Source organism: Methylobacterium sp. UNCCL125 (assembly GCF_900116795.1).
Taxonomy (GTDB): Bacteria; Pseudomonadota; Alphaproteobacteria; order Rhizobiales; family Beijerinckiaceae; genus Methylobacterium; species Methylobacterium fujisawaense.
In genome coordinates this window covers 55,065-109,322 of record NZ_FPBW01000011.1, presented here as the reverse complement: position 1 = coordinate 109,322, position 54,258 = coordinate 55,065, and the positions used below count along the sequence as shown (strand labels likewise).

Sequence of the window (54,258 nt, the reverse complement as noted above, 5' to 3'; positions counted from 1 at the left end):
CGGCGCTCTCCACGCCCCGGAGCGGGTAGAAGCTCATCGAGAAGTGGCGGACACCGCCGGGAGCGGAGGGAGCCGGCACGGCCACCGGGACGTTCGGCGAGACCAGGCCGTCCTTCAGGGCCGCGGCGAGCTTCAGGGCGAGTTCTTCCCGGAGGGTCGGAAGCATGGCCCAGATCGGCGCGCCGAGATCGGCCCCGAAGCCGCGTTCGCTCATCGTGGCGAGCGCCCGGTTCATGTGCCGGATCTTCAGGTCGCGGTCGAGGAAGCCGAGGCCCACCGGCGCGTTGGCGAGCACGCCGTCGAGCAGGCGCGACATGCGCAAGGATTCCTGCCGGCGCACCAGAGCGAGGCGGGCGAGCAGCACGATCGCGCCCAGCGCCGCCGCCCCCGAGAGCAGGAACAGCAGGAGCCCGCGCCAACCCTCGATCGCCTGAAGGGTGGCGAGACGCTCCAGCGTCGCGGCCTGACGGGCCGCCGCCTCGGCGCGGATCGCGTCCATCAGCTGCTTGCCTTCGCCGGTGCGGACCAGCTCGATGGCCGGCTCGAACCCCTGATTGCGCCGCGCCGCCACGACCCGGGCCGCGAAGTCCCGCTTCTGCGCGATCAGTCCGGCGAGCGAGGGGCCGCCGGCGCGGACCGGATCCTGCGCGGCCGAGCCGAGGCCGGCGAGTTCCGTCTCGATCTTGGTGAGGGCGCTCGTGTAGGGGGTGAGGTAATCCTCGCTGCCGACCAGGACGAAGCCCCGCTCGCTCGTCTCCAGGTCCTTCACCTCGGAGATCAGGCGCTCGATCCCGGCGACGGTGTCGTTCGCGTGGGCCGTCGCGGTCCGGTCGGCCTCGCCGGTGAGGTAGTTCGCCGTGCCGCTGCCCAGGGCGACGACCAGCAGGACGAACGCCGCCGGGGAGCCCAGGAGCCAGCCGAGCGGGCCGGCGCTGCGCCAGTTCCGCCGACGCAAGGAGAAGATCGATCCGACGCGAGACGGGGCGCTCACGTCTCCACCAGCCCGGTGCTGGCACCCGACGCCTCGGAATCGGGCCGGCCGTGCGGCTGGGCGAGGTATTCCCGCGACCGCATCTCGATGAGGCGCGAGACGGTCCGGTCGAACTCGAAGGCCTCGCGGCCGCTCTCGGCGGTGTAGAGCTCCTGCGCGTCGGCGTCCGCGGAGGCCACGAGCTTCACGTGCCGGTCGTAGAGCGTGTCGACCAGCGTGATGAAGCGCTTGGCCTCGTTCCGGTCCGCCTCTGCCATGACCGGGATCCCGTCCAGAATGACCGTGTGGTAGGCGCGGGCGAGCGCCATGTAGTCGGAGGCGCCGAGCGGCTTGCGGCAGAGATCGTCGAAACCGAACCGGGCCACGCCGGTCGCCTGCTCGGGGACCTCCACGGCCCGGCCGTGAACCGTGACCGTCGCCGGAAGGCCCCGGACCTTTCCGGTCAGTCCCTTGAAGGCGGCGTCGAGGGCGGCGCGCGCCTTGGCGTCGGCGGGAACGTGATAGACGGCCGCGCCGCCGAGCTTCTCCAGTCGGAAGTCGGTACGGGCGTCGAGCCGGACGACGTCCACGCGCTCCTTCAGGGTCGCGACGAACGGCAGGAACAGCGCCCGGTTCAGCCCGCACTCGTAAAGCCTGTCCGGCTCGACGTTCGAGGTTGCGACGATCGTGACGCCCCGCCGGAACAGGTGGTTGAACAGGCGACCCAGGATCATCGCGTCGGCGATGTCGGTGACGGTGAACTCGTCGAAGCACAGCAATGTCGCCTCGTCGGCGAGCTGGTCGGCCACCGGCCCAATCGGGTCGTCGCCCTTGACGGTGCCGGCCTTGAGCGCCTGCCGGTAGGCGTGGATGCGTTCGTGTGCGTCAGCCAGGAAGCCGTGGAAATGGACCCGCCGCTTCGGCTCGGGGGCCGCCTCGTGGAACAGGTCCATCAGCATGGTCTTCCCGCGCCCGACCGAGCCCCAGACGTACAGGCCCCGGATCGGTTCGGCTTCGTCCTTGCGCCGGAACAGCCAGCCGAGGGCGCTCGTCTTGCTGGCGCGCTTGCGACGCTGCAGGTCCAGGACCAGGCGGTCGAGGGCGCGCACCAGATGCCCCTGGGCCGGATCGCGCTCGATCGCCCCGGTGGCGACCAGGGCCTCGTAGCGCTCGTGGACCGGCCCAGGCGAGACCGCGCTGGCCCGCGCCGCCGGCGACGGGGCGATGTGCTTGCCGGATCTGTCGTTCACGCCGCCGGTTCCTCGCTGCTGGTCGCGGCACCGGTTCGGCACCCCCCGCGCCCGCGTCGGCGGTCAACGACCCGGGACCTGTTCCAGTGCCGCGCAAGCTCGGCCTGAATCAACCCCGCGGCTGAACAGTCGCAGGAAAGCGTCCCATCGGCCCTGCGCATGGCAGATCCGCGGAGGGTCAGCCAAGCGTTTCGCTGCATTGCACAACGACTTTGAGGATGCGAGATCCGCTCCGTCTTTGGGAGGAGCGTCCGGATCTCCCTGCGCGGCACCGCGCACGAACCGGAGCTTCATCATGGCGGCACAAGCCCTCGAGGGTCTGGCCCACACCGTCCGCCGTCTGTGGCCGGCCGACCGCACGGCGGTCCTGAACTATTTCCTGCGGCTGGATCCGGAGACCCGGGCGAGCCGCTTCATGGGCAATGTCAGCGAGGCCGGGGTCCGGGCCTACGCCACGCAGGTCCTGATCGCCGAGGGCGTGATGTACGGCGCGTTCGTGGGCGGCGCGCTGCGCGGCCTCGGCGAATTGCGGCCCATGGGACCGGGTGCCTCGCGCTACGTCCTGGGGCCGCATGCCGAGGCGGCCTTCGCGGTGGAGCGGGCATTCCGTCGGCGCGGCATCGGCGCCGCCCTGTTCGCGCGGATCGCGCGCTCGGCGCGGCATCGCGGCGTCGTCGATCTGCACGTGCGCTGCCTGTCGGGGAACGGACCGATGCTGCGGCTCGCGGCCAAGCACGGGGCGGCCCTCCAGCACGAGGGGCGTGAGATCGAGGGCGCCCTCCACCTCGCGCGTCCGACGCCGTTCTCCCTCTGGTACGAAGGGATCGCGGAGGCTTTCGACTTCACCCTGGCGGCAAGCTTTCCGGAGCAGATGCGGCCCCCAGCCTGAATCCGCGAGCGCCGTCCACGCGGAGAGCCCGCGCGCTCACCCGGCGGCGTCGCCGACGAGCGCGAAGGTCAGGAGATCGACCGACCGTGCCCCGCCGCGCAGCAATGCCCGAGCGGCGGCGTTGCCCGTCGCGCCGGTGGTCATGACGTCGTCAACGAGGAGGATCCGGCGCCCGCGGATCCGGTGCTGTTCGGCGGTTGCCACGCGGAAGGCGCCGCTCAGGTTCTCGGCGCGGGCCGCACGGCTCAAACCCACCTGGGACCGCGTCGCGCGGACGCGCACGAGCGCCGTGGCGACGAAGGGAAGCCCGGCCGATCGGGTAATCACCCGCGCCAGAAGGGCGGATTGGTTGAACCGCCGGCGCCACAGGCGTCCGCGGTGGAGCGGTACCGGGACCACGCAATCGGCGTCGGCGATCAGGGTTCGGCCGCTCGCGGCCATCATCCGGGCCATGACGCGGGCCAGATCGAGGCGGTCCTCGTATTTCAGGCGATGGACGAGGCGGCGCGCCACCGCATCGTACAGGGCTACAGACCGGGCACGCTCGAAGACCGGCGGCTCGGCGATCGCCCGGGGTGAGAGCAACGGGCCGACCCCGAGATCGACCGCGAACGGCGTCCCGTAGCGTTGGCAGACCGGCTCCTCGATCAGCCGCAGGCTCGACCAGCAGGCCGGGCACAGGGCGCCGGGATCCGCGGTGGCGCCGCCGCAGCCCGCGCAGGTGGGCGGATAGATCAGCGAAACGACCCCGCGCGGCAGTCCGCGCAGGGTCCTTGCGACGGCCTCGAGAGCCGTCATGCGGCGGACGCGCCGCCCGAATCCGCGCTTCTACTGAGCCGAGACCGGGCGCGCCTGCGGCGCCATCTGCTGCTGCTGCATCTGGCGGTCGCGGGCGTTGGCGCGGTGACGGCCGATGGCGCAGCCGGCCGCAGCGCCGACGAGGCCGTGATGGCCGGCATAGTGCCCCGCGATGCCGCCGACGATGGCGCCCTTGATGCAGCCCTTGGCTTCGGCGCCGCCGGCGGCCGCGAGGGTGGTGAGGGCCACGGCGGCCCCGACGAGCATACGCTTCATGATCAATGCTCCATGACGAATCTCGGCCGTTTGAGCCGGTTGCAGCAGGAACAGCGACGCTGCCGAGTCGTTCCGACATTCTAGCGCGGCTCACGGATCCGTGCGCGCGGCCGTGCGAGAGGTGGCGCGGGACGGCTTCAGATGCCATCTCCCCCGCGATGGATGCTCCCTCCGCCCTGTTCGACACGGCCCTCGCCCGCCGCCGCCTCGCCCGAGCCCAGGGCCGCGGCTACGCGGGCTTCCTCGTCGATCGGCTCGCCGAGGATCTCGATGACCGCCTGGGGGCGGTCCTGCGCCGCTTCACTTCGGTGCTCGACCTCGCGACGCCCGTCCCGGTGGCGGCCCGGATGCTCGCGGCCCGGTATCCGGAGGCGCGGCATCTCCGTCTCGCGGCCCGGCCCGAGACGGGCGGCGGCCTGATCGTCGGCGACCCGGAGGCGCTGCCGCTGGCGGCCGGAAGCCTCGACCTCGCCGTCTCGCTGCTGAGCCTTCACGCCGTGAACGACCTCCCGGGCACGCTGATCCAGCTGCGCCGCGCCCTGCGGCCGGACGGGTTGTTCCTCGGCTGCCTGCTCGGCGGCGCCACCCTGACCGAGCTGCGCCAGAGCTTCGCCCAGGCCGAGAGCGAGGTCGAGGGTGGGATCAGCCCGCGCGTGGCGCCCTTCGCGGCGGTACGTGAGGCCGGCGGGTTGCTCCAGCGGGCCGGTTTCGCCCTGCCGGTGGCGGATACCGACACGCTGACGGTCCGCTACGCCGATCCGTTCGGCCTGATGCGCGATCTGCGCGCCATGGGCATGACCAACGTGCTCACCGAGCGGCGGCGGACGCCGCTACGGCGGGCGACGCTCCTGCGGACGGCCGAGATCTATGCCGAGCGGTTCGCGGATCCGGATGGGCGCGTGCGGGCCACCTTCGAGGTGCTGTGGCTTTCGGGCTGGGTCCCGCACGAGACCCAGCAGAAGCCGCTTCGGCCCGGGACCGCGAAGACGCGCCTCGCCGACGCGCTCGGAACCGTCGAGTTGAAGCCCGAGGGAGGGAGCACGCCATGAAGGTGCCTGGACCAGACCACCCGATCACCATCGAGCCCGAGCCCCGCCGCGTCCGCGTCGTCGTGGCGGGTGTCGCGGTCGCCGAGAGCCGGAACGCCCTCCGGCTGCAGGAGGCCCAGTATCCGCCGGTCTTCTACGTGCCGCGGAGCGACATCCGGGCCGATCGCTTCGTCGCCTCGTCGCGCACCACACACTGCCCGTACAAGGGCGACGCCCACTATTTCGACCTCGTTGTCGACGGTACCCGGCGTCCCGACGCGGTCTGGAGCTACGGGGACCCGTACCCGGCCGTCGCGGCGATCCGGGACCACGTGGCGTTCTATCCGGACCGGGTCGACGCCATCACGCTGGAGGACTGAGCCGGTCACCCGCCCGGTTTACCCGATTCAATCCCGGACGAGGCTCCAGAACCCGTGCTTGCGGCCGTGCGCCTGCCGCAGCGCCGCGCGGTAGGCCTTCGGATCCGGCTCGGCATCGCCGGCCGCAAGGCGCCCCGCCAGGGCGTCGAGTTCCGCGAGGTAGCGCGCCCCATGCGGGTAGGCGGCGCTGCGGCCGCCCTCGAGGATGGAGTCGAGGAGCCGGCGATACAGGATCGTGGCCGCCCGGGGGTGTGCCAGGGCGAGCGCCTCGGCCGCCGGCGCCAGCACCGCGTACTGGTCGCCCTGCCAGATCCCGGGCCTCGCGACCACCAATGCGGCGGCGCGGCGAAGATCCGGCCAAGCCGTCAGGAAGGTCAGAGCCCGGTGCGGCTGCGGGAAGGCCTCGGCATGGTCGAGGGCGCGTTGGAGCGCCTCCTCGTCCTCGAAATCCGGAAGCTTGGCGAGGAAGGTCCGCAGCATCGGCGCGTCGAGTTCCCGCTCGAATCGCGTCCATCGGAGGAGCTGTGCCTCGTCGGACCGGCCGAGGGCATCGAGGATCTCGATCTCCAGCGCCTGCCGTTCGCGCTCCGGCCCGCGCGTATCGAATCCCGCGATCAGATCTGCCCGCGTCGCGATGCGCAATCCCGGATCCTGCATGCGCCGGATCCAGTCCAGCGCCTCTTCCGCCCGTCCGGCGGCGAGGAGGCGCCGGGCAATCTCGACGCGGTTCTCCCGCCCCGGCAGCACCGTGCGCTCCAGGGCGATGAAGGCGTCCGGATCGCCGCGCCGGTCGGCTATGGCCTGCCGGAGGCGCAGGATCTGGATCCGGGCGGCCTGCCGATGATGCGTCGCCTCGCGGCGCGGATCGCCGCCCGTCGGCATCGCGGCGTCGGCCGCGGCGAGCCTGTCGTCGATCTCGGCAAGGGCCGACTCGAGCAGCGTCGGGATCATGTCCCCGAGGACGAGTCCCAGTGGACCGAACGGATCCGCCGCGAAGGGCTCGACGAGGCGTGCCGCCAACCCGGCGGCCTCCGCCGGAGGCAGGTTGCCCGCGATCTCCACGAAGGCCGTCGATGCGCGATCGAACACGCCCTGCACCGCGCCGGTGCTGTCGTCGACACGGTTCAGGACCGCGTCGGCACCGTTGAGGAAGCGCCTCAGGCGATCGAGGGCGGCGCCCGCATCGAGGGGGCGCAGCTCGTCGAGGATCACCGTCACGGTGGCGTTGAGATCGGCCGCGAAGGTCCGTCGCTTCTGCCAGTCGATATAGCCCTGGGCCCCCTCCAGGGCCGTCAGCCGCCGGTCGACGATGGCCGCCACGGCGTCCGGCCCCTGGAGGGAAGCCAAAGCGGCGCTCACCAGCTTCTTGAAGGCGGGATTGCGCGCGGTCTCGCCGAGGATCAGCCCGATCAACCGGTCCGGGCCGAGCGCCGCCAGCGTTTCCGGCGACGGTGTCGTGCGGCGCACGCCCTTCGGGAGGGCGGGCGCCTTCCGGCGTCCCTGCGGCGGCGGTTCCGGTGTCACCCGCCGCGCGCGCGCCACGATGGCCTCCATCGATGGTTCGGGTTCCACACGGCCGTCCCGTCCGCGCCGGCTACTCCACGACGCGGGCGCGGGGCCGATCGCTGCCCTGGGCGGTCTCGTCGTGCCAGCCGCCGGCCTGATCCTGGTAGCGGATGCCCTCGGTCGAGCCGGGGACCTGCTGCTCTGCTGCCGCGGCCTGGGCCGCTTGCAGCGCCTCTTCGCGACTCGGGAAGGTCTCGGAAAAGACGTCGCCGACCTTGTAGGCGAACCCGCCGTCGTGCTCGACGATGCGATAGGTAACCTCAGACATCACGCCTCCTGTTCACGCCCGGCATTGTTGAGCGCGAACCCGCCGGATGTGCTGGGGGTTCCAGGCGTGGTGCGTGGCGGCCTCCGATCCGCCGGAAAGTGCCGCTATCGGCAGCGGATCCCGATATCCAGACGATCCCGATGCAGCTTCGCCCGCTTCTCGCCCTCGCCCTTCTCCTGGTCGCTCGGCCCGCCAGCGCCGAGGAGGGGTTCCTCGACAAGCTCTTCGGCGGTTCCGGGCGCGGGACGCCGCCCAATCCGTTCGCCTCGAACTACCCGTCCGCGCCGCCCTCCGCGGAAGAAATCCGCGCCGTGCGGGCGCGGCGGGACGTGCGCGACGAACGCGGCGTCCGGCGCGGCCCACTGCCTCCGGGCCGCATCCCGGAGGAGTGAGGCTCAGGCGTCGCCGACGACTCCGGCCGCATCCTGGGCCTGAAGCACGTCCGGGCGCGGCATCGAGATGATGTTGTAGCCGGCATCCACGAAATGGACCTCGCCGGTGACACCGCCCGAGAGCGGCGACAGCAGGTAGAGGGCTGAGCCGCCGACATCCTCCAGGCTGACCGTGCGCCGCAGCGGCGCATGGGCCCGCTGGTGATTGAACATCAGCCGCGCGTCGGCGATCCCGGCGCCCGCCAGCGTCCGCATCGGGCCGGCGGAGAGCGCGTTGACGCGGATCCCGTCCGGACCGAGATCGCTCGCGAGGTAGCGGACGGACGCCTCCAGCGCCGCCTTGGCCACGCCCATCACGTTGTAGTTCGGCATGACCCGGGTCGCCCCGCCGTAAGTCAGGGTCAGCAGGGACCCGCCCTGCGTCATCCGCTTGGCCGCGCGCTGCGCGATCTCAGTGAACGAGAAGCACGAGATCGTCATCGTCCGCACGAAATTCTCGCGGGTTGTCACGTCGACGTAGCGGCCCTTGAGCTGCGCCTTGTCGGAGAAGCCGATGGCGTGGACCACGAAGTCGATGCCGCCATCGAATCGCGCATCGAGGGCCTCGAAGGTCGCATCCACGGAGGCGAGGTCCTCGACGTCGCAGGGGAGGACGAGATCCGAATCGAGTTTGGCGGCGAGCGGCGCCACGCGGCGTCCCAAAGCCTCGCCCTGGTAGGTGAAAGCCAGGCGCGCGCCCTGGGCGTGCAGCGCCTTGGCGATACCCCAGGCGATCGAGTGATCGTTCGCGACGCCCATGATCAGGCCGCGCTTGCCTGCCATCAATCCCGTCATGCCGACTCACATCCTGACCAAGCACGCCGCCCCTACCAGGCGGGGACGGTCCGCGATCCGCGCAAGCGAACCGCCAAAGGGTGCCTTAGCGCGGCTCGCCGTGCGTTCCAAACCGGTCGGCGGTCGGACGGCAGGCAAAAAAAAGCCCCGCCTGTTGGCGGGGCGTTCCTGGCAGGGCGGCCGAACTCAGAAATGGCCGTCCGTATGCGACTGCGCCTCGTCGATGAGGGCCTGCTTCGCGTAGATCGCGGCGCAACCGGCGATGACCAGTCCGCTCAGCGTTCCGAAGATGAAAGTCCCCATTGCCACCACCAGATCTCAACATCCAGTAAACGCCGACCTCAAGCCGGCGGTTCCCTTCAGTAATCAGGCGTCGACGTGCTTCAGGACCAGGGTCGCGTTGGTGCCGCCGAAGCCGAAGGAATTCGTCAGCACGTGCCCGAGCTGCGCGTCGTCCCGACGCGCCCGCAGGATCGGCATGTCGGCGAAGGCGGGATCGAGTTCGTCGATATGCGCGCTCTCGCAGATGAAGCCGTTGTTCATCATGAGCAGGCTGTAGATCGCCTCCTGCACGCCGGTGGCGCCGAGCGAGTGACCGGTGAGCGACTTCGTGGCGGCGATCGGCGGGCATGCGTCGCCCCGGCCGAAGACCTCGCGGATCGCCTCGATCTCCTTGTCGTCGCCGACCGGCGTCGAGGTGGCGTGCGGGTTGATGTAGTCGATCCGCGCGCCCTTCAGGCCTTCCATGGCCTGTCGCATGCAGCGGACGGCCCCTTCGCCCGACGGCGCCACCATGTCGTGCCCGTCCGACGTAGCGCCGTAGCCGGCCACCTCGCCGTAGATCCGGGCGCCCCGCGCCTTGGCGTGCTCCAGCTCCTCGAGGACCAGAACGCCCGCGCCGCCGGCGATGACGAAGCCGTCGCGGTTGGCATCGTAGGCGCGGGAGGCCCGGGACGGCGTGTCATTGTACTTGGACGACATGGCGCCCATGGCGTCGAAGAGCACCGAGAGGGTCCAGTCGAGGTCTTCGCACCCACCCGCGAAGATGATGTCCTGCCGCCCGCCCTGGATGATCTCTGCGGCGTTGCCGATGCAGTGATTCGACGTCGCGCAGGCGGAGGAGATCGAGTAATTCACGCCGCGGATCTTGAACCACGTCGCCAGGGTCGCCGAGGCGGTGGACGACATCGCCTTCGGCACCGCGAACGGGCCGATGCGCTTCGGGCCCTTCTCCCGGGCGATGGCGGCGGCCTCGACGATCACCCGAGTCGACGGACCGCCCGAACCCATGATGATGCCGGTGCGCTCGTTCGATATGTCGCCCTGTTCCAGACCCGCGTCCCGGATCGCCTGATCCATGGCGACGTGGTTCCAGGCGGTGCCGCCGCCGTGGAAGCGCATGGCGCGCCGGTCCACCACGCCTTCGGGGTCGAGGGTCGGCGCCCCCGAGACTTGGCTTCGGAAGCCGTGCTCGGCGTAGCTGGCGTCGCGCGCGATGCCCGAGCGGGCTTCGCGCAGGGAGGCGAGCACCTCCTGCGTGTTGTTGCCGATGGACGAGACGATGCCCATCCCGGTGATGACGACACGGCGCATGATGGTGACACTACCTCCGTCGCGGCCTCGGTCGCCCGGGCCACGTACCGGTCAGCTAAGGTGACGCGGACACAATCTCAACCACCGAGATCGTCCGGCGTTGCGGCCGAGCCGCGAACCGGACGCCCGGCCGACGCGATTCAGCTCTGGAACAGGCCGACCCGCATGTCCTGAACCTGATAGACGCGCTCGCCGTCTGCTTCGAGCCAGCCGTCGCCGATGCCGAGGACGAGCTTGCCCTGACGGACGCGCTTCACGTCGACATTGTAGACCACCTTCTTCATCGTCGGCAGGACCTGGCCGGCGAGCTTCACCTCGCCGACGCCGAGGGCGCGGCCACGACCCGGCGAGCCGAGCCAGCCGAGATGGAAGCCCAGCATCTGCCAGAGCGCATCGAGCCCGAGGCAGCCCGGCATCACCGGATCGCCCTGAAAGTGGCAGGGGAAGAACCAGAGGTCCGGCCGAATGTCGAGTTCGGCGGTCACGTGGCCCTTCCCATGGGCGCCACCGTCGGCCGCGATGGACGTGATGCGGTCGAACATCAGCATCGGCGGAAGCGGCAATTGCGCGTTCCCGGATCCGAAGAGTTCGCCGCGCCCGCAGGCCAGAAGATCCTCGTAAGAATAGTGCGACCGGCGGTTCGCGTCCTGCGCTTGTGTCTCGGCGTCTGGCGGCATTGGGTTGGCTGTTTCCTCGGATGTGCGCGATCTTCGCGTCGCGGGCGACTATACTCGGCCCGTCGGCTGGCGCGCGGGTTAGCACGGGGCGTCGCGCCTTCAAAGCCTGCGGCCGCAGGCATGCGGCAACGCTCGGGTTGCGACAGCCTGACCACTTCAATATACTCGGGCGACATCCGTTCCTTCAGGCCCCTCGTCGAGCGTTCAGTCCAGCGATGTCCGAACCGGTGCCATTCCAGGCCGTCTTCAACGGCCGGGTCCCCGCCCCCCAGTTGGAGGCCAACGGGACTCCGCGGCGCGGGTGCCCGCTGTCCGACCTCCGCGACCGCCTGCGTCGGGCTGGCCTGCGGCCGACGCGGCAGCGTCTCTCCCTCGGCTGGCTTCTGTTCGGCCGCGGCGACCGCCATCTCACGGCCGAGATGCTCTACGACGAAGCGATGCGCGCCAAGGTGCCGGTGTCGCTGGCGACGGTGTACAATACCCTCCATCAGTTCACCGAGGCGGGGCTGCTGCGCCAGCTCGCGCTCGACGGGTCGAAGGCCTATTTCGACACGAACCCGACCGAGCACCACCACTTCTACCTGGAAGACGAGAGCCAGGTCATCGACATGCCGGATTGCGGCATCACGGTCGATTCGCTGCCCGAGGCCCCCGAGGGGATGGAGATCGCCGGGGTCGAGGTGATCGTACGCCTGCGCCGCAGCCGGCCGGCGGGCCGCCGTCAGGGCTGACGCCGCGGCACGGCTCGAGGAACCATCAGGATCGTCGCAAAGGCCCGGATTCGTCCGGGCCTTTGCGTTTGCGCTCGGTCGCGCGACACCGGAGCGCCGGCCATTCCGGTCGGGGTGCGGCCTTCGATGCGGAAATCGGATACCGTCTGCTGCGCGGTCCCGGGATGGGAGCGTCCTTCCCGGCCGGCATCGCCCGACGGCGATGATCGCGCCGGACGCTACTCCACGACCTCGTTCGGATAGACGCCCCACAGGCGATTCTGGCGGATATAGCCATCCACGTCCCGCTTGTTCGGCAGGGCGACGATCAGGCGGCACCACGTGCCGGTGCAGCTCTTGACGCTGCCGATCACACCGGTCTGAAGCTTGGCCTCGTCCTCGGCGCCGTCGTCGGCCTTCGCGCGCAGCGATACGGCAGCCTTCTCGACGCCTTTGTCGGGGCCGGCATTCACGATGGCGGTCCGGCGGCCGGACAGCAGGGAGTGCAGCACCCAGCCTTCGGTCCCCTCCGAATCGCGGATCCGGCGCCAGGTCTCGAACTCGCCGATGATCTCGACCGGCAGGCCGGCCCGCTGGAAGACCCAAAGGGTGCGGTGATCCTTGGAGGGGCCCTCGCGGAGGTTGACGCGATCGGTCTTCAGGCTCGCGTAGCGCGGCAGCGGCAGCTTGGTCACCGGTCCGACCCCAGCCTCGGGGCCTGCGGGCGGCGCCGCCCGGGCACCGGTCGCGAGGCCGCCGGCCAGCATCGCCACGACGGCGAAGCTGAGGCGTGACACGCGCATGGTCGTCTCCCTATCCAGACGTGGCGTTGGTGGGCGCCGGACCTGTCGAAAGCAGGGCCGGTTCGACACGCGGACCGGGCCGCATCCGATTGTGTTCCGGCCCACCTCTGGTAGAGAGGCCGATGGGTCGGAACTGGCTCCGGAACCGGCGCCTCGTGACCGATCCTGTCTGGCCGAGTTCGGTTAACGGACGCTTGCGGGAAGTGGTCCGGGCGGAAGCCGCCGGGCGCGAGCCGCAATCAGGGCCGCGGGGCTGACGGGGAGAGAGACGTGTCGAAGCGCAAGCCGCTGGTGGTCGTGACGCGGCGCCTTCCGGATGCCGTCGAGACGCGGATGCGTGAGCTGTTCGACGTCCGGCTCAATGCCGACGACGCTCCGCTGGCGGCGGACGACCTGGCGGCCGCTTTGCGCGAGGCCGATGTCCTCGTCCCCACTGTCACGGACGAGATCGATTCCGGCCTGATTGCCCAGGCCGGACCGAACCTGCGGCTCATCGCCAATTTCGGCAACGGCGTCGATCACATCGACGTGGCGGCGGCGCTGGAGCGCGGCATCACGGTCACCAACACGCCCGGCGTGCTGACCGAGGACACCGCCGATATGACGATGGCGCTGATCCTTGCGGTGGCCCGCCGGGTGACCGAGGGGGCGCGGATCATCCCGGATGACGAATGGACCACGGGCTGGTCGCCGACCTGGATGCTCGGCCGGCGGATCACCGGCAAGCGGCTGGGGATCGTCGGCATGGGCCGGATCGGCCAGGCCCTGGCCAAGCGCGCCCGCGCCTTCGGCTTGCAGGTCCATTACCACAACCGCCGCCGGGTGCCCGCCGCCATCGAGAGCGCCCTCGACGCCACGTACTGGGAATCCCTCGACCAGATGCTGGCGCGCGTCGACATCGTGTCGGTGAATTGCCCGCACACGCCGGCCACCTACCATCTGCTCTCGGCGCGGCGCCTGAAGCTGCTCAAGCCCGAGGCCATCGTGGTCAACACCGCCCGCGGCGAGGTGATCGACGAGAACGCCCTGGCGCGCCTGATCGAGGGCGGCGAGGTTTCGGCGGCCGGCCTCGACGTGTTCGAGCAGGAGCCCGCAGTCAGCCCCCGGCTCGTCAAGCTCGCGCGCCAGGGGAAGGTCGTGCTCCTGCCGCATATGGGTTCGGCAACCTATGAGAGCCGCACCGACATGGGCGAGAAGGTCATCATCAACATCAAGACCTTCATGGACGGCCACAGGCCGCCGGACCGCATCCTGCCCAGCATGCTCTGAGCAGCGCTGCGCCTTCGAAGGGCCTCAGGCCGCCAGCGGCTTTCTGGCGGCCTCGACGCTTTGGAACAGGCGCTCCGAGGTCGGCGCGAGGAAAGCGAACCCGCATTACGGGCTCTGATCGGAGAGGTCCTTCAGATCGGAATGGGTGACGCACAGCGCCCTGCCCGGCTCGGCGCAGACCGCGAGGCGGTCCGCGCGTGCCCCGGCGACGGAAGGTCCAATTCGCCCACGACACCGCCCACGCCCGCCGCGAAACCGACTTCCGGCACCCGGAAGACGCCGCTCTCGATGCGGCAGATGGCCGGCCGTGTTTCCCTGGGGCAAGGCGCGGAGCCGGCGAACGGGATGGTTCGATCGCGCGGCGTGGACGGCCGGTCCGGAAGCGCAGAGGGGCCTCACGGGCGGTCTTGCCGCGATCAGAGGGCGTCGCCGGTCACCGCCTGGGGCTTGGCCATGCCCTGAACGCCCTGGAACAGGCGTTCGCTTGTCAGCTTCAGGAAGTAGAACCCGAATTCAGGGTTCTGGTAGTAGAGTTGCTTCACGTCCGAATAGGACACGCACAGCGCGTGACCCGCCTCGACGCAGACCAACGACGCGGTTCGGGCATTGCCGGGTGACAGCAGACCCAGCTCGCCGACGATCCCGCCCTTGCGCACCTCGAGGCCGACTTCCGGGATCCGGAACACGCCGCTCTCGATGTAGTACATCTCGTCGGCGAGATCCCCCTTGCGGAACACCACCTCGCCGACACCGAACGGGCGCCGCGAGCCGAAGGGCCGCAGCCATTCGAGGGACAGGTCGCCGTCGGCGGCCGTCTCCACGTCGCGGACGAGGCGCATCATCTGCCAGAGCCGATAGGCGTTGAAGGGCATCTGGATCAGCTCGGTGAGCACCACCGGCATGCTGCCGATCAGGATGCCGTAGGTGATCACGGCACAGCTTGCGCAGAGCGAGATGATCCGCAACGGAATCATCGTGCTCATGGCCGTCGCCGAAATGGTCAGCGCCGTCCCGAGATAGCCGATGCCCTCGACCCAATCCATGGCCGCCCCCTGAAGCGTGTCAGCCGGGGGATGCCTGTCTTGCCCCGCTCCGGCAAGCTTTTCGGGGCTTTCCGCGCAGCGGGGATCTCAGCCTGTGCCTGCACGGATACGCGTCCCGGCCCCGTCCGTGACGACCGCGGCCACGGCCTCGGCGGCCCGAACGCCCTCCTCGTAGGCGCCGCCGACGGTGCCCCACTGTTCCCGGGACAGCGCCTCGCCGGCGAACCAGACCGTATCGGCCACCGCGCCGCGCAGGGCCTGTCGCGCCGGCGCATGGCCCGGCGGGACTACCGCCCACGATCCGCGCGACCATCGGTCGTGGCGCCACGCGCTCACCGCCGGGATCGTGAGGTCGCGCAGCCGTGCGCCGCCGAAATGCTCGGCCAGGACCGCGCGGACATGGCGGCGCACGCCGTCTGCGCCGGAGCCAGCGGCGTCGATTGCCGCTGCCTCGTGCAGGTCGAGTTCGTAATAGTGGAACGGCGTTCCGTCGATGCGGGTCAGAAGCCCCGGCGGCGCGTGACGCCCGCCATGGATCGCCGCGAGCCGGTCGCGGCCGCGGAACGGGCTCGACGGCCAGTGCAGCACCGCGTGCTCGTAGATACCGGTGGTGAACCCGTCGATGGCGACGCGGGCCGCATTCGGCAGCGGCGGCGAGAAGACCGGCCCCTCACGCAACACCATCATCGGTACGGTCACGATCACGGCGCGCGCGGCGTGCTCGGCTCCGGCCGCGGTGGTCGCGCGGACCCGGCCGCCCGACCAGTCGATCCGCGTCACCGCTGTCGCGAGCGCCACTGGCAACCCGTCCGCCAAGCGGGCGAGGTAGCTGCCGTAGCCGTCGGCGAGGAAGTAGTTGTCGCCGTATTCGAGGCTGGGGAAGTCCTGAAGCGAGACCTCGTTCAGCGGCCGGCCCGACACGAGGCCATGGACCTGCGCCACCCGCGCCCCCCAGGGCCCGAGCCCCGGCGGCAGCGCGCTGCCTGCCGGCCGGTCGGGACCGTGCTGCGCGGCGCCGCGGGTCATGGCCCGGTCGGCCCGGTCGAAGGCACGCCCGTTGGCCCGGATCTCGGCGGCGCGGCCGGGCCGACGCCCGACCCAGACGTGGCTCTCCTGCGGCGCACGGCGCAGCCGCTCGCCGCGCGTCCGACCGAGCGTCACCAGGGGGTTGATCGGCCCGGCATGCAGCCAATGGGCTCCGAGATCGAGGGCATGGCCGCGCAGGGCGACCGTCAGGGCTCGGCCACCGACGCGGTCCCGTGCCTCCAGCACGGCCACCGAAACACCCCGTGCGGCAAGAGTCCGGGCCGCGCCGATCCCCGCGGCACCCGCACCGATCACCAGCACGTCTGCCACTGCGGGAAGCGGCGCGAGGCGCGGCCTGTAGGCGGGGCGGAACGCCGGGTCGATCCATCGGGACTCCGCAGCCTGTGGCATCGCGACCTGTCCGGTGGTGCCCTGTCCGGTGGTGCCCTGTCCGGTGGTGCCCTGTCCGGTCGTGTCCTGTCCGGTCGTGTCCTGTCCGGTGGTATCCTGCACGCGTTCTCCCCGCACCCTCTCGCCCCTGCGACGGCTCCCGGCCTTGCACCGGTCGCCACACCGCTCCACAACGCGCCTGCGCCGCTTTCGGCGCGGGCCGGAACACTTCGCCCGATGCTCGTCGAGTCCGCCGCGGCGGCGTTGCGCCAGACCTTCTCGCCACCGCTGCGGGCGATCCTGTGGAAATCCCTCGGCCTGACGGTCGGGCTCCTGCTCCTGGTCTGGCTCGGCCTGACCCGGCTCATCCAGGCGTTCCAGGCGAGCCACCACATCTCCACCCAGTACCCGATCCTCGACAACCTCGCCTACTATCTGGCGGGGGTCGGTCTCGTCGTGGTCCTCGCCTACCTGATGCCGGCGGTCTCGATCCTGGTGGCGGGCTTCTTCCTCGACGATGCCGCCGAGATCGTCGAGCGCACCGATTTCCCGAATGACCCGCCCGGACGCCCCATGCCGTTCGGAACCGCCATGCTCTATGCGGTGCGCTTCGCCGGCCTGACGCTTCTGGTCAATCTCGCGGCGCTGGTGATCTTCTTCGTGCCGGTGATCGGAATCGCGGCCTTCTTCGCGGCCAATGCCTATCTGCTCTCCCGCGAGTATTTCGAGATGGCGGCGGCCCGGTTCCGGCCCCTTGCGGAGGCCGCCGAGATGCGCCGCGCTTTCTCGGTCCGGACACTCGGTGCCGGTTGTCTGCTGGCGGCCCTGATGGTCGTTCCGATCCTCAACTTGCTGACGCCGCTCTTCGGAATCGCGCTGATGGTCCACCTCCACAAGCGCCTCGGCCGACGCCCGCTGGTGACCGGACCCCCGCGTTAGGCCCACGCATCTGCGAGGATGCGGCCCGTGACCGCTCTGGCCGGCCCGGCCGTCGCCCGCTAGCTTCAGAGTGACCCAACCGGACGTTCGGGGCGGAGAGCCGATCGATGAAGGCGCACGACGCGGGTGCGGACGTTCCACCGCCGCCCGGCAAGGTCCCGTTCTTTCTCGTAGGGCTTGCCGCAATGGGTCTCCTGGCCTGGGGCGCCTACGGCCATTGGCAGCGCGACGCCGAGGCGACCGCGACGCTGGAGCGGATCAAGACCCTCGTGCCCCAGGTGCGGACCGTCACGGCCGTGCGGGCGGAGGGTCCCGTCGATCTCGTGCTTCCCGGCGAGATGCAGGCCTTCACCACGGCGGCGATCGCCGCCCGCGCCACCGGCTACATCGCCGAACGCCGGGTCGATATCGGATCGCGCGTGAAGGCGGGCGAGCTGCTCCTCCGCATCGCCGCACCGGATCTCGATCAGCAACGCGCGCAGGCCGAGGCGCAGGTCGGCCAGTTGAGGGCGCAGTTGCTCCAGGCGCAGGCGCAGGTCGAGCAGGCGCGCGCCAACGTCAACCTCGCCAACCTCACCAATAACCGCACCTCCACGCTCGCGGTGCAAGGTTGGGCGTCGCGGCAGAACGCCGACAACACCCAGGCCGGTGTGCTCAGTCAGGCCGCGGCGCTCGCCGCCGCAGAGGCCGGCGTGAAGGTCGCCACAGCCAACATCAAGGTGCAGGAGGCCGTCGTCGACCGCCTGAAGGCGCTCACTGCGTTCGAGCGCGTCGTAGCCCCGTTCGATGGCGTCGTAACGGTGCGCAATGTCGATGTCGGGGATCTTGTCCGGGCCGATAACGGCGGGACGCCGCTCCTGAGCATGGATCAGGACAGCACCCTGCGTATCACCGTCAACGTCCCGCAGAACGACGCCATCGGCGTCAAGCCCGGTGTCCAGGCATTGATCACCGTCCCGCAGATGCCGGGCCGCCGCTTCGATGGTTTCGTGGAGCGCAGCTCCGTTGCGCTGAACGCGGCGTCGCGTACGTTGACCACCCAGGTGGACGTGCCCAATCCCGACCGGACCCTGCGCGCCGGGCTCTATGCCTACGTCACCCTCAAGATCCCCCGGACCGAGCCCGGCGTAACGATCCCCGCCGAGGCGACGGTGTTCAACAGCAACGGCCTGCAGGTCGCGACCCTGGGCGACGATGACCGGGTGACATGGCGGACGATCCGCGTGCGGCGCGATCTTGGGCGCACGCTGGAGCTGGATTCCGGTCTCTCCGCGGACAGCCGCATCATCTACAGCCCGGCTCCGGACTTGCGCGACGGCCAGTCGGTCGAACCCGTGAAACCGCCGCAGTCGATGGAGCCGCTCCGATCGGCGCAACGCTGATCGGCCGGGAACAGCCCCCTGCAATCCGCGTCGGGCTCACCATCGGCCTCACCCTCGCGCCGAGCGACGGGACGAGCTGTGAGAAGCGCATCAAGAACGCCGAGGTCACCCGCAATCGCGGAAAAGGCCGAGGCGTGCGGCGCGTTGCGGTTCTGCGGGCCTGCGATGGATGAGCGCCCCCAGGTTCGCAGGATCCTGGAGCGCGATGTGCCCGATGTGCTCGCCGGGGAGATCTTCGAGGCCTGTGATCGGCCGGTCTACAGCCTCGGGGCGGATCGCATCTGCGCGTTCACGTCGGCACGCCTCGTCACCGCTTTGCACACGGCACTGCGGCGGACCGGATTGCCAGGATGGCGGCCGGAGCCGGACGCGCGCCGCCCCCGCGAGGAGGCCGCGCGCTCCATCGGTCTGTGGACGGAGGGACCGCCCTATTCGGCGGCGTCGAGGCGTGGGCGCTCCACGTGGCTGCGCTCGGCCTTGACCAGCTCGGCGGTCCGGAACGCCACCTCGAGGGCCTGCTCCGCGTTGAGGCGCGGGTCGCAGTAGGTGTGGTAGCGGTCCTGAAGGTCGTCGGCCGTCAGTGCCCGGGCGCCGCCCGTGCATTCGGTGACGTCCTTGCCGGTCATCTCCAGATGAATGCCGCCCGCGAACGTGCCCTCGGCCCGGTGAACGCCGAAGAAGCCTTCGATCTCCTGCATCACCCGCTCGAAGGGCCGGGTCTTGTAGCGGCCCGCCGGGATCGTGTTCCCGTGCATCGGATCGCAGATCCACACCACCGAGCGCCCTTCCCGCTCGACCGCCCGGATCAGCGCCGGCAGGTGGTCGCCGACCTTGTCGGCGCCGAAGCGGCAGATCAGGCTGAGGCGCCCCGGCTCATTCTCCGGGTTGAGCAGGTCGATCAGCCGGATCAGGCCTTCGGCCTTCATGGACGGGCCGCACTTGAGGCCGATCGGGTTCTTGATGCCGCGGGCGTATTCCACGTGGGCGTGGTCGGGCTGCCGGGTCCGATCGCCGATCCACAGCATGTGGCCGGAGGTTGCGTACCAGTCGCCCGTGGTCGAATCGACGCGGGTCAGCGCCTCCTCGTAGCCGAGCAGCAGCGCCTCGTGGCTGGTGTAGAAATCGGTGGTCCGCACCTCCGGATGCGTCTCCGGATTGATGCCGATCGCCCGCATGAAGTCGAGGGCGTCGGTCATGCGGCCGGCCACATCCTGGTAGCGCGAGGATTGCGGCGAATCCTTCACGAAGCCCAGCATCCAGCGATGCGCGTTCTCCAGGTTGGCGTAGCCGCCGGTGGCGAAGGCGCGCAGCAGGTTCAGGGTCGCGGCCGACTGACGGTAGGCCTCGAGCTGGCGGCGGGGATCCGGAACCCGCAACTCCTCGGTGAAGCCGATGCCGTTGATAATGTCGCCCCGGTAGCTCGGCAGGCTCACGCCCTCGAGGGTCTCGGTGGGCGATGAGCGCGGCTTGGCGAACTGGCCGGCGATGCGCCCGACCTTCACCACGGGCGATCCGCCCGCGAAGGTCAGCACCATCGCCATCTGCAGGAACACCCGGAAGAAATCCCGGATGTTGTCGGCGGAATGCTCGTCGAAGCTCTCGGCGCAGTCGCCGCCCTGCAGCAGAAAGGCTTGGCCCGCGGCGACGCGCCCCAGCGCCGCCTTCAGCTTGCGGGCCTCACCTGCAAAGACCAGCGGCGGAAAGCTCGCGATCTGCGACTCCACGGCACCCAGGGCGGCAGCGTCCGGATAGGCGGGCACCTGCTCGATCGGCAGATGTCTCCAGCTTTTCGGTGTCCAACGCTCGCCCATGGTCTCTCTCCGCGCACCTCTTCGTGCGATCGCGCCGTCGCGCGAAGCGCGGCTTATAGAGAGGTTCCTTCACACTTGCGAGTGCCGCGAAACCGGGGGCAGGCGCGCCTCGGCGTCAGGCCTCGCCGTCTTCCACCTCGATCCCGTGCTCGGCCAGGATCCAGAAGATCGCCTCCAGGTCTTCCGCCGACACGTCCCGCGGTGGCAGCGCCTCCTCCAGATCGTCGTAGGTCAGGTTGCGGCTGCGCTGCGCCTCAGCCTTGGCGAGCAGGCGGTCGATGGCCTGACGGATATCGGGCGGCAGGGCATCGTGGCTCGGCGGCCGATGGAAGGCCGGCCGCAGGGCGTCCGCCAGCAGGCCATCGATGATCGCCTGCCGCCGCGCATGCGCGTCGTCCTCGCGTCGTCCCTTGCCTGTGCTCGGCTTGCCCATGCCACAGATATGGCTCGGTCGCGCACCGCGTCGAGGCCCCGCCCGCACGGAGGTTTCAGCCGACGCCGACCGGATGCTTGGTGACCTCCGGAACCCGCATGGTCACGAGTTCCTCGGCGGCTGTCGGATGGACCGCGATGGTCCGGTCGAAATCGGCCTTCGTGGCACCCATGGTCACGGCGATACCGACCGCCTGGATCACCTCCCCGGCATCGTGGCCGAAGATGTGGACGCCCACCACCCGGTCGCTGGCGCAATCGACCAGCACCTTCATGAGGATGCGTTCCTCGCGTCCGGACAGGGTCGCCTTCATCGGGCGGAAGCGCGCCTTGTAGACGTCGATCTTGCCGTAGATCTCCCGGGCGGCCGCCTCGTTGTGGCCGACGACACCGATCTCGGGGGTCGAGAACACCGCGGTGGGGATCAGGCGGTGATCGACGCAGGAGGGCCTGCCGCCATAGACCGTGTCGGCGAAGGCGTGGCCCTCGCGGATCGCCACCGGCGTCAAGTTGGCGCGGTTGGTCACGTCGCCCACCGCATAGATCGACGGGACCTTGGTCTGCGAATAGGCGTCCACCGGGATCGCTCCGACCCCGTCGGTCTCGATCCCGACGCGATCGAGGCCGAGCCCGTCCACGTTGGGCCGCCGGCCGGTGGCGATGAGCACCTGATCGACCCGGATCTCGCTGCCGTCGTCGAGCTCCGCGCAGAGGCCGCCGTCCTGCCGTGCGATGCGCCGCAGCGTGCGCCCGAGCCGCAGGTCCATCCGTTGGCCGTAGGCCTCGGCGAGGGCGTCGCGGATCTCGTCGTCGAAGCCGCGCAGCAGTCTTTCGCCCCGGTGCAGCAGCGTCGTGCGGCTTCCGAGCGCCGCGAAGATGCCGGCGAATTCCACCGCGATGTAGCCGCCGCCGATTACCAGGATGCGCTCCGGGAGGCTCTCCAGCTCAAACACCTCGTTCGAGGTGATCGCCAGATCGATCCCGGGCACCGCCGGCTCTTTCACCGGATGCGCGCCCACCGCCACGAGGATGCGTTCCGCCCGGACCGTGCGGCCGGACTTCAGCAGGCGGACCGTGTGGGGATCCTCGATCACCGCCCGCTCGGGCACGATCTCGACGCCGGCGCGGATCAGGTTGGCGTCGTAGATGCCTTCGAGCCGGGTCACCTCCGCGTCGCGCCGGCTCTTGAGGGTGCCCCAGTCGAAGCGGGGCTGTCCCACCGTCCAGCCGAAGCCCGCGGCATCCGCGAACTCGTCGGCGAAGCGGCCGGCGTAGACCATCAGCTTCTTCGGGACGCAGCCGCGGATCACGCAGGTGCCGCCGACGCGGTACTCCTCGGCCAGCATCACCCGCGCGCCGTATCCGGCCGCGATCCGCGCCGCGCGGACACCACCGGACCCGCCGCCGATGACGAAGAGGTCGACGTCGAACGCGCTCATGCCGGACCGTCCCGCTCGGATCTCTCGTTCGCGTCGGCAGGAGACGCCGCACGCATCCAGGTGATGGCAGCGCCGAGCCCCGCCGTCCACCATGCCGCCCAGCCGTTGTGCTCGACGAAGGCGATCGCCGCCGCGCAGGCGACGAGACCGAGGGCCGCGGCGCGGTCCGGCTGCGTCAGCCGCGCGATCCGGGCCAGCATCAGCATCAGCGTCAGGGCGGCGAAGAGGGCGCCGGGCAGGCCCAGCTCGGCCCAGATCTGCAAAAAGCTGTTGTGCGGATGCCCGACCCCGAGCAGGACCCGCATCTCGGGGGGCACCGTCTCCGCGACGGGCGTCTCGGCGAAGCGCGCGCTGGTGCCGAAGCCCGCGCCGCGCCAGGGATCGGCCGCCACGGCGGCGCCGAAGCTGCGCGCGATCGCGACTCGTGCCCGGGAGGAGGACTGGACGAGCCGCTCGTGCGCCGCCTCCGGCATGGCGCGGGCGAGAAGGTCGCCCTCGACCGGGGCGAGCGCCACGGCGAGGCCGAGACCGAGGCCGGCGAGGCCGAGACCTACCCGCAGGGGCAGCATCTGGCCCAGGGCGGCCATCGCGGCGCCCGCCAGCAGGCCGAGCTGGGCAGCGCCGCTGATCGAGCGGAGGACGCCGAGCGCCGCGAAGCCCAGCACCGCCGCCGCCAAGCCCCGGGCGCTGCCTTTCCAGAGCACCAAGGCCAGCGGACCGGCCACGAGATCGAGGGTCAAGGCCGGCCGGTTGTGAACGAAGGCGGCGACCCGGCGCCCGAGCGCACGCTCCAGGGCAAGATCGGAGGCGAGGTCGATCGCGATCAGGAGGCCTGCGAGCCCGACCGCGATTGCGCCGAGGCGCGGCGCGAAGGCCGGTATGCGGCCGGGCGCCAGACAGGTGAGCAGGTAGGCGGCCAGCAGCGTCGGCAGGAACTCCCCGAGAACCCGGAGCGACGCGGCCGGGAACGGGCTCCAGGCGAGCGAGATCAGGGCCCAGGCCAGGAAGGCGAGCGCTGCGCCGGCGAGCGGCGTCCGGAGCGGTCCCAGCAGATGGCGGCGCAGGGCGGCCGCGTCCTCCGCCCAGCGCCCGGCCAGGAAGGCGAGCGCCGCCAGCCCGCAGATGAGCGGGCTCGACCGGTTGGCGAGCACCATGGCGAGCGGCATGACGGCGAGGAGCACGCCGCCCGCCGCGTAGAGGCGGCCGGCCGCGCTCATGGGCGACCTCTCACGGTGATCGACCCGCGGGGGCGGCCACCCTCACTGCATCTGATGCCCGCGCTTGCCCATCTCGGCGCGGACGCGGACCATGACGTATTCCGAGACGTCCTGCGTCCAGTCCTGCATCTCCTGCACCATCTCGTCGAGAAGCTGCGGCTGCGCCTCGACATAGTGCTTCCCGGCGGGCGAGCGGAAGAAGGTCGCGATCTCCTTCAGCTCGGCTTCGGAGAATTTCGACGCGTAGGTCCGCGCCGCGATGTCGATCATGCGCTGCTTCTGCAATTCCATCTCCGGCTGCAGCGAGGCCAGGACTTCCTCGAGATCCTTGGAAAGCTCGGGCCTGGTGACCGTCTGCTTGCGGATCTGATCGGCGAAGGCGGGCAGCACCGAGTCGAACGAACGGGCGATGCCGGAGCTGAGCATCACCTCGCGGGCGAGTGCCAGATGGCTCGGCGAAAAGGTGGAGGCCGCCGGCGTATTGGCGGCCGGGGTGCCGCCCGCCGGGGCATTCGGCTGCGCCGTCGGCTTGGTCGGCGCGGGTTTTTGAGGCTGGGCTGCAGCTGGATGCGGAAGCGCCAGGAGCGCGAGGCCGAGCGCGAGGCCGGGCGCGGCGATGAGGCGTCGGGACATGCTGGACTTTCTTGCGAGGATGACCTGCGATTGAGGACGGCGCCTCAGGCGAGGCGGCCGAGAACGGTGACCTCGGCCTGCCCGTCCCGCGCCGCCGCCAGGATCGCGGCGTCGGCGATGCCGAGGAACAGGCCATGCTCGACCACGCCCGGCACGGCCCACAGCGCGGCGCCGAGAGCCTCGGGATCGGGAATCGCACCGAGATGCGCGTCGAGGATGTAATGGCCGCCGTCGGTGACCAGGGGCTTGCCATCGGGCCGGCCGCGCAGCCGGACCGCACCGGAGCAGCCGGCCGCCGCGACCGCCGCCTCGACGGCCCGGTGCGTGGCCTTGAGGCCGAAGGGATTGACCTCGATCGGAAGCGGGAAGGCGCCCAGCCGCGCCACGTGCTTGGCCGCGTCGGCGATCACCACCATGCGGCGGCTCGCGCAGGCGACGATCTTCTCCCGCAGCAGGGCCGCGCCGCCGCCCTTGATCAGGCGCAGCTGGTCGTCGACCTCGTCGGCGCCGTCGATGGTCAGGTCGAGTTCCGGCTGCTCGTCGAGGGTCGCGAGGCGGATGCCGAGGCTCTCCGCCTGGGCCCGGGTCGCCTCGGATGTCGGGACCCCGAGGATGTCGAGTCCGGCGCCGACCCGCTCGCCAAGGAGCGCCACGAAGGCCGCCGCCGTGGATCCCGTCCCGAGGCCGAGCCGCATGCCCGGCTCGATGAGGTCCAGGGCGCGGGCGGCCGCAGCCCGGCGCAGATCCGGCCCGCTCACCGGGACACCGCCCGATCGGCGAGGTTGGGCGAGGAATCGCGCGTCATGGGCAGCCGGTCTCTCCGTGAGATTCGGTCGGCCCGTAGCACGGGACCGGGCCGACCGGAACGCCCGCGCCGGCAAGGCGGCGTCACGGCCGCCCACCCTGTGTCGGCGTGGCGCTGGCCCCGGCCCGACCGGGCGCAGGTCCGGTCAGCGGCGCATCGGACGCGCTCTCGACCCCGGGCTTGCCCTGCTGGGTGCAGACGACCTGCTCCTTCTTAACCAGCACGAAGCAGATGCTCATCTCGCCGGTCCGGTAATTCACCCGGAAGACCCCGGCTTCGCGGGTGTGGCGGCTCGCCACCAGCCCGTATTCCGACGGGGTCTGGGGCCCGGCGCCCTCGCCCGGCCCGAAGCAGACCGTCTGGCCGATTCCCCCCGCCGATTCCTGAAGCCCGTACTGGCAGGAGGTGACCTCTCCGGTCACCTTGTCGACCCGGTACATCCGGTTCAGGTCGGTCTGTGGCGCGGGCACGAACTCGAAGGAGGTCGCGGCCGCCGGCAGGGTTTGGAGCACGGCGCAGGCGGCCAGAAGGGGCAGAGACGGTTTCATCGCGGATCCCGGGGCTGGTACGCACTGCGTTTCGCCGCGCTTTCAGGCGAGTCTGGGGCGCTGGGTGAGACGATCGGTGCATCTGCCGCGTCCCCTCCGCCGGCTTGCCCCGCATCGCGGGCCCCGATAGCGACGCCGTTTCGAGATCCCGGCCAGCACGGAGCCCCGTAGGCATGCCCACCGAACCGACGACCCCGCCCCCGATCGCCGTGTTCGACTTGGATGGGACCCTCGCGGAGACCGCAGGCGACCTGATCGGCACGCTCAACGTCCTGATGGCGCGCGAGGGGTTGTCGGAGCTGCCCCTTTCCCAGGCGCGCGGGCTGATCGGTGCCGGCGCCCGGGCGCTGATCCGGCGCGGCTTCGAGGCCGAGGGTCGGCCGCTCTCGCCGGAAGACCACGACCGGCTGTTCGATGCCTTCATCGACCATTACGGGGACCACCTTGCCGACACGACCTACCTTTTCCCCGGCGTGGTCGAGGCCCTCGATTCTCTCGAGGCGGCAGGATTCACGCTGGCCGTCTGCACCAACAAGTTCGAGGGGCAATCGGTGGAGCTGCTGCGCCTCCTGGGCATCGGTCACCGCTTCGCGGCGATCTGCGGCCGCGACACCTTCCCGCAAGCCAAGCCCGATCCGCGCCACCTCACCGGCACGATCGCACGCGCCGGTGGCGATCCGGCGCGCGCCGTGATGGTCGGCGATTCCCGGACCGACATCGACACCGCCAAGGCCGCCGGCATCCCGGTGGTGGCGGTCACCTTCGGCTATACCGATCGCCCGGTTTCCGAACTCGGGCCCGATCGGGTGATCGAGCACTTCTCGCAGCTTGTCGAGGCGGTGGGCGCCCTCGTACCGGCCGCACTTGCCTGATCCTCAGCGCAGCCAGGTCTTCAGCCGCGACACCGCTTCGCGGCACTCGGCCTCCGAGCCCGCGAACGAGAACCGGACGTGGTGGTGGCCGAGATCCGGGTCGAAATCGAGACCCGGCGTCGCCGCGACATCGGCCTCGTCCAGCATCCGCCGGCAGAAATCCGAGGCGTCGTCGGTGAGGTTCGAGACGTCGGCGTAGAGGTAGAAGGCGCCGTCGGCGGGATGCACGCGGCCGAGGCCGAGGGCCGGGAGCGCGTCCAGCAGGATCGCGCGGTTGCGGGCGTAGCCGTCGCGCACGGCGTCCAGTTCCTCCGTGGCGTCGAAGGCCGCCAGCGCACCGACCTGCGAGAGGTAGGGCGCCGAGATGTAGAGGTTCTGCGCCAGCCGCTCGATCGGGCGGACCAGCGCCTCCGGCACGACCATCCAGCCGACTCGCCAGCCGGTCATGCAATGGTATTTCGAGAAGGAGTTGATGACGACCGCGTCGGGGTCGAAGCGCAGGGCCGTGACCGTGGGCAGGCCGTAGCTGAGGCCGTGATAGATCTCGTCGGAGATCAGCGGCAGGTCGAGGATGCGCGTCGCCGCGCAGAGATCCTGCAGGGCGGCCTCCGTGATCACCGTGCCGGAGGGATTGGCCGGGCTCATCACCAGCGCCCCGGCGACCGGCGCGCGGGCATGGGTCTCGCGGAGCAGGGCGGCGGTCGGGGCGAAGCGGTCCTCGGCGCGCAGCACCATCGGCGCCGGAACGAGGTCGAGGGCCGTCAGGATGCTGCGATAGGCCGGGTATCCGGGCTGCGGCACGGCGACCCGGTCGCCGGAATCGAACAGGCTCATGAAGGCGAGGACGAAGCCGGCCGAGGATCCGGTCGTGATCACCACCCGCTCCGGGCTCACCGCGACGCCGTGCCGCTCGGCATAGTCCCGGGCGATGCGGGCCCGCAGGGCGGGCAGGCCGAGGGCCTCCGTGTAGGGGATGCGGCCGGTGGCGAGCGCCGCCTGCGCGGCCGCGATCACCGGGCCGGGCGCGGGGGCGGAGGGCTGGCCCACCTCCATCCGCACCACGTCGACGCCAGCCCGCGCCTTGGCGGCGGCGGCGGCCATGACATCCATCGCGAGGAACGGCTGGACTGCGGCGGCCCGCCGGGAGATCGGGGTCATGGCATCCCTCGCTGCAAAGTCGTCTGCGCCGCGCTGCCGGCGCGCCGGGGGTAGACCCTCGCGGCCCGCGCCTCAACCGGATGCCGAACCGGCAGCCGCGACCGATTCGATCGGCACGGGCAGGATTTGACCGGACGCCGCGAAAACGCCTAACCCAGCCCCTACCGCTCGCGCCACGCGCGGGCCGGCCTGCCGCGCAAGCGAGGATCCATGCCTTTCATCCGCCCCCTGCCCGCGCTGGTCCTGGCGCTCGGCCTCGTCGCCGTCCCCGCCCTCGCGCAGACCGCGACGCCCCCCGCCGCGCCCTTCACGGACGCGCAGCGCGCCGGCATCGAGGCGATCGTCAAGGACTACCTGATCAAGCATCCCGAAGTGCTTCAAGAGGCCCTTGCCGAGGCTGAGAAGCAGCAGGCCGAGACGCAGCGTCTCGCCCAGGCCGCCGCCTTGAAGGAGTCGCGCGAGGCGCTGCTCAACGGTCCCCACGATGTCGTCGCCGGCAACCCGTCGGGCGACGTCACGCTGGTCGAGTTCTTCGATTACAATTGCGGTTACTGCCGCAAGGCGCTGGCTGACGTCCAGACGCTGATCAAGTCCGATCCGAAGCTGCGGGTGGTGATCAAGGACTTCCCGGTGCTCGGCCCGGAATCGCTCGAGGCGAGCCAGGTGGCCATCGCGGTGCGCCAGCAGCTCAAGGGCGACAAGCTGTGGGAGTTCCACCAGAAGCTCCTGGAGACCAAGGGCCGGGTGAACGGCGCCCGGGCGATCCAGGTCGCCAAGGACCTCGGCGCCGACACGACCAAGCTCCAGAAGGACATGGCCTCCCCCGAGGTGAAGGCCGCGCTCAGCGAGAACCGCGGTCTCGGCGACCGTCTGGGCCTTTCGGGCACGCCGGCCTTCATCATCGGCGACGAGGTGATTCCCGGCGCGGTCGGCGTCGAGCCGATCCGCAAGACCATCGCCGACGTGCGCCAGTGCGGCCACGCCTCCTGCTGAGCTGACGGATCGACCCGACGGACCCCGAAGGCGTTCCGCGCAGCCTTGTCGCGCCGGGGCGCCTTCGTCTAAGAGCCGCCAGCCGCAGGGCCGCGGTGGAGGTCCAGGGCCGAGCCCGGATGGACGCACCGACGTGCCGCGAGACGAAGTAGGCCGGATGCCAAAGAACGACGCCATCGATCCCGAACTCGTGCGCGAGCTCGCCAACCTCGTCACCGAGACCGGCCTGTCCGAGATCGAGGTCGAGAAGGGCGACCTGCGCATCCGTGTCGCGCGGCGGCTCGAACCCGTGAATGTTCAGGTGGCGGCGCCCGCGCCCCTCGCGGCCGTGGCCCCGCCCCCGGCGGCGGCCGCGGCGCCGTCCCCCCTCGCCCCGGCCGAGCCGGCCCGCGCGCAGCCCGGCACCGTGCCCTCGCCGATGGTAGGGACCGCCTATCTCCGGCCCTCGCCCGACGCCAAGGCCTTCGTGGATGTGGGCTCGAAGGTCGAGGTCGGCGACAAGCTTCTGCTCATCGAGGCGATGAAGACCTTCAACGAGATCGTGGCGCCCCGCGCCGGCACGATCAGCGCGATCTTCGTCGAGGACGGTCAGCCGGTCGAGTTCGGCGAGGCCCTGCTCGTCATCACTTAGGACGTCCGCCGGGCGCTCACCGCTCCGTCCCGGACGATGCCGCAACTCAAGAGGATAGAGCATCCTGCGCGGTCCGGGATCGCCAGGACGCCCTAACGGGTCCGATGTTCGACAAGATCCTGATCGCGAACCGCGGCGAGATCGCCCTGCGCATTCTGCGGGCGGCGAAGGAACTCGGGATCGCCACCGTGGCGGTCCACTCCACCGCCGACGCGGATGCCATGCATGTGCGGCTGGCCGACGAGAGCGTCTGCATCGGGCCGCCCGCCGCCCGCGACAGCTACCTCAACATCCCGTCGATCATCGCGGCCTGCGAGATCACCGGAGCGGATGCCGTGCATCCCGGCTACGGCTTCCTCTCGGAGAATGCCCGCTTCGCCGAGGTGCTGGCCCATCACCAGATCGGTTTCATCGGCCCCAAGGCGCAGCACATCCGCACCATGGGCGACAAGATCGAGGCGAAGCGCACGGCGCTGAAACTCGGAATCCCCTGCGTGCCGGGCTCGGAGGGCGGGGTCGAGGATCCCCATGAGGCCAAGCGCGTCGCAGCGGAGATCGGCTACCCGGTCCTCGTCAAGGCGGCGGCCGGCGGCGGCGGCCGCGGCATGAAGGTCGCGCGCACCGAGGCCGAGCTTGAGCAGGCGATCGGCATGGCCCGGTCCGAGGCCAAGGCCGCCTTCGGCGACGACGCGGTCTATCTCGAAAAGTACCTGGAGAAGCCCCGACACATCGAGGTGCAGGTGCTGGGTGACGGGCGCGGCGGCGCCGTCCACCTCGCCGAGCGCGACTGCTCGCTCCAGCGCCGTCACCAGAAGGTGTGGGAGGAAGGCGGCTCGCCGGCGCTCAACGAATCGATGCGCGCCGAGATCGGCGGCATCTGCGCCAACGCCATGAAGGAACTCGGCTATCTCGGCGCCGGAACCGTCGAGTTCCTGTACGAGGACGGCCGGTTCTACTTCATCGAGATGAACACCCGCATCCAGGTCGAGCATCCGGTGACCGAGATGATCACCGGAATCGACCTCGTCATCGAGCAGATCCAGGTCGCCTCGGGGGGGGCGCTCTCGGTCAGCCAGGCGGACATCAAGGTCGAGGGCCACGCCATCGAGTGTCGGATCAATGCCGAGCACCCGGAGACCTTCCGGCCTTCGCCGGGCGAGATCACCCATTATCACACGCCGGGCGGCCTCGGCGTCCGGGTCGATTCGGCGGCGTTCCAGGGCTACCGGATCCCGCCGAACTACGATTCGCTGATCGGCAAGCTGATCGTCCATGGCCGGACCCGCAACGAGTGCCTGATGCGCCTGCGCCGGGCGCTGGACGAGTTCGTGATCGACGGCATCGACACGACGCTGCCGCTGTTCCGGACGCTGGTCCGCAACCCGGACGTGCAGAACGGCCTTTACGACATCCACTGGCTGGAGCATTTCTTGGAAGACGGCGGCATGAAAGCCTGACCGGACCGGGGCGGGGCTGCGGCGACCGCTCCACGCGCGGTATCTGGTCTTCGCGCCGGCCGCGCGCGACACTCACGGCATGCACGATTCCGCCCGCGTGGACATCACCCCCGAGATCCTGCTGAAGGCCTACGCGGCGGGAATCTTCCCGATGGCGGAGGACGCCGACGACCCGACGCTTTACTGGGTCGAGCCCAAGGCGCGGGGCGTGTTGCCCCTCGACGCGTTCCGCGTCCCCCGGCGCCTCGCCCGGACGGTGCGGTCCGACCAGTTCGTGGTCCGCTGCGACACCGACTTCGAAGCTGTGATCGACGGTTGCGCCGCGCCGCGCCGGGACAGCGAGCGCACCTGGATCAACGCACGGATCCGCGAACTCTACGGCGCCCTGTTCGATCTCGGCCATGTCCACACGGTCGAGGTCTATGCGGGCGCGGACGGGCGGCTCGTCGGCGGCCTGTACGGCGTCTCGCTGGGGGCGGCCTTCTTCGGCGAGAGCATGTTCCACGAGGTGCGCGACGCCTCGAAGGTCGCCCTCGTCCACCTGATGGCCCGCCTCCGCGCCGGGCACTACCGGCTCGCCGATACCCAGTTCGTCACCGACCATCTCACCCAGTTCGGCGCCGAGGAGGTGCCGCGGCACGTCTACAAGCGGCGGCTCGCCGAAGCCCTCGATCAGGTCGCCGACTGGAACGTCTGGCCCGGCGACGGCTCGATGCCGGGCGCGCGGGTCCTCGAGGCTCTGGAATCTCCGAACCTGCCTTAAAGTCGAGATCCCAGAGGATCCCGGTCGAGATGCCAGGCGTCGGAGCGGACGATCCGGAGGCCGGCGTCAGCGCCGGCGCCGGTGCCGGTAGCCGGTCGAGAACGAGGCGTACTGCCGGCCGCGCGCGGACCGGTAGCGCCGGCGGCGGCTGGTGCTGGCCTCGGCCGTCTCCTCCACCTGCGGGATCGGCTCTGCCATGGCGGCCGCCGGGGTGGCAGCCGTGGCGACAGCGGTGTCGGCCGAGGCGTAGCCGCCGGCGACGTTCTTGGCCGCGGGGCCGAACATCGCGAGGCACTGATTGTAGGCGAGGTCGTTCTTCAGGCGCTCGCATTCACCGATGGAGCGCGGGGTCCCCTGAGCCAGGGCCGGCAAGGGCGCCAGCATCACGACGAGGGCAGCCAGAGGCGTAAGGCATAGGGACGGGCGGTGCACGGAGCGGGATCTCGAGCGGGAACGGGCAGGCTTGTGATCCCCGAGTGCGGCAAAATCGAGGGATCGGCGTCAGCGATCGGGCCGCTCCATCCACCGGATCAGCGGCATCAGCGGGAAGATCCAGGCGATCCCGAGAATCGAGTAGATCACCGCCTGCACCGGCGCGGGCGTCTCCGCGATGCGGCTGTCGGCCAGGGCCATCGCCAGCGGGCCGTAGAGGCAGACGAAGGCGAGGATCACGAGGGTGCCGATCAGGGTTCGGGTGCGGCGGCGCATTGCTGTGTCCGTGGCCTCGCGGCCGGCGCTCCCGGCGCCGACCGGGGACGGCTACCGTCCTGTGATCCGGTTGGCAACGCGCCCGCTGACGCGGGCTGCGGCGCCGGCGCCGTTGCTGGGCGGTCGGACATCCCCTAACCCGAAGGCGGCGGCCGGGGCATCCCGGCATCCGCGGAAGGGACGGGCATGGACATGAGTGGCGCGGGCGACCGGCGGTCGGGGGCGGTGCGGACCTGGCTCTACGTGGTCGCGGCCATGGTCGTCGCCATGGTGGCGGTCGGCGGCGCGACGCGTCTGACCGGGTCCGGCCTGTCGATCACCGAGTGGCGCCCCGTGACCGGGGCGATCCCCCCCCTCACCGAGGCCGACTGGGCCGCCGAATTCGCCAAGTACAAGGACACGCCGCAATACAACATCCTCAACCAGGGGATGGGATTGTCCGCCTTCAAGGTCCTGTATGGCTGGGAATGGGGCCATCGCCTCCTCGGCCGGCTCATCGGCCTCGTGTTCTTCCTGCCGCTGATCGTGTTCTGGTGGCAGGGCCGGATAAGCCGGCGTCTCGGATTCGGGCTGCTCGGTCTCGGCGTGCTCGGCGGCCTTCAGGGCGCCATCGGCTGGATCATGGTCGCTTCGGGCCTCCAGCCCGGCATGACCGCGGTGGCCCCGCTCAAGCTCGCCCTGCACCTCACCACCGCCAGCCTGATCCTGGCCGGCCTCGTCTGGCTGGCGGCGGGCGAGCGCCGCGGCGTCCTGGCGCCGGTCCCGGCACGCCTGCAGGCGACCGCGATGGTGCTCCCGATCCTGGTGCTGGTGCAGATCTTCCTCGGAGGGCTCGTCGCCGGCTCCCATGCCGGCCTCGTCTTCAATACCTGGCCCACCATGGACGGCGCTTTCGTGCCGCCGCTGGACAGCCTGTTCGCGATCCGGCCCTGGATCGAGAACTTCGTCGACAACCACGCCCTGGTTCAGTTCGACCATCGGGTGACGGCCTATCTGGTCTTGGTCGTGGCGATCCTTCACGCCATCGACGCCCGCCTCACCGGGCCGGCGAACGCGGCCGGCCGCGCCAACGGTGTCGTGATCCTCGTTCTCGCCCAGATGGCGCTTGGAATCGCGACGCTGCTCCTCGCCGTTCCGCTCTGGGCGGCGCTCGCGCATCAGGTGCTGGCCATGGCCGTGCTGACGATGGCGACAGTCCATGCCCGGATCAGCCGGGGATCCGGCGTAGTGATGCCGGCGGCCGCGGAGCCGCCCCTGGGGTTCGAGGGGCTGGCGAGAGGCCGGATCTAGGCTATCGTGCGGTGCGGCCATCGTGCTGCGCTGCACGAGACTTTTACCGCTTTTAGTGGAACCTTGGGATAACTCCGCATCAGCAATCTGCACGGGGAACGACTTAGACTTCTCAAGCTTTATGCTGCAAGCGTTGCAGGAGGCTTCAAGATGTCTCTCGCGGAAGATGGCCGACCCCTCTCCCTGACCTGGCACTACACGCCGCGGGAGATCGTGGCGGATGGCGTGATCCACGGCCTCGGCGTTCTCCTCGGTTTCGCCGGTGCGGTAGCCCTGGTGGCCACGGCGGTCACCACACATCTCGGGCTCGGGGAGCGGGCGGCAGTCGTCGTCTACGCCGCGGCACTGGTCCTGATGCTCGGCGTCTCTGCCCTCTACAACCTGTACCCCGTGAGTCCGCGCAAATGGCTGCTCCGCCGCGCCGACCACGCCCTGATCTACCTGATGATCGCCGGCACCTACACGCCGCTGGTCGCCCTCGTGGGTTCGGGGATCCGAGCCTATGCGCTGCTGGCGATCATCTGGGTGGTGGCGCTGATCGGGATCGCGGTGAAGCTCCTCCTGCCGGGCCGGTTCGATCGGCTGTCGATCGGCCTCTACCTGCTGCTGGGCTGGAGCGGCCTGCTCGCGTACGAATCCGTCATCGCAGCGCTCCAGCCCACGGCTCTGTGGCTGCTGGGCATCGGCGGGGCGCTCTACTCCATCGGTGTGATCTTCCACATCTGGCGGACCCTGCCCTTCCAGAACGCGATCTGGCACGGCTTCGTCCTGGCCGCGGCGGCCTGCCATTACGGGACGATCTGGGCCAGCCTGAACGGCGCACCGCTGACATAGGGCGGGATCGGTTGCGGCCCCGCACGTAAAACTCCGCTTACCGTCCCGACCGAAAGGTCGAGCCCCCCGATCCTGCTTTAAGTGTCCCGCGACCACCGGTGGATCATAACCTGGGAACTTATATTCCCGGGAGCTGAACCATGGTCCCGAAGTCGAACGCCCCTGGCAGTGCTGAGCGTTACCGGATCCTTCACGTGTTCCGGGCGCCCGTAGGCGGCCTGTTCCGGCACGTGATGGATCTCGCCCGCCTGCAGGCCGCCGCGGGCCATCAGGTCGGGATCGTCTGCGACGCCACCACCGGCGGCGAGCGCGCCGCGGGAGCCCTGGCGGATCTGCTGCCGATCCTGGATCTCGGCCTCCTCCGCATCCCCATGCGCCGCAATCCGCATCTGTCGGACTGGTCTTGCCTCCGGCACGTCGCGCAACGGGCTGCCGCGGTCGGCGCGGAGGTGCTTCACGGTCACGGCGCCAAAGGCGGTGTCTATGCACGCCTTGCCGGGGCGGGCCCGGCGATCCGCGCGTACACCCCGCATGGCGGCAGCTACAATTACCGTCCGGGCACTGGGCTCCACCGTCTCTACATGGGGGCTGAGGCGATGCTGGCCCGCCGCACCGACGCGTTCCTGTTCGAGAGCGAGTACGTCGCCGGCCGGCACCGGCGCTTCGTCGGCGGTCCCGAGCGTGTGACGCGGATCGTGCACAACGGCATCGCCGAGGCCGAGTTCGCACCCCTGGACCGCGTCGCGGAGCCCTTCGACCTGCTCTATGTCGGCGAGCTGCGGGAGGCCAAGGGTCTGCCCTATCTGCTCGAAGCCCTGGTCCGGCTCCGCGCCGAGGGCCGGGCGCTGCGCCTGCTGATGGTCGGCTCGGGCCCGGATGCCCAGAGCCTCCGCGAGACCGTGGCACGCCTCGGTCTCGCCGATGCGGTGGCGTTCGAGCCGCCCCAGGCGATTCGCTCCGTGCTCGCCCGCGGACGGATCCTGGTCGTCCCGTCGCTGGCGGAATCGCTGCCCTACGTCGTGCTGGAAGCCGCGGCGGCGGCGCAGCCCCTGGTCGCCACCCGAGTCGGCGGCATACCGGAGATCTTCGGTCCGGCCGCATCCGATCTGGTCTCGTCCGGGGATGCGGGCGCGCTCGCAGACGGCATCCGGCGCGTCCTCGACGCCCCACCCGATGTGCTCGCCGCCCGGACGCAGAGCCTCAGCGCATCGATCCGGCAGCGCTTCTCGCTGGAGCGCATGGGCAGCGAGGTGATCTCCGGCTACGCCGCGGCCTTCGAGGCCCGCGCGCAAAGCCGCAAGCCTGCCCCCGGTGAGATCGCTGGAGCCCGGACCGCCTGAGCTCGGTCGCAGGGACGTGATGCGCCGGGGCTTGTGCGTCGCAGTGGAAAAAGCCGCGACAGCCTCGCCCTTAAGTCTTCAATCAATGCCCCGTGCCAAGCTCCGTTCGAAGTGGCGGCTGCAGGGCTCGGGGGGAGCCGATCGATGAGCGCGTTCGATATTCGCGATCTTCTCGACGCCGCCGTGCCGATGGAGGCCTCTTCGGCGCCGGCTCGTGACAGCGCCCCCCTCGCCGAGGCTGCGGTTCCCGGGCCCACGGCGATCTCGCCCGTCGTCGTGGCCGGGCTGGTGCGCGCGCTGGAATGCGCCTTGATCTTCGGCCTCGGTACGCTCCTGCACGTGCTGATGCTGCGCGGTCGCGTGCCGTTCGGTCTGACCTATGCGGGCGTCATCGGGATGATCGCCGTGACCACCGTGACGCTGATTCAGGCGTCCGGCGGCTATCGGATCGCCGCCTTCCGGAGCTTCTTCAGGACGGCGATCCGGCTGATCGTGGCGTGGTCGCTGACCTTTCTGATGGTCGCCACCGGCCTCGTGCTGGCCAAGGTGGCCGACCATTACTCGCGCCTCTGGCTGGGAACCTTCTTCGGCGCCGGACTCGCGATGCTGCTGGTCGGGCGCTTCGTCCTCTTCCGGATCATCGACGCCCAGACCCGGGCCGGTCGGTTCGACCGGCGCACCGCCATCGTGGGCGGCGGCCAGCCCGCGGAAGCCCTGATCGCCGCCCTGGAGACACAGAGCGAGAGCGGCATCCGCATTGTCGGCGTGTTCGACGACCGCAACGCCGATCGGTCATCGGACGTGGTGGCGGGGCATCCGAAGCTCGGCAATGTCGACGACCTCGTGGCCTATGCGCGGCACGCCCGGCTCGACCTGATCGTCTTCACGATCCCGATCACCGCGGAGGCGCGGATCCTCCAGATGCTCGCCAAGCTCTGGGTTCTGCCGATCGACATCCGGCTCTCGGCCCACGCCGCCAAGCTGCGCCTGCGTCCTCGCAGCTACTCGTATCTGGGGTCGGTTCCGGTGCTCGACGTCTTCGACAGGCCGATCGCCGATTGGGACGTGGTGGTGAAGGCGGTATTCGATCGGTGCGTCGGTCTGATGATGCTTCTGGCGCTGTCGCCGCTCATGCTGGTGATCGCCCTTGCCGTGCGCCTGACCTCCCGCGGGCCGGTCCTGTTCCGGCAGAAGCGCCACGGCTTCAACAATGAGCTGATCGAGGTCTACAAGTTCCGCTCGATGTACGTGGATCAGTGCGACGCCGGCGCCGCCAGGATGGTCACGCGGGGCGATCCGCGCGTGACGCCGGTCGGCCGCTTCATCCGCAAGACCTCGCTCGATGAGTTGCCGCAGCTGTTCAACGTGCTGAAGGGCGACCTGTCGCTCGTCGGCCCACGCCCGCATGCCCTTCAGGCCAAGGCCGCCAACACCCTGTACGATCAGGTGGTCGACGGGTATTTCGCCCGCCACAAGGTCAAGCCCGGCATCACCGGCTGGGCCCAGGTCAACGGTTGGCGCGGCGAGACCGATACGTCCGAGAAGCTGCAGCGGCGCGTCGAGCACGACCTCTACTACATTGAGAACTGGTCGGTGCTGCTCGACCTGCAGATCCTGCTCACCACGCCCTTCGCGCTGTTCAAGACCGAGAACGCCTACTGAGCGGAGGGGCCGGCACCCGAGCGGAGCCGGCCACGGGTGCCGCTACGGCAAGGCGCCCGCCTTCTCCTTGGCCTTCATGATCGTGTCGCGGCAGCCCTGAGCGTCCCCGGCCTTGTCCTGCTGGCTCGCCTGCGCGACGAGCTTCTTGGCCTCCTCGACACCTGCAGCCGTGGGCTTCACCGCGGCATCCGACTCGGTGAGCTTCGGCGGCGTGTCGAGCGCCTTGGGCGAGTTGGACGAGGTTGGGCCGCCGGGCGGCGTCTTGCCCGTTACTGCGACGGCGCCGGCGCTGTCGAGCCGCCTCTGCAGCGTAGAGACCTCGTCGGCGCACGGGGTCGCCAGGGCCGGCGTGGCGGCCGCCAGGGCCAGGGCTGCAACGGCGAAACGCATGATCATCAGGATGAAACTCCACGGTGTCGGATTGCGGCCGGCGCTGACATCCCGTTCCTGAGCGGATTGTGACGCGCCGGCGCGGCTACCGGGGAGACGCCGGGCAGACGGGCCCGTTCCCGAGACAGGAGGCCGCATGCAGGGCCGCGAAACGCGACGGGCGCCCCGCGCGGCCGGTCGGCCGCGGGAGGCGCCCGCTTCTGGACACCTGGGACGGATCAATACTTCCGGATGATCGGCTCCGGCGACATCGGCACGGGGTCGGCACCGAAGGCGTAGCGGATGCCGGCGTAGACCGAGAACGGCTGCGCCAGGGTCGTGGTCCGCGGATCGCTGATCCGCAGGTTGCCGGCCACCGCGCCCGGCTCGGCAAAGGTGCCGAACGTGGCGTAGCGGTTGTTGGTCAGGTTGGTGATCAGGCCGAAGACCTCGAGGTTCTTCGTCACCTGATACTTCGTCTGGAAGTTCAGCACGTAGTAGGGCGGCAGCTTACGGTTCAGGTTCGACTCGTCGCCGCGGAAGTAGGACGAGGAGAAGGCCTGGAGGTAGAGGCCGAACTGCCAGTTGGGCGTGACGAAATAGTCGAACCCGGCCTTGATCTGATGGGTCGGCACCAGCGGCACGATGTTGCCCTTGCGGACCTGGATCGCGCCGTCATCCGCCAGCGGGTTGTTGGGCGACGACAGGGTGCCGTTGAACTGGAAGGTCGCGTCCACCAGCGCGTAGTTGGCGTAGACCCGCAGGTAATCCGCCGTGTACTCGCCGCCGACCTCGATGCCCTGCCGCTGCGTCGACGGCACGTTGACGAAATAGGCGCGGGCGGTGTTGCCGGGGGTGGCCAGCGACAGGATGTCGTTGGCGAGGTCGGTGCGGAAGGCGCCGATCTTGTAGGTGATGATGCCGCCGTCATAGGTGTTCGGCAGCTGGCCGCGGAAGCCGACCTCGTAGGTCCGCCCGGTGACCTGCTTGAGCGGCGGGTCGGCCACCAGCGAGTTCGGCAGCAGGCACGGCCGGTCCGGGTTGGCGCAGGCCAGTTCCAGCGGGGTCGGGGCGCGGTTCGACTCCGAATAGCTGCCGTAGAGGTTCAGCGCGTCGAAGAACCGGTAGGTCAGGCCGGCGACCGGGTTGATCTTGTTGAAGTAGTGCGTGCCGGTCACGTCCGGCGAGAAGCCGGTGAGATCCTCGCTCTGGATGCGCGCGAAGTTGAGCCGGGCACCGGCGGTCAGCGACAGCCGGTCGGTCACGTCGAGCGTGTCGAGGGTGTAGAGGCCCATATAGAGGTTGGAGCCGTTGACCGAGCTCGGCGCGATGCCCAGCGCGCCCGCGGTCCGCAGCTGCGGCGTGCCGAGGCCCGGGATGTTGCCGTAGAACGGGTTGCTCGGATCGGTGGTGATCGACAGGTTCGGGTTGATCACGCCCAGGGTGCTGGACGACTTGAACGAGTAGTTGGCCGCGTCGATGCTGCCGCCGACCACGAACGTGTTGGACAGGCCGAAGATCCGGTCGCGGTTGGCCGCCTGCAGCGAGCCGCCGAAGCCGGTGGCTTCCGTCCGGGTCGTGTCCAGCGTGCCGTACGGGATGCCCGCCCGGAACGGGATCCGCTGGTTCTGCTGGCCCAGGATCAGGAACTGGTTGCGGAAGGCGTTCTGCGACTGGCCGGCAGCCGGGCTGAAGCCGTCATCCTCGAAGCAGAGATTCCCGCGGAAGCTCGACCGTGTACTGCAATTCTCGAAGTTGCCGTCGTTGCCGTCGACGTAGGTCTGGCTGAAGCGGCGGAAATAGGCGTTGCCGGCGAGATCCCAGGTCGGCGAGATGTCCACCCGGCCGGTGAGCTGGAGGGTGCCGACCTCGGTGGTGGTGGTCTGCGGGTAGGTGAAGATCGCCCGCGGGTCGCGGTGGGTGAAGTCCACCGGGGTGGCGGCGGCTGCGCCGAAGAAGCTGCGGGCGGCGAGCCCGATCAGGTGGAACTCCGAATCCTGAGAGCGGTAGCCGATGTCGCCGTAGATCCGGCCGATCGTGCTCGGGCTCTCGTAGCGCCAGCCGCGGTCGTTCAGGCCGTCGCCGGTGAAGTAGACGCTCCAGGGGCCGGAGACCTTGCCGTATTCGAGGTAGCCGGCGGTGCGTGCGTCCGAGCCGCCCCAGGCCGAGATCTCGGTGCCCTGCCAGGTGAAGCCGTTCTTCATCTGGATGTTGACCGCGCCGCCCAGCGCGTTGAGGCCGAAGACCGGGTTGCCGGTGACGACGTCGATCCGCTGGATCGCCTGCGGGGGGATCAGGTCGAAATTGACGATGTCGCCGAAGGCTTCGTTGATGCGCACGCCGTTCTGATAGACGGCGAGCCCCTGCGGCACGCCCTGGACCGGCGAGGCCGTGAAGCCGCGATAGGTGATGTCGACGCGGTTGTTGTTGCCCTGCGAGTCGGAGACGTTGATGCCAGGGGTGCGCCGGGCCAGCGTCGTGGTCAGGTTGTTGCTGGCGCGATCGATGGTGAGATCGCTGGCGGTGACCGACTCGACGGTGCTGGGGATCTTGTAAAGGGGCTGCTCGGAGCCGCGCAGCCGCGTTCCGGTGCTCGGTCCCACCGAACCCGCCGGCGGCACCGGGCCGGGCCCGTTGAAGATCTGCGCCTGGCTCGAATTGCCGCCGCCGGACCCGACCGGCGACGTCGAGACGACGCTGATCTCGCCGAGCGTCACCGATTGCTGAGCCTGCACGGCGGTGGGGAGAACCGTCCCCGCCAGGACCGATGCTGACGCGACCAGGCTGCTCCGAAGCGCCCGAAGTGACATCCCCAACCCCCTCAAGACCGAACACATGCTCGTGACTTCCGAGCTTGGGTCTCTCTTGGCGGGTGCCGGGGACGCACACAATTGGTTCAAGAACACGCGAGCCGCGTTTCGGCTCTATTTCCGGTCGGAGCCAAGCTAAGCCGTCACGACGTGGTGAAACGGCAACAGTTTCGATAACGATCTCAGAGGCTTAGGGACGTTTCGGCAATGTGCCCGGGATGAATCGGCAAGAGGAGGCCGAACGCTGTCAGAGTCGCGCCTGGATCAGGCGGGCGAGCTCGCCGAGCCGCTGCTCCAGCAGCTGTGGAACCTCGCAGACATAGGTCAGTGACTGGCTTCGCTCCTGGAAGATCCGGCGATCCCAGGCGAACTTCGTCTCCAGCTCGGACTGGTCCTTGGGAAGCTCGGTGGCGTCCGAGGCGCTCGGCGCGTCCTTCACCTGGCTGATCTTGTCGGCCTCGTCGCGGATCCGCTCGGCCATCCGGCGCTGCCCCTGCGCGTAGCGCGCGATGCCGCTGACCACCTTGTCCCGCTCGCCGTTCAGCACCTCGAACACGCCCGCGAAGACGCGCGTCAGGGCCTTGTCCTTCGCGTCCTTGTCGGACCCGAATTTCTCCACGAACGTGTCGAGGAGCGGCCCAACCTGCGACAGGTCCGTGCGCCGGGAGGCGATTTTCTGCGCCAGGACCGCCGCATCGTTGTCGCTGCCCCAATCGCCGGCCGCCGCGACGTCCGGTCCGGTCCAGAACTGGCCGGCGCTCAGGGTGGCGACCTTGCGCTGGACGCAGGGCCAATTCGGGTCCGGCTTCGGCTGAGCCAGGGCGGGGCCGGAGAGAAAGGCCAGCCCCAGCACCGGGCCGAGGATGCGGGTGAGGAGGACGTTCATCAGGCAGGCTCCATCAGGTGTTGTCGCCGGCCGGGCCGCCGCGCCGGGCCATGATGCCGCGACCGGGATCGTAGGCGACCACCGCCATGCCGAAAAAGGCGAGCCCCACGCCCACCACCACGGCGCAGGCGACCGGCTCGAACTGGACGTAGAGGGCGTAGCGGACGAGCTGGACCGCGTGGCTGAACGGGTTCAGCTCACAGATCCAGTACAGGGTCTCCGAGGATTCCCGAATCCGCCACAGGGGATAGAGGGCCGAGGAAGCGAAGAACATCGGGAAGATCACGAAGTTCATCACGCTGGCGAAGTTCTCGAGCTGGCGGACCAGCGAGGACAGGAACAGCCCGATCGCCCCGAGCATGAGCCCGGTGGCCAGGAATGCCGGGAGCGCCGTGAGGTAGCCGAGCACCGGGATGTCGCTTTCCCAGAAATAGGCCACGGCGAGGAACGCGTAGGCCTGCACGATCGAGACGGCGACGCCGGCGATCAGCTTGGCAAGCAGCAGCAGCCAGCGCGGATAGGGCGAGGTCAGCAGCACCTTCATCGAGCCGACTTCGCGGTCGTAGACCATCGACAGGGACGACTGCATGCCGTTGAACAGCTGGATCATCACGGCGAGGCCCGGCACCACGTAGACCTCGTAGAGCACGTAGGTCTGGTAGGGCGGCTCGATGGACACGCCGAGCGTGTTGCGGAAACCCGCCGCGAAAATGAACAGCCAGACCAGCGGCCGGACCAGCGCCGAGAAGAACCGCTCCTTCTGATTGAAGAAGCGCAGCAATTCGCGGCGGACGATGCCGCCGAGGCAGATCAGGTAGCCCACCGCGTCGAGGCGACCGATCCGTTCCGTCTGGCTCCGCGGCGGGGCGGCGCCGATCCGTGTGGCGAGGGGTGTCGGATGGGTCATGCCGCCGCCCTCCCCGGTTCGGCCACGAGGCGGCGGAACGCGTCGGCGAGCGCCTCGCCGGGCATGCCGATCTCGCCGGCCCGTCCCCGGGCGACGATCCGGCCCCGGTGCAGGACCACCGCATCGTCGTCGTCCGCGATCTCCTCGAAGATGTGGGTTGCCCAGAGCACCGACAATCCCTCCTCCCGCACCAGGGCGCGGACGATCGCCACGATGTCGGCCCGCGACTCGAGGTCGAGTCCGACGGTGGGCTCGTCGAGGAGCAGCAGGTCCGGGCGATGGATCAGCGAGCGGGCGATCTCGATGCGGCGCGACTGCCCGCCCGAGAGCGTGCGCACCTTGTCGTGGCGCCGATCCGCCAGACCGACGCGGTCGAGGAGTTCGCCGACCCGGACCTTGGCGGCGTTGCGGGTGATGCCGTGCAGGCTCGCATGGTAGAGAAGGTTCTGCTCGACGGTGAGATCGGTGTCGAGGGTGCGGGCCTGGAACACGACGCCGAGCCGCGCCAGCGCCCGGGACGGCTCGCGATCGAGGGCGTGGCCGAAGATCGAGACCCTCCCCGTCTGGTTGTTGTAGAGCCGGGTGATGACCGAGAACAGCGTCGTCTTGCCGGCGCCGTTCGGCCCCAGCAGCGCGGCGAAGTGCCCGCGCTCCACCGTGATCGAGACGTCGTCCAGCGCGGCGCGGGCGCCGAACCGGTGGCCGACATGCTCGATCAGGAGGGCCGCCGCCTCGGATGCGCTCATCGGCCCAGGACCTTCCGGGCGTCGGACACGGCGTCGAGGCACTCGTCGAACTCGCCCTCCTTCTGCTCCCGCTCGGCCACCCGCAGGGCCTTCTTGAGCTTCGGCACGGCCGCCTCCGGCGGATTCAGCGCGAGGGCGTCGCGGATCATCGTGATGCCTTCGGCACAGGCGGAGGCATCGTCGGCCGCGAAAGCCGGACCGGCAGCGAGGAGGCAGGCGGAGAGCAGGAGGATGCGCATCACTTCACCGTCAGCGTGCCGGTCATGCCCTTGGATTCCAGGCCGCGCGCCGCCCAGGTGTAGGTGCCGGGCTTGATCGCCACGAACTCGATGGCGATCTCGCCGGGATCGTCGAACTCCAGGTGATCGGGCGGTCCGCCGCCGTGGATCTCCTTGTGCTCGATCACGATCTGGTTGAACCAGATGTAGCGGAAGAACTCCGGCGCGTAGAACTTGTATTCCTGGCGCCCCTTGGCGACGATCCGCAGCCGGTAGGCCTTGCCGGATTCAAGGGTGATGTCCTTGTTCTCGACCACGAAGTCGTTGCCCTGATCGTCGCCCAGGACGAGGTCGGTCAGGTTCTCCCGCTTCTTGGTCAGGTCGAGGGCACTCGCCGGGGCTGCGGCGAGCAGCCCTGCCAGGCCGAGGGCCGCCGTTCGAAACATGCGCGTCATGTCGTGTTCCACCCTAGGGCCGCTTCGCGCGCGGCCGTCCTCGCTTGGCGCCCGGAGGTCGCGCGGATCAGTTCGGCGAGATCGCCACGCCCCAGGGCAGGAGCCCGACCGGGATGCTCTTCACCACCTTCTCGGCGGCCACGTCGATCACCGAGACGTCGTTTGAGGTGCCGTTCGTGGTGAACAGCATCTTCTGGTCCGGCGTGAAGGCCAGTTGCCAGACGCGCTGGCCGACCGGCAGATACTTCTCGACCTCGTAGGTCTTGGCATCGATCACCGCGACGCGGTTGGCCGGACCCAGGGCGACGAAGGCCTTGCTGCCGTCCTTGGTGATCCGGATGCCCACCGGCTGGATCGCCTCGTCGTTCACGCTCGGGATCTTGAAGGTGATCTTCTTGATCACCCGGCGCTGCGCCACGTCGATGACGCTCACCGTGCCGCCGACCTCAGCCGAGACCCACAGGTACTTGCCGTCGGCGGTGAACTCGGCGAAGCGCGGCCGGGCATCGACCAGCACGTTGTCGATGACCTGGAAGGTCTTCGTGTCGATGAAGTGGGCCATGTTGGTGGTTTCGGAGGTGTTGACCAGGACCTTGCCGTCCGGCGACAGGCCCATCCCCTCCGGCTCGACACCCACCGGCACCTCGGCGAGCACCTTGTTCTTCTCGATGTCGATGATCGTGACCTGGCTGTCGTCCTCGTTGGCGACGTAGAGCGGGTTGCCGGAGGCATCGAGGATGAACTGCTCCGGATCCGGCCCGGAGCGCAGCGAGCGCACCACCTTGCCGGAACTCGTATCGAGCACGTCGATCCGGTCGTCGTCGCTGGCGCAGACGTACACCTCCTTGCCGTCCTTGGAGACGGTCACGCCGCGCGGGCGCCGCCCCACCTTCCAGGTCGCCGTCACCGCCATGGTGTTGGTGTCGATGACGCTGACCGAGTTGCCCTTCTCGTTCGTGACGTAGGCGGTGAAGGCGGCGGCCGGACCGCACAGGGCGAACCACGCCCCAAGGGCGATCCCACTCAGACATGCCTCGACGGGGCGGCTCATCCCAATTCCTTCCCTTGCGGCTTCCCGGCGTCCTCGGCGGACGTTCTCTCCGGTGGTTTGTAGTGCGATTCCCGCGCGTTGCGAGGGCCTTGGCCGCTCTCCATCGCCGCAGGCCGCGGGCCTACTTGAATTTGCAGGTGGTCTCCGGAAGGTCGACGCCCAGCGTATCGAGGGGCGTGCGCTGGTGCAGGAAGCCCTGCTCGGGCGCGACGGAGACCAGCGCCTTGGGCTGCACGACGATGATCGCTTGGCGCAACTGATGGTCCCAGGGCCGGAAACTCAGCGGCACGCCCTTGTAGGCCGGAAGGGTGAAGGCGGGATCGACGAGGTACGGGGCGATCACGGCCGGATCGTTGGTCTTCTTCGCCGTCACGGCTTCGCCGACCGTCCGCACCGCCGCCCAGGCTTGGTAATCCAGCGGGCGCATCAGCCGCGATGCGAGCCGGCGGAAGCGGTTCTGGGCCTGCGCGGCGCCCCAGGTCTCCAGGACCGGCGACCACGTCGTGGGCGTCAGCGCCTGCGTTCCGCCGACGGGCCGCGGATCGACGGTGCGGTAGGGAACGTAGTCGCCCCAGTCGCCCTCCTCATCCGCCACGACGGCCATGTCGTAGTCGAGGCCCCGGGTGAAGACCATCGCCTCGGCCCGGGTCGGCGTGTCGCCGCGCGCCTTGGCGAGCGGGCCGAAGGTCCAGGGCTTCTCGGCGGTGATCTTCAGCGCGAATTTCCGCGCCGAATTGCGCATCGCGTCGGCGTAGGCCTTGTCGGCCTCGGTCGGGCCGACGATCAGGAAGAGCTTCCGCCAGCGCATCACGGTCAGGTACTGCGCCAGGGCATCGGTCAGCATCGCCCGGGACGGCAGGATGTGGAACACGTTGGCGCGGCAATCGGCGCCGCGCAAACGGTCGTCGGCCGCCCCCGCGTTGAGGATGACGGCCCCCGTGTCCTTGATTGCGTCCGCGACCGCCAGGACGGAATCTGCGGGGAGCGCCAGGACGAGGTAGCGCACCCCGTTGCCGATCAGCGTCTTGGCGGCCGCCACGGCGTCCGGCTTGTCGTCCGTCAGCGCCACCTCGTCGAGGACGTAGGACTGCTTGGTGAAACGGCCGGTGGTGTTGCTGTCGGCGATGCCCATCTTGGCACCGGCCAGGCCCTCGTCCTCGGGCGCCGCCTCGGCATCGTAGGAGGACGGCGCAGGCTGCGGCCGGTAGATCAGGCCGATATGGGTCTCGATCCCCTGCGGGGCCGCGTGCTGGGCCGGTTGCGCCGCCGCAGCCGGGGCTTGGTCCTCTGCCCATGCCGACGGGGGAGCCAGGGCCAGCGCAACGAGGGCCGCGCGCAGCCAAGCCGGGCGCGTCGGAGGCCGGAAGACGGTGTCGGGTGCAGGATGATGCATGTGGGCGGCCTCTATCAGCTTCCGCTCTGGCCGCTCAACCGCGGCGTGTCGTCCCGACGTTCACGTTGCCGTCGTGGGATAGGTGGACGCGGAAGTACATTGCCAAATTGTCCCTTCGCCCGACCTATGGCGGGAACGACGCCGCCGATACGGGCGGCCGAACGCCTCGAGAGGAAGCTCCCGCCGATGCGCCTGACGTCTCTCCGCGCCGCGATTGCCTGCAGTTTCGTGGCGCTCTCGGCCGCCCTGCCCGGCGCGGCCAGCGCCGCCGAGAAGGCGGCCGTGTTTCCGGTTGAACTCTTCGATCCCGGCGCCTCCTATGGAACCCGGACGCGGCCGGTCGATGCGCGAAAACTCACCCTCGTCACGGACGAATTGCGCAACGCCCTCCGTGACAGGGCCGGGCTGGAGATCGTCGATACCGCATCCAAGGCCGACGTCGTCGCCAAGGAGGGGCCGCTCTACAAATGCAACGGCTGCGCGGCGGACATCGCCAAGAGCCTGGGTGCGGACCTCGTCGTGACCGGTTATGTGGAGAAGGGGTCCGGTCAGATCTTCAACCTGAGCGTCACGATCGCCGAGGCCGATACCGGCAAGGCGGTGCGCGGCGGCCAGGTGACGATCCGCGCCGACACCGACGATACCTGGGCGCACGCGATGCGCTGGGTGGTGAAGAACCGCCTGCTCGCCGAGCCGCTGCCCGGGAAGTCCTGAGACGGTCCGTTCAAGTCCGAGTGTTTCGTGCCCACGTCTTCAACCCAGCAAGATCCTCTGCTCCGGCTCCTCGTCAGCGTCCGCGATCCGGCTGAGGCCGAGGCCGCTCGCCTTGCGGGTGCCGACCTGATCGATGCCAAGGATCCGGAGCGCGGGGCGCTCGGCGCCCTGGACGACGGGATCGTGCGGGAGATCGTCGCCCGCGTGTCCGGCGGCGCCGCGACGAGTGCGGTGGCCGATCCCGCGGTCCGATCCGTGGCCGCCCTGGCGCGGACCGGCGTCGACTGGGTGAAGGTGGGCCTCACGCCAGCCCTGCTCCGGGATCCGTCGGCCCTTGTTGACCTTGTCGCGGCGGCACCGCGGCGGCTCATCGCCGTGCTCTTCGCCGAGGACGGCACGACGGCCCCGCATGTGCCCGCACTCGCAGCCGCCGGCTTCGCGGGCGCCATGGTCGATACCGCAGGGAAGACCGGCGCCCGCCTGCCCGATCTCGCCGCTCCCGCGGATCTCTCGGCCTTCACCGCCGCCTGCCGGGGGCACGGCCTGATGAGTGGCCTCGCCGGGTCGCTTCGAGTGATCGACATCCCGGTTCTGTGCGCATACCGGCCGGATTATCTCGGCTTCCGCGGCGGCCTGTGCCGGGACTTCGACCGCCGCAACGGCATCGATCCCCTGCGCGTGGCCGAGGCGCTGCGCGCCCTCCGGCCGAGCCGGCAGGACGCGGCGTGACCACCGTCATCAAGATCGGCGGCAGCCTCGAAGCGGATCCGCATCGCCGCCGCGCCTTGCTGACGGCGATCGGCGACGGGGCGCACGGGCGCTGCATCGTGGTCCCGGGCGGCGGCGCCTTCGCCGACGCCGTCCGGGCCGCGCAGGCACGGGAGCGGTTCGGCGATGCCGAGGCCCATCGCCGGGCCCTCGATGCCATGAGCGACGCGGCCGGAATCTTCCGCGGGATCGAGCCGCGTCTGGCGCAGAGCCTGGAGCCCTGGGCGGAGACCGCGCCCGCCCGGATTCGGGTTTGGAATCCGCGCGGCCTGCGCGGCGGCCATCCGGACATTCCGGAAACCTGGGACGTGACCTCGGACAGCCTCGCCCTCTGGCTCGCGACGCGGATCCGGGCCGAGCGCTGCGTCCTGGTGAAATCCATCGATGTACCGCAGGGCCGGGATCCCGTCGCGCTGGCGCAGGAGGGGATCGTGGATGGCGCCTTCCCGGGCTTCGCAGCCAAGTTCGAGGGGGCGATCGAGATCTGGGGCCCGCAGTGCCGCGTTGCGGTCGAGACGAGGACCGCCGCGTGAGCACCCCCGAGCACATCGTCTTCGTCACCGGCCGTCTGGCCCGGGCGCGGCTCGAGAAGGTCGCGGCGGGGCTGCCGGAGAATCTACACTGGAGCATCGCGGATGCCGGCGTGAAGGTCGCGGCGCTGATGACCGAGGAGATCATCCGCCGACGGATCGTCCTCCCCGAGGGCGCCACCCGGATCATCCTTCCGGGCCGGTGCCGGGCCAACCCGGAGCATCTCGCCGCCCATTTCGGTGTGCCCGTGGAGCGGGGACCCGACGAGGTGGTCGACCTGCCGGCCTGGCTCGGCCTGACCGCGCGCAAGGTCGATCTGTCCCGGCACGACCTCCGGATCTTCTCGGAGATCGTGGATGCGTCGAAGATGAGTGTCGCGCAGATCGTCGCCAAGGGCCTCGATCTCGCCCAGCGCGGCTCGGACGTCATCGATCTCGGCGGCTTGCCCGACACCCCGTTTCCGCATCTCGAGGAGTCCGTCCAGGCCCTCAAAGGCGCAGGCCTGAAGGTCAGCGTCGATTCCTTCTCCCGCGAGGAACTGGTCCGGGGCGCCGGGGCCGGCGCCGACTTCCTGCTGAGCCTGAACGAGGAGACTCTCGATCTCGCCTTCGAGACCGACGCGGTGCCGATCCTCGTGCCCCTGCGGCCGGACGACCTGCCCTCCCTGGATCGCGCGATCGAGCGCATGCTGAAGGCGGGACGCCCCTTCCTCGCCGATCCGATCCTGGAGCCGATCCATCACGGCTTCGTCGATTCGATCGCGCGCTACCGCGACACCCGCGCCCGCTGGCCCGAGATCAACATGATGATGGGCACCGGCAATCTCACCGAGCTGACCGAGGCCGATTCCCTCGGCGTCACCGCGCTGCTCGTCGGCATGTGCTCGGAACTGTCGATCGGCAATGTGCTGATCGTGCAGGTCTCCAACCACACCCGCCGCACCGTCGAGGAGCACGACGCCGCCCGACGGGTCATGTACGCGGCCAAGGCCGATTCCGCGCTGCCCAAGGGATACGGTCGGGCGCTGCTTGCCCTCCACGACAAGCGCCCGTTCGTGCAGACGGCCGACGAGATCGCCCAGGCCGCCGCGGAGGTGCGCGACCCGAATTACCGGATCGTGACCGCCGAAGACGGGATCCACCTTTACAATCGCGACATTCACAGGGTCGGCACCGACGCGATGGCCTTCTTCCCCGAACTCGATGTCGCGAGCGACGGCGCCCACGCCTTCTATCTCGGCGCCGAACTGGCCAAGGCGGAGACGGCGTGGCGGCTCGGCAAGCGCTACGTCCAGGACGAAGCGCTCGACTGGGGCTGCGCCGCGGACGCCGACATCGAGGATGCCACCGCCTTCAAGAAGGCCGGCCATACCCGGCATTCGGGACCCGATGCGCCGCCACCGGGGACACGCGATGCCCGGCTGACCGGGCCCGAGGCCGGCGCAACGCCGCCCGAGACCATTCCCGAAGCCCAGGTGCGGGCCGAGGCCGCGCCCGAGCGTCCGCAGGACCCGCCGACGAAGCTGGTCTGCGGGCGCCTCGTCCCCGCCGACAAGGCGTGAGGCCATGCCGCTGATCCTCGAGACCATCGTCACGACCCTGTCCCCGGCGGGCGAACTGCACCTCGTTCCGTTCGGACTGATCGGCGAGGATGACGGCTACGTCCTCGCGCCGTTCCGGCCGTCGCCGACCATCGCCAATCTGGAGGCTAACCCCTGCTTCGCGGCCTCGAGCCCCCGCGACATCCGGGTGATCGCCGGCGCGGTGACCGGCCGACGCGAATGGCCGACGCTGCCCTGCACGGCAATCGAGGGCCGCCGCCTCGCCGACAGTTTCGGCCACGCGGAGTTCGCCGTCGCCGCCGTCGAGGCCCACGAGACGCGGCCGCGCTTCCGCGGCCGCATGGTCCACAGCGCCGCGCACGCGCCGTTCATCGGCTATAACCGCGCGCAGGCCGCCGTCCTCGAAGGCGCCATTCTTTCGACCCGGCTCCACATGTTGGAGCCCGATAAGGTGTTGACGGAGATGGCCTACCTCGCCATCGCCATCGGCAAGACCGCTGGACCGCGCGAGCGCGAGGCCTGGGGTTGGATCGAGGACAAGGTCGCGGCGGCGCTCGGCCCCGAGGCGCGCGTTCTCGATCGCGACGACCGCTGAGGGCGGGAGGAGAAGGACAAGATGAAGAAAATCACCCTGGCCCTGGCGGCCACGGCAGCCCTAGTGGCGGCTACCGCGCAGGCCCACGGCCCAACCCGGCGCAAGATCACCGAGTCGATCGAGATCAACGCCCCCGCCGACAAGGTCTGGGCCGTGCTCGGCGATATGAAGAATTCCGACTGGATGCAGAACGTCACCAAGACGGAGCTCAACGGCGATCCGGCCGGCAAGTTCAAGCGAGTCCTGACCCTGAAGAACGGCGATCAGATCCAGGAGACCAGCAACAAGTACAAGCCCGATGACAAGCTGTTCTCCTATTACATCGACAAGGTCGACGTGAAGGATCTTCCGGCGAACGACTACTCGGCGACGATCACGGTCGAGCCCGAGGGCAATGCCAAGTCGAAGGTCGAGTGGAAGGCGGCCTTCTATCGCGGCTACATGAACAACGATCCGCCGCCGGATCTGAACGACGAGGCTTCCGAGAAGGGCGTCGGCGACTGGATCAAGGCGAGCCTCGCCAACCTGAAGGCCAAGGTCGAGAAGGGCTCGTGAGCCTGTCTCGGGGCCGCGCGGCCCTCGCCGCCGGCCTCGTTCTCATCGCAACCGCCTCCCGAGCCGAACCGGCCCGGGAGGCCATCGTCACCGCGCAGCTCGGCGGCGCGGTCGAGATCGTCGATCTGGCCACCCGGACGGTGGTGCGCCGCATCCCCGTCGACGGGGCCCCGGCCGGGATCGCCCTGTCGCCCGATCGCCGGCGCGCCTACGTCACGCGTCCGGAGGGGCACGGTCTCGCGATCCTCGATCTCGATGCCGGCCGCGTCCTCGCCGAGGTGCCGCTGCCCGGCGGGCCGCTCGGCGTCGCGGCCGACCCGCGGGGCGGCACCGTCTACGTGGCCGACTGGTACGGGCACCGTCTGTTCGTGCTGACCGAGCGCGACGGTACGCTGGTCCCGGACGGCGAGATCGCGGTCGGCGCCTCGCCCTCGGGGATCGCCGTCAGCCCCGATGGCGGGACGCTCTATGTCGCCAACCGCGAGGCCGACACGGTCTCCGTCGTGGATACAGCGACCCGACGGGAGAGCTCCGTCATTCCCGTGGGGCAGCATCCGTTCGGCATCACCCTCGATGCCGCGGCCGGGCGCGCCTACACGGCCAATGTCACCGGGGACGATGTTTCGGTTCTGGATTTGAAGACCGGGCGCGAGATCGGCCGCGTGCCGACCGGCCGCCGGCCTTACGTGATCGCCCTCGCCGGCGGGCGCGGCTTCGTCACCGACCAATATGCCGGCAGCGTCACGGCGTTCGACCTCGCCACGCTGAAGCCGATCGCCGACGTCGATGTCGGCGATCATCCGGAAGGGATCGCCGCGGATTCGGACGGCCGCCTCTACGTGGCCAATTGGGGCGACAACACCCTGAGCGTCCTCGATTCCAAGACGCTCAAGGTGCTGGCGACCATCCCCACCGGCAACGGCCCGCGCTCGTTCGGCGCCTTCCTGCGCTGAGGCTCAGCCCGTGCGGCGGTGCGGCGCCCGGCGGTAGGCCGCCCGGGCCATCACCAGCGCGCCGCCGATTTGCAGGAGGCCGGTCTCGCCGAGATCCGAGGGCGCGAAATGCGCCTGGATCAGCAGCCGCGTCAGCGCATTCAGCGCGAGCAATGTCAGGCAGAAGGCTGCAGCGGCCAGCAGGCTGGCGACGAACTCGGGCATGATCGCGCTCCCGTGTCGAACGGGAGGAGATTAGCAAGCCCCGCGCCAGGGCCAAGCTGTCGGAACCGCCGATCTCAGCGCTTGCGGCCTGCGGGCGCGGATGCCGGCGTCCCCGCCTGCGCGGCCGGCGTGGGCCGGGGCGTCTCGACGGCGAGCCGCTTCACCGGCCAGCCGTCGCTCCAGCGCTCCATGTCGGCCAGGCGTGGATTGTTCTTCAGCGCCGTCGCATCCGACCCGGCGAAGGCCGCGGCGGCGGCGAGGTCGAAGGTCTTCCAGAAACCGAGATAGTCCAGGGCATCGACCCGGGCGAGATTGATCTGCGAGACCAGCGTCTGCTGCTCGCCGGTCAAGGCCATGTCGGCGGACCAGCGGAACGGCGTCGGCTTGGTCGACTCCTTCGGCGCATCCTTGGGCTCCGGCGCGGGCTTGATGTTGCCCCCGTCATAGGCGCTGTCGACGCCCGCAGGGGCGGCCAGCGTCGCCGTAAGGGCCGGGAAGCCATGATCGTCCGAAAGGACCCGCACGAACAACTTGCGGTCCAGCGGCACGCCGCTGGCCTCGCGCAGGAGACGCTTCGCCGCGAGGTCGGCAGCCCGCGTGTCCTTGTCGCCGACCATGGCCACGAGGAGCGTGGATGGGTCGATCGCCGCCAGGTCGGTCAGCGCGATACCTCTGGATTTCGGCCCGCTGGCGATACCGCCGGGCGTCGCCGCAAAGATCAGCTTCGGAACCGGTAGGCCCTGCGCCTTCGCGGCCGCTGCGAGATCCATGGCGAGCGGCGCGCCGGCGAGATGGCCGATCATCGCGACGCGGCCGAGATCGGGCTTGGCCTCGCTCTCCGTCGCAAGTTCGGCAAGCGCGGCCTTGACCAAGCCTTCCGCGATGGCCGGGGCATCGGCCGGTCGCGTCCGGTTGACCTCCTGAAACCGGGGGAACAGGACGAGCCAGCCCTGGCGGGCGAGATGGTCGATCCAGCCGCCATAGCTCTGCGGATTGACCGCCCCCCAGCCGTGCAGGACGATGGCGACGGGCCGTCCCGCATCCGGCGCAGCGCCCGCTGCGTAGAACGCAAAGGTGGAGGCCGTGCCGCGCCCGAGCAGCCGCTTGGTGATCATGGCCTTGCGGTCACCCGCACCCCCCGCCCCATCGGCAGGCTGGGCGGGCGGCGTCGCCGCCTGGACGGATACGAGGCCGGCCAGGGTCATGATCGCGGCGGCAGTCAGCGATCCGCGAAGAACTGTGAGACGCATCAGGGACTCGACTGAGAGACGCTTGGCGTCGGCAGGTCAGAATGCGCTGAATAGCAGATTCTCTCGCCTTGGCGACTCATCGCCTCAGTCTTCCGCCAAGCTTCGGCGGTCGAGCCTCAGGACAGCATGCACCGCGTCATATCCGGACGGTCGAGCCGCCGCACAATCGCTGCCATCTCCGCCGGAATGTCGTGCTCCGCTGCGCCGTAGACGCTGAGCAGCCCCTCGCGGACCGTATCGAGAAGGACGGACTCGACCGTATCCCGGGCGCCGGGCCGGCGCAGGGAATCGGCGTGGTTGATTGCAACGATCTTCATGGCGGTGCCGCGGGTCAAGTGTACTGCGCACGTCCGGGGGCTGCTGCTCCGGAGTGGCGTACAACTGTGTGGCCGCCTCAGGTTTCCAGGCCGGTGGGGATTATTTTGCCGCCCGGTCCGATAACGGACGGTCCGGGCTCGGTGGACGGCCGGCCGGCGGCCTGCTCCACCCAGGCGAGGATGTCTTCGGCGCGCCAGGGCTTCGGGATGAACGTCGCCGAGACGCGCAGGTCGCTCGGCTGGTCGCCGGCATCACCGGAGGTGAGGAGGACCCGCACGCGCGGCCAGGTCACGCCGATGATCCGCGCTAGTTCGAAACCGCCGATCGGCCCGGGGGTCCGAACGTCCGAGAACACCACGCTGACCTCGTCCGCGCGATCATTGAGAATGGCCAGGGCGCGATCGGCGGTCTCGGCTTCGATGACCGTGAAGCCCGTATCCTCCAGCAGCGTGGCCGCGAGGAAGCGCTCGTCGGGCTGGTCTTCCACGACGAGGATCACGGGCTTCTGGCCAGGCTGTACCGATTCGCTCATGGGCCAGGACACTCTACAGGGGCTGAACGGCGGTCGCTTCGATCGGTTCAACGCCCGAACGCCGCGAAGGGCCACACCCGCGCGGGCACAGATCCTCCTTTGATCCTTGCACAATTGAGAAATTGAGGCCGTGTCTTGGGCAACACAGCCAACGCAGAACGCGTTCGCTCGACCGTCGATGACGTCTTTTCAGCCGACACCGTGTGACTTCAGGAAAGCCAAAGCGCGTGTCCAGCCATCCTCGGCAGCCTCACGCCGGTAGCTCGGACGGTAATCCGCGTGGAAGCCGTGCGGCGCATCCGGATAAACCACGATCTCGACGCTCTTGCCCGCCGCCAGAGCACGATCGTGCGCCTCTTCCACGGC

At 69.9% G+C, this 54,258-nt stretch carries 60 protein-coding genes (2 of these 60 running past the window's edge); 24 read left to right on the top strand and 36 right to left on the bottom strand.

Features of this window, described 5'->3' with window-relative positions:
- Both BM396_RS13115 and zapE read right to left on the bottom strand, forming a co-directional pair.
- Positions 1-991 carry the start of a response regulator gene (locus BM396_RS13115; RefSeq protein WP_043380661.1) on the bottom strand. It extends 1,967 nt beyond the left edge of the window, so the window shows 991 of its 2,958 coding nt (coding positions 1-991); the start codon lies at positions 989-991; the stop codon falls past the left edge of the window.
- Positions 988-2,220, bottom strand: a complete 1,233-nt coding sequence (gene zapE / locus BM396_RS13110) for a cell division protein ZapE (protein WP_043380664.1) — start codon at positions 2,218-2,220, stop codon at positions 988-990. The genes BM396_RS13115 and zapE overlap by 4 nt, the downstream gene beginning before the upstream one ends.
- Positions 2,221-2,515: 295 nt before the next feature.
- Between zapE and BM396_RS13105 the strand changes: the two genes are divergently transcribed.
- A complete protein-coding gene (locus BM396_RS13105; protein WP_043353315.1) occupies positions 2,516-3,109 on the top strand; it encodes a GNAT family N-acetyltransferase in 594 nt (197 codons plus the stop codon).
- Between the two features lie 36 nt (positions 3,110-3,145).
- Here BM396_RS13105 and BM396_RS13100 read toward each other — a convergent pair whose 3' ends face one another.
- The gene (locus BM396_RS13100) at positions 3,146-3,907 is read right to left on the bottom strand and encodes a ComF family protein (protein WP_043380667.1); all 762 of its coding nucleotides are present in this window, start codon (positions 3,905-3,907) and stop codon (positions 3,146-3,148) included.
- A gap of 30 nt (positions 3,908-3,937) precedes the next feature.
- Complete coding sequence (locus BM396_RS13095) at positions 3,938-4,183, bottom strand: hypothetical protein (protein WP_043355746.1); 246 nt, start codon at positions 4,181-4,183, stop codon at positions 3,938-3,940.
- 158 nt (positions 4,184-4,341) lie between these two features.
- On the opposite strand from BM396_RS13095, the gene BM396_RS13090 reads away from it, so the two are divergent.
- Both BM396_RS13090 and BM396_RS13085 read left to right on the top strand, forming a co-directional pair.
- Positions 4,342-5,232 carry a methyltransferase domain-containing protein gene (locus BM396_RS13090; RefSeq protein ID WP_043380670.1) on the top strand — a complete coding sequence of 297 codons (891 nt, stop codon included), beginning with the start codon at positions 4,342-4,344 and terminating at the stop codon, positions 5,230-5,232.
- A complete protein-coding gene (locus BM396_RS13085) occupies positions 5,229-5,591 on the top strand; it encodes a DUF427 domain-containing protein (protein ID WP_043380672.1) in 363 nt (120 codons plus the stop codon). Before BM396_RS13090 ends, BM396_RS13085 begins: the two co-directional genes overlap by 4 nt.
- Before the next feature lie 27 nt (positions 5,592-5,618).
- Here the strand turns inward: BM396_RS13085 and BM396_RS13080 are convergent, their stop codons facing one another.
- Both BM396_RS13080 and BM396_RS13075 read right to left on the bottom strand, forming a co-directional pair.
- A complete protein-coding gene (locus tag BM396_RS13080; protein WP_043380828.1) occupies positions 5,619-7,133 on the bottom strand; it encodes a DUF6880 family protein in 1,515 nt (504 codons plus the stop codon).
- Positions 7,134-7,185: 52 nt separating this feature from the next.
- Positions 7,186-7,425: a hypothetical protein gene (locus BM396_RS13075; RefSeq protein WP_020092122.1), complete on the bottom strand. Its 240-nt coding sequence runs from the start codon at positions 7,423-7,425 to the stop codon at positions 7,186-7,188.
- 140 nt (positions 7,426-7,565) lie between these two features.
- On the opposite strand from BM396_RS13075, the gene BM396_RS13070 reads away from it, so the two are divergent.
- On the top strand, positions 7,566-7,817 hold the full coding sequence (locus tag BM396_RS13070; protein ID WP_043380675.1) for a hypothetical protein: 252 nt from the start codon (positions 7,566-7,568) through the stop codon (positions 7,815-7,817).
- A 3-nt stretch (positions 7,818-7,820) separates the two neighbouring features.
- Here BM396_RS13070 and fabI read toward each other — a convergent pair whose 3' ends face one another.
- The 3 genes from fabI to fabA form a co-directional block, all read right to left on the bottom strand.
- The gene (gene fabI / locus BM396_RS13065; RefSeq protein ID WP_043380677.1) at positions 7,821-8,651 is read right to left on the bottom strand and encodes an enoyl-ACP reductase FabI; all 831 of its coding nucleotides are present in this window, start codon (positions 8,649-8,651) and stop codon (positions 7,821-7,823) included.
- Between the two features lie 366 nt (positions 8,652-9,017).
- Positions 9,018-10,244, bottom strand: a complete 1,227-nt coding sequence (fabB, locus tag BM396_RS13060; protein WP_043380680.1) for a beta-ketoacyl-ACP synthase I — start codon at positions 10,242-10,244, stop codon at positions 9,018-9,020.
- Between the two features lie 140 nt (positions 10,245-10,384).
- Positions 10,385-10,921, bottom strand: coding sequence for a 3-hydroxyacyl-[acyl-carrier-protein] dehydratase FabA (fabA, locus tag BM396_RS13055; protein WP_043380682.1), 537 nt, complete (start codon positions 10,919-10,921; stop codon positions 10,385-10,387).
- A gap of 215 nt (positions 10,922-11,136) precedes the next feature.
- Here fabA and irr point away from each other — a divergent pair, with 215 nt between their 5' ends.
- Positions 11,137-11,652 carry a Fur family transcriptional regulator Irr gene (gene irr / locus BM396_RS13050; RefSeq protein ID WP_012319639.1) on the top strand — a complete coding sequence of 172 codons (516 nt, stop codon included), beginning with the start codon at positions 11,137-11,139 and terminating at the stop codon, positions 11,650-11,652.
- 218 nt (positions 11,653-11,870) lie between these two features.
- On the opposite strand, the gene BM396_RS13045 is transcribed toward irr, so the two are convergent.
- The gene (locus BM396_RS13045) at positions 11,871-12,434 is read right to left on the bottom strand and encodes an SH3 domain-containing protein (protein ID WP_043355011.1); all 564 of its coding nucleotides are present in this window, start codon (positions 12,432-12,434) and stop codon (positions 11,871-11,873) included.
- 270 nt (positions 12,435-12,704) lie between these two features.
- On the opposite strand from BM396_RS13045, the gene BM396_RS13040 reads away from it, so the two are divergent.
- Complete coding sequence (locus BM396_RS13040; protein WP_043380685.1) at positions 12,705-13,703, top strand: 2-hydroxyacid dehydrogenase; 999 nt, start codon at positions 12,705-12,707, stop codon at positions 13,701-13,703.
- A 416-nt stretch (positions 13,704-14,119) separates the two neighbouring features.
- Here BM396_RS13040 and BM396_RS13035 read toward each other — a convergent pair whose 3' ends face one another.
- A complete protein-coding gene (locus BM396_RS13035; protein WP_043380688.1) occupies positions 14,120-14,746 on the bottom strand; it encodes a Crp/Fnr family transcriptional regulator in 627 nt (208 codons plus the stop codon).
- Between the two features lie 87 nt (positions 14,747-14,833).
- A complete protein-coding gene (locus BM396_RS13030) occupies positions 14,834-16,183 on the bottom strand; it encodes a flavin monoamine oxidase family protein (protein ID WP_051975974.1) in 1,350 nt (449 codons plus the stop codon).
- Between the two features lie 216 nt (positions 16,184-16,399).
- Here BM396_RS13030 and BM396_RS13025 point away from each other — a divergent pair, with 216 nt between their 5' ends.
- A complete protein-coding gene (locus BM396_RS13025) occupies positions 16,400-17,101 on the top strand; it encodes a sulfate transporter family protein (RefSeq protein WP_043380691.1) in 702 nt (233 codons plus the stop codon).
- 107 nt (positions 17,102-17,208) lie between these two features.
- Positions 17,209-18,483: an efflux RND transporter periplasmic adaptor subunit gene (locus BM396_RS13020; RefSeq protein WP_043380695.1), complete on the top strand. Its 1,275-nt coding sequence runs from the start codon at positions 17,209-17,211 to the stop codon at positions 18,481-18,483.
- Positions 18,484-18,911: 428 nt separating this feature from the next.
- Here BM396_RS13020 and BM396_RS13015 read toward each other — a convergent pair whose 3' ends face one another.
- The 7 genes from BM396_RS13015 to BM396_RS12985 all read right to left on the bottom strand — a co-directional run bounded on the left by BM396_RS13015 (position 18,912) and on the right by BM396_RS12985 (position 25,368).
- Positions 18,912-20,294, bottom strand: coding sequence for a class II 3-deoxy-7-phosphoheptulonate synthase (locus BM396_RS13015; RefSeq protein WP_043380697.1), 1,383 nt, complete (start codon positions 20,292-20,294; stop codon positions 18,912-18,914).
- 115 nt (positions 20,295-20,409) lie between these two features.
- The gene (locus BM396_RS13010) at positions 20,410-20,727 is read right to left on the bottom strand and encodes an RNA polymerase sigma factor region1.1 domain-containing protein (RefSeq protein WP_043380700.1); all 318 of its coding nucleotides are present in this window, start codon (positions 20,725-20,727) and stop codon (positions 20,410-20,412) included.
- A 55-nt stretch (positions 20,728-20,782) separates the two neighbouring features.
- A complete protein-coding gene (gene gor, locus BM396_RS13005) occupies positions 20,783-22,165 on the bottom strand; it encodes a glutathione-disulfide reductase (RefSeq protein WP_043380702.1) in 1,383 nt (460 codons plus the stop codon).
- Positions 22,162-23,382, bottom strand: coding sequence for an O-antigen ligase family protein (locus tag BM396_RS13000; protein ID WP_081948587.1), 1,221 nt, complete (start codon positions 23,380-23,382; stop codon positions 22,162-22,164). Before BM396_RS13000 ends, gor begins: the two co-directional genes overlap by 4 nt.
- 42 nt (positions 23,383-23,424) lie before the next feature.
- Complete coding sequence (locus BM396_RS12995; RefSeq protein ID WP_043380704.1) at positions 23,425-24,015, bottom strand: DUF2059 domain-containing protein; 591 nt, start codon at positions 24,013-24,015, stop codon at positions 23,425-23,427.
- A 44-nt stretch (positions 24,016-24,059) separates the two neighbouring features.
- Positions 24,060-24,773, bottom strand: a complete 714-nt coding sequence (gene rpiA, locus BM396_RS12990) for a ribose-5-phosphate isomerase RpiA (RefSeq protein ID WP_043380706.1) — start codon at positions 24,771-24,773, stop codon at positions 24,060-24,062.
- Positions 24,774-24,903: 130 nt separating this feature from the next.
- A complete protein-coding gene (locus BM396_RS12985) occupies positions 24,904-25,368 on the bottom strand; it encodes a hypothetical protein (protein ID WP_043380709.1) in 465 nt (154 codons plus the stop codon).
- A gap of 173 nt (positions 25,369-25,541) precedes the next feature.
- On the opposite strand from BM396_RS12985, the gene BM396_RS12980 reads away from it, so the two are divergent.
- Positions 25,542-26,240, top strand: coding sequence for a phosphoglycolate phosphatase (locus BM396_RS12980; RefSeq protein WP_043345943.1), 699 nt, complete (start codon positions 25,542-25,544; stop codon positions 26,238-26,240).
- A 3-nt stretch (positions 26,241-26,243) separates the two neighbouring features.
- On the opposite strand, the gene BM396_RS12975 is transcribed toward BM396_RS12980, so the two are convergent.
- Positions 26,244-27,398 (bottom strand): pyridoxal phosphate-dependent aminotransferase, encoded by a 1,155-nt coding sequence (locus BM396_RS12975; protein ID WP_043380711.1) that lies wholly within the window; start codon positions 27,396-27,398, stop codon positions 26,244-26,246.
- Positions 27,399-27,608: 210 nt separating this feature from the next.
- Here BM396_RS12975 and BM396_RS12970 point away from each other — a divergent pair, with 210 nt between their 5' ends.
- The 4 genes from BM396_RS12970 (at position 27,609) to aat (ending at position 31,242) form a co-directional block, all read left to right on the top strand.
- Positions 27,609-28,391: a DsbA family protein gene (locus BM396_RS12970; RefSeq protein WP_043345940.1), complete on the top strand. Its 783-nt coding sequence runs from the start codon at positions 27,609-27,611 to the stop codon at positions 28,389-28,391.
- Between the two features lie 157 nt (positions 28,392-28,548).
- Positions 28,549-29,022 (top strand): acetyl-CoA carboxylase biotin carboxyl carrier protein, encoded by a 474-nt coding sequence (gene accB / locus BM396_RS12965; protein WP_043345938.1) that lies wholly within the window; start codon positions 28,549-28,551, stop codon positions 29,020-29,022.
- Positions 29,023-29,126: 104 nt separating this feature from the next.
- The gene (accC, locus tag BM396_RS12960; protein ID WP_043380714.1) at positions 29,127-30,479 is read left to right on the top strand and encodes an acetyl-CoA carboxylase biotin carboxylase subunit; all 1,353 of its coding nucleotides are present in this window, start codon (positions 29,127-29,129) and stop codon (positions 30,477-30,479) included.
- A 79-nt stretch (positions 30,480-30,558) separates the two neighbouring features.
- Positions 30,559-31,242 (top strand): leucyl/phenylalanyl-tRNA--protein transferase, encoded by a 684-nt coding sequence (aat, locus tag BM396_RS12955; protein ID WP_043345931.1) that lies wholly within the window; start codon positions 30,559-30,561, stop codon positions 31,240-31,242.
- Positions 31,243-31,308: 66 nt separating this feature from the next.
- Here the strand turns inward: aat and BM396_RS12950 are convergent, their stop codons facing one another.
- Positions 31,309-31,674, bottom strand: coding sequence for a hypothetical protein (locus BM396_RS12950; RefSeq protein WP_043345929.1), 366 nt, complete (start codon positions 31,672-31,674; stop codon positions 31,309-31,311).
- Between the two features lie 69 nt (positions 31,675-31,743).
- On the bottom strand, positions 31,744-31,950 hold the full coding sequence (locus BM396_RS12945; protein WP_043345928.1) for a DUF2842 domain-containing protein: 207 nt from the start codon (positions 31,948-31,950) through the stop codon (positions 31,744-31,746).
- A 186-nt stretch (positions 31,951-32,136) separates the two neighbouring features.
- Between BM396_RS12945 and BM396_RS12940 the strand changes: the two genes are divergently transcribed.
- The 4 genes from BM396_RS12940 to BM396_RS12925 all read left to right on the top strand — a co-directional run bounded on the left by BM396_RS12940 (position 32,137) and on the right by BM396_RS12925 (position 37,076).
- Positions 32,137-33,240, top strand: a complete 1,104-nt coding sequence (locus tag BM396_RS12940) for a COX15/CtaA family protein (protein WP_043380715.1) — start codon at positions 32,137-32,139, stop codon at positions 33,238-33,240.
- A gap of 150 nt (positions 33,241-33,390) precedes the next feature.
- Positions 33,391-34,074: a PAQR family membrane homeostasis protein TrhA gene (locus BM396_RS12935; protein ID WP_043345925.1), complete on the top strand. Its 684-nt coding sequence runs from the start codon at positions 33,391-33,393 to the stop codon at positions 34,072-34,074.
- 140 nt (positions 34,075-34,214) lie between these two features.
- A complete protein-coding gene (locus BM396_RS12930) occupies positions 34,215-35,414 on the top strand; it encodes a glycosyltransferase family 4 protein (protein WP_043380717.1) in 1,200 nt (399 codons plus the stop codon).
- Positions 35,415-35,558: 144 nt separating this feature from the next.
- Positions 35,559-37,076: an undecaprenyl-phosphate glucose phosphotransferase gene (locus tag BM396_RS12925; RefSeq protein ID WP_043380719.1), complete on the top strand. Its 1,518-nt coding sequence runs from the start codon at positions 35,559-35,561 to the stop codon at positions 37,074-37,076.
- A 42-nt stretch (positions 37,077-37,118) separates the two neighbouring features.
- Here the strand turns inward: BM396_RS12925 and BM396_RS12920 are convergent, their stop codons facing one another.
- The 9 genes from BM396_RS12920 to BM396_RS12880 all read right to left on the bottom strand — a co-directional run bounded on the left by BM396_RS12920 (position 37,119) and on the right by BM396_RS12880 (position 45,911).
- Positions 37,119-37,472 carry a hypothetical protein gene (locus BM396_RS12920; RefSeq protein WP_078947280.1) on the bottom strand — a complete coding sequence of 118 codons (354 nt, stop codon included), beginning with the start codon at positions 37,470-37,472 and terminating at the stop codon, positions 37,119-37,121.
- A 212-nt stretch (positions 37,473-37,684) separates the two neighbouring features.
- On the bottom strand, positions 37,685-40,255 hold the full coding sequence (locus BM396_RS12915; RefSeq protein WP_091994826.1) for a TonB-dependent receptor: 2,571 nt from the start codon (positions 40,253-40,255) through the stop codon (positions 37,685-37,687).
- 247 nt (positions 40,256-40,502) lie between these two features.
- Complete coding sequence (locus tag BM396_RS12910; protein ID WP_043348195.1) at positions 40,503-41,141, bottom strand: hypothetical protein; 639 nt, start codon at positions 41,139-41,141, stop codon at positions 40,503-40,505.
- A gap of 13 nt (positions 41,142-41,154) precedes the next feature.
- Entirely contained in the window at positions 41,155-42,048 is an 894-nt protein-coding gene (locus BM396_RS12905) for an ABC transporter permease (protein ID WP_043348198.1), read from the bottom strand.
- Complete coding sequence (locus tag BM396_RS12900; RefSeq protein ID WP_043380722.1) at positions 42,045-42,794, bottom strand: ABC transporter ATP-binding protein; 750 nt, start codon at positions 42,792-42,794, stop codon at positions 42,045-42,047. Before BM396_RS12900 ends, BM396_RS12905 begins: the two co-directional genes overlap by 4 nt.
- The gene (locus BM396_RS12895; protein WP_043380724.1) at positions 42,791-43,033 is read right to left on the bottom strand and encodes a hypothetical protein; all 243 of its coding nucleotides are present in this window, start codon (positions 43,031-43,033) and stop codon (positions 42,791-42,793) included. The genes BM396_RS12900 and BM396_RS12895 overlap by 4 nt, the downstream gene beginning before the upstream one ends.
- Entirely contained in the window at positions 43,033-43,467 is a 435-nt protein-coding gene (locus BM396_RS12890; RefSeq protein ID WP_081948588.1) for a cupredoxin domain-containing protein, read from the bottom strand. Before BM396_RS12890 ends, BM396_RS12895 begins: the two co-directional genes overlap by 1 nt.
- 67 nt (positions 43,468-43,534) lie before the next feature.
- Positions 43,535-44,518 (bottom strand): YVTN family beta-propeller repeat protein, encoded by a 984-nt coding sequence (locus tag BM396_RS12885; RefSeq protein ID WP_043348205.1) that lies wholly within the window; start codon positions 44,516-44,518, stop codon positions 43,535-43,537.
- A 121-nt stretch (positions 44,519-44,639) separates the two neighbouring features.
- The gene (locus BM396_RS12880; protein WP_043380727.1) at positions 44,640-45,911 is read right to left on the bottom strand and encodes an ABC transporter substrate-binding protein; all 1,272 of its coding nucleotides are present in this window, start codon (positions 45,909-45,911) and stop codon (positions 44,640-44,642) included.
- Between the two features lie 186 nt (positions 45,912-46,097).
- Between BM396_RS12880 and BM396_RS12875 the strand changes: the two genes are divergently transcribed.
- Genes BM396_RS12875 through BM396_RS12845 form a run of 7 tightly spaced genes read left to right on the top strand, consistent with a single transcriptional unit; the run spans position 46,098 to position 51,588 of the window.
- The gene (locus BM396_RS12875) at positions 46,098-46,625 is read left to right on the top strand and encodes a DUF3280 domain-containing protein (RefSeq protein WP_043380837.1); all 528 of its coding nucleotides are present in this window, start codon (positions 46,098-46,100) and stop codon (positions 46,623-46,625) included.
- A gap of 27 nt (positions 46,626-46,652) precedes the next feature.
- Positions 46,653-47,354 carry a (5-formylfuran-3-yl)methyl phosphate synthase gene (locus tag BM396_RS12870; RefSeq protein ID WP_051975972.1) on the top strand — a complete coding sequence of 234 codons (702 nt, stop codon included), beginning with the start codon at positions 46,653-46,655 and terminating at the stop codon, positions 47,352-47,354.
- Positions 47,351-47,926 carry an amino acid kinase family protein gene (locus BM396_RS12865; RefSeq protein ID WP_043355760.1) on the top strand — a complete coding sequence of 192 codons (576 nt, stop codon included), beginning with the start codon at positions 47,351-47,353 and terminating at the stop codon, positions 47,924-47,926. The genes BM396_RS12870 and BM396_RS12865 overlap by 4 nt, the downstream gene beginning before the upstream one ends.
- On the top strand, positions 47,923-49,485 hold the full coding sequence (locus BM396_RS12860; RefSeq protein ID WP_043380729.1) for a DUF6513 domain-containing protein: 1,563 nt from the start codon (positions 47,923-47,925) through the stop codon (positions 49,483-49,485). Before BM396_RS12865 ends, BM396_RS12860 begins: the two co-directional genes overlap by 4 nt.
- Positions 49,486-49,489: 4 nt before the next feature.
- Positions 49,490-50,080 carry a DUF447 domain-containing protein gene (locus BM396_RS12855; protein ID WP_043380732.1) on the top strand — a complete coding sequence of 197 codons (591 nt, stop codon included), beginning with the start codon at positions 49,490-49,492 and terminating at the stop codon, positions 50,078-50,080.
- Between the two features lie 21 nt (positions 50,081-50,101).
- Positions 50,102-50,635 carry an SRPBCC family protein gene (locus tag BM396_RS12850; RefSeq protein ID WP_043380734.1) on the top strand — a complete coding sequence of 178 codons (534 nt, stop codon included), beginning with the start codon at positions 50,102-50,104 and terminating at the stop codon, positions 50,633-50,635.
- The gene (locus tag BM396_RS12845; RefSeq protein WP_043380736.1) at positions 50,632-51,588 is read left to right on the top strand and encodes a YncE family protein; all 957 of its coding nucleotides are present in this window, start codon (positions 50,632-50,634) and stop codon (positions 51,586-51,588) included. Before BM396_RS12850 ends, BM396_RS12845 begins: the two co-directional genes overlap by 4 nt.
- Positions 51,589-51,591: 3 nt before the next feature.
- Here BM396_RS12845 and BM396_RS12840 read toward each other — a convergent pair whose 3' ends face one another.
- The 5 genes from BM396_RS12840 to BM396_RS12820 form a co-directional block, all read right to left on the bottom strand.
- Entirely contained in the window at positions 51,592-51,792 is a 201-nt protein-coding gene (locus tag BM396_RS12840; protein ID WP_043347054.1) for a hypothetical protein, read from the bottom strand.
- 74 nt (positions 51,793-51,866) lie between these two features.
- Positions 51,867-53,042 (bottom strand): alpha/beta hydrolase, encoded by a 1,176-nt coding sequence (locus BM396_RS12835; protein WP_043380739.1) that lies wholly within the window; start codon positions 53,040-53,042, stop codon positions 51,867-51,869.
- 116 nt (positions 53,043-53,158) lie between these two features.
- On the bottom strand, positions 53,159-53,359 hold the full coding sequence (locus BM396_RS12830; protein WP_043347064.1) for a hypothetical protein: 201 nt from the start codon (positions 53,357-53,359) through the stop codon (positions 53,159-53,161).
- Positions 53,360-53,436: 77 nt separating this feature from the next.
- The gene (locus tag BM396_RS12825) at positions 53,437-53,892 is read right to left on the bottom strand and encodes a response regulator (RefSeq protein ID WP_043347066.1); all 456 of its coding nucleotides are present in this window, start codon (positions 53,890-53,892) and stop codon (positions 53,437-53,439) included.
- Between the two features lie 189 nt (positions 53,893-54,081).
- On the bottom strand, positions 54,082-54,258 hold the 3' end of the coding sequence (locus tag BM396_RS12820) for a dienelactone hydrolase family protein (protein ID WP_043380741.1). 696 nt of this gene lie beyond the right edge of the window; the window shows 177 of its 873 coding nt (coding positions 697-873); its start codon lies off the right edge, out of view — the gene reads right to left on this strand; its stop codon occupies positions 54,082-54,084.

Bases quoted from the DNA above. Each gene is read 5' to 3' on its own strand.
- BM396_RS13105 (WP_043353315.1), top strand. From the start codon at position 2,516: ATGGCGGCACAAGCCCTCGAGGGTCTGGCCCACACCGTCCGCCGTCTG.
- BM396_RS13100 (WP_043380667.1), bottom strand. From the start codon at position 3,907: ATGACGGCTCTCGAGGCCGTCGCAAGGACCCTGCGCGGACTGCCGCGC.
- BM396_RS13095 (WP_043355746.1), bottom strand. From the start codon at position 4,183: ATGAAGCGTATGCTCGTCGGGGCCGCCGTGGCCCTCACCACCCTCGCG.
- BM396_RS13090 (WP_043380670.1), top strand. From the start codon at position 4,342: ATGGATGCTCCCTCCGCCCTGTTCGACACGGCCCTCGCCCGCCGCCGC.
- BM396_RS13085 (WP_043380672.1), top strand. From the start codon at position 5,229: ATGAAGGTGCCTGGACCAGACCACCCGATCACCATCGAGCCCGAGCCC.
- BM396_RS13075 (WP_020092122.1), bottom strand. From the start codon at position 7,425: ATGTCTGAGGTTACCTATCGCATCGTCGAGCACGACGGCGGGTTCGCC.
- BM396_RS13070 (WP_043380675.1), top strand. From the start codon at position 7,566: ATGCAGCTTCGCCCGCTTCTCGCCCTCGCCCTTCTCCTGGTCGCTCGG.
- fabI (WP_043380677.1), bottom strand. From the start codon at position 8,651: ATGACGGGATTGATGGCAGGCAAGCGCGGCCTGATCATGGGCGTCGCG.
- fabB (WP_043380680.1), bottom strand. From the start codon at position 10,244: ATGCGCCGTGTCGTCATCACCGGGATGGGCATCGTCTCGTCCATCGGC.
- fabA (WP_043380682.1), bottom strand. From the start codon at position 10,921: ATGCCGCCAGACGCCGAGACACAAGCGCAGGACGCGAACCGCCGGTCG.
- irr (WP_012319639.1), top strand. From the start codon at position 11,137: ATGTCCGAACCGGTGCCATTCCAGGCCGTCTTCAACGGCCGGGTCCCC.
- BM396_RS13045 (WP_043355011.1), bottom strand. From the start codon at position 12,434: ATGCGCGTGTCACGCCTCAGCTTCGCCGTCGTGGCGATGCTGGCCGGC.
- BM396_RS13035 (WP_043380688.1), bottom strand. From the start codon at position 14,746: ATGGATTGGGTCGAGGGCATCGGCTATCTCGGGACGGCGCTGACCATT.
- BM396_RS13030 (WP_051975974.1), bottom strand. From the start codon at position 16,183: ATGCCACAGGCTGCGGAGTCCCGATGGATCGACCCGGCGTTCCGCCCC.
- BM396_RS13025 (WP_043380691.1), top strand. From the start codon at position 16,400: ATGCTCGTCGAGTCCGCCGCGGCGGCGTTGCGCCAGACCTTCTCGCCA.
- BM396_RS13020 (WP_043380695.1), top strand. From the start codon at position 17,209: ATGAAGGCGCACGACGCGGGTGCGGACGTTCCACCGCCGCCCGGCAAG.
- BM396_RS13015 (WP_043380697.1), bottom strand. From the start codon at position 20,294: ATGGGCGAGCGTTGGACACCGAAAAGCTGGAGACATCTGCCGATCGAG.
- BM396_RS13010 (WP_043380700.1), bottom strand. From the start codon at position 20,727: ATGGGCAAGCCGAGCACAGGCAAGGGACGACGCGAGGACGACGCGCAT.
- gor (WP_043380702.1), bottom strand. From the start codon at position 22,165: ATGAGCGCGTTCGACGTCGACCTCTTCGTCATCGGCGGCGGGTCCGGT.
- BM396_RS13000 (WP_081948587.1), bottom strand. From the start codon at position 23,382: ATGAGCGCGGCCGGCCGCCTCTACGCGGCGGGCGGCGTGCTCCTCGCC.
- BM396_RS12995 (WP_043380704.1), bottom strand. From the start codon at position 24,015: ATGTCCCGACGCCTCATCGCCGCGCCCGGCCTCGCGCTCGGCCTCGCG.
- BM396_RS12985 (WP_043380709.1), bottom strand. From the start codon at position 25,368: ATGAAACCGTCTCTGCCCCTTCTGGCCGCCTGCGCCGTGCTCCAAACC.
- BM396_RS12980 (WP_043345943.1), top strand. From the start codon at position 25,542: ATGCCCACCGAACCGACGACCCCGCCCCCGATCGCCGTGTTCGACTTG.
- BM396_RS12975 (WP_043380711.1), bottom strand. From the start codon at position 27,398: ATGACCCCGATCTCCCGGCGGGCCGCCGCAGTCCAGCCGTTCCTCGCG.
- BM396_RS12970 (WP_043345940.1), top strand. From the start codon at position 27,609: ATGCCTTTCATCCGCCCCCTGCCCGCGCTGGTCCTGGCGCTCGGCCTC.
- accB (WP_043345938.1), top strand. From the start codon at position 28,549: ATGCCAAAGAACGACGCCATCGATCCCGAACTCGTGCGCGAGCTCGCC.
- accC (WP_043380714.1), top strand. From the start codon at position 29,127: ATGTTCGACAAGATCCTGATCGCGAACCGCGGCGAGATCGCCCTGCGC.
- aat (WP_043345931.1), top strand. From the start codon at position 30,559: ATGCACGATTCCGCCCGCGTGGACATCACCCCCGAGATCCTGCTGAAG.
- BM396_RS12945 (WP_043345928.1), bottom strand. From the start codon at position 31,950: ATGCGCCGCCGCACCCGAACCCTGATCGGCACCCTCGTGATCCTCGCC.
- BM396_RS12940 (WP_043380715.1), top strand. From the start codon at position 32,137: ATGGACATGAGTGGCGCGGGCGACCGGCGGTCGGGGGCGGTGCGGACC.
- BM396_RS12935 (WP_043345925.1), top strand. From the start codon at position 33,391: ATGTCTCTCGCGGAAGATGGCCGACCCCTCTCCCTGACCTGGCACTAC.
- BM396_RS12930 (WP_043380717.1), top strand. From the start codon at position 34,215: ATGGTCCCGAAGTCGAACGCCCCTGGCAGTGCTGAGCGTTACCGGATC.
- BM396_RS12925 (WP_043380719.1), top strand. From the start codon at position 35,559: ATGAGCGCGTTCGATATTCGCGATCTTCTCGACGCCGCCGTGCCGATG.
- BM396_RS12920 (WP_078947280.1), bottom strand. From the start codon at position 37,472: ATGATCATGCGTTTCGCCGTTGCAGCCCTGGCCCTGGCGGCCGCCACG.
- BM396_RS12915 (WP_091994826.1), bottom strand. From the start codon at position 40,255: ATGTCACTTCGGGCGCTTCGGAGCAGCCTGGTCGCGTCAGCATCGGTC.
- BM396_RS12910 (WP_043348195.1), bottom strand. From the start codon at position 41,141: ATGAACGTCCTCCTCACCCGCATCCTCGGCCCGGTGCTGGGGCTGGCC.
- BM396_RS12905 (WP_043348198.1), bottom strand. From the start codon at position 42,048: ATGACCCATCCGACACCCCTCGCCACACGGATCGGCGCCGCCCCGCCG.
- BM396_RS12900 (WP_043380722.1), bottom strand. From the start codon at position 42,794: ATGAGCGCATCCGAGGCGGCGGCCCTCCTGATCGAGCATGTCGGCCAC.
- BM396_RS12895 (WP_043380724.1), bottom strand. From the start codon at position 43,033: ATGCGCATCCTCCTGCTCTCCGCCTGCCTCCTCGCTGCCGGTCCGGCT.
- BM396_RS12890 (WP_081948588.1), bottom strand. From the start codon at position 43,467: ATGACGCGCATGTTTCGAACGGCGGCCCTCGGCCTGGCAGGGCTGCTC.
- BM396_RS12885 (WP_043348205.1), bottom strand. From the start codon at position 44,518: ATGAGCCGCCCCGTCGAGGCATGTCTGAGTGGGATCGCCCTTGGGGCG.
- BM396_RS12880 (WP_043380727.1), bottom strand. From the start codon at position 45,911: ATGCATCATCCTGCACCCGACACCGTCTTCCGGCCTCCGACGCGCCCG.
- BM396_RS12875 (WP_043380837.1), top strand. From the start codon at position 46,098: ATGCGCCTGACGTCTCTCCGCGCCGCGATTGCCTGCAGTTTCGTGGCG.
- BM396_RS12855 (WP_043380732.1), top strand. From the start codon at position 49,490: ATGCCGCTGATCCTCGAGACCATCGTCACGACCCTGTCCCCGGCGGGC.
- BM396_RS12850 (WP_043380734.1), top strand. From the start codon at position 50,102: ATGAAGAAAATCACCCTGGCCCTGGCGGCCACGGCAGCCCTAGTGGCG.
- BM396_RS12840 (WP_043347054.1), bottom strand. From the start codon at position 51,792: ATGCCCGAGTTCGTCGCCAGCCTGCTGGCCGCTGCAGCCTTCTGCCTG.
- BM396_RS12835 (WP_043380739.1), bottom strand. From the start codon at position 53,042: ATGCGTCTCACAGTTCTTCGCGGATCGCTGACTGCCGCCGCGATCATG.
- BM396_RS12830 (WP_043347064.1), bottom strand. From the start codon at position 53,359: ATGAAGATCGTTGCAATCAACCACGCCGATTCCCTGCGCCGGCCCGGC.
- BM396_RS12825 (WP_043347066.1), bottom strand. From the start codon at position 53,892: ATGAGCGAATCGGTACAGCCTGGCCAGAAGCCCGTGATCCTCGTCGTG.